The sequence below is a fragment of the Citrobacter sp. CRE-46 genome (genome assembly GCF_059615875.1).
The window spans coordinates 3217282-3273213 of record NZ_CM184341.1 but is presented as its reverse complement, the minus strand read 5'-3'; the positions used below and the strand labels follow the sequence as shown (position 1 = coordinate 3273213).

Here is a 55932-nt window from a genome sequence, read left to right as displayed (position 1 = left end):
AGACCCTGCTAAATGAAGCAGGGATTAAAGATGAGGGAACATTGCGAACGTTGGGCGCCCAAATGTGCTGGCTGAAACTGCGGCAAAACAATCCAGCCCTGACGGTAAAAATACTTTATGCCCTTGAAGGTGCGGTCAGTGGCATGCATGAAGCTGCGCTCCCGGCGGTCCGTCGCCAGGAGCTGGTGGAGTGGGTCAGTTCTCTTACGCCGGAGCCGGGGTATTAGAAGGCAGCATGGCAATTTGCTGTTGTAATCGCCGGATTTCCGGTAGCAGGGCGATCAATAGCCCAACCTGCTGTATAACAAGCGGTTCTTTACTATCCGGACGTGGCTCAAGATGCTGAATTCGATGCTTCAGCCCCTCCAGCGCCTGGTAGACGCGCTGTTCGTCTGCGGGTTGATAGTGAAGCGCGTCATCAACGTAGCAGACGGCATCATCCAGTAATGCCAGAACTTCCGGGTTGGTTAACTGTTCGCGGTGTGCGCCAAGGGCGGAAATGTAACTGGTAAACGTATGATTGAGGCACAGCAAGCGAAATGCTGTTTCTCGCGTTTGGGCCGTGACATCCGGTTCACTCGACATGTTCGACACCACGGAGGCAAGCTCTGCATCACGATTGTGTGCGTCACGACGGGCGATACGGTATGCCATACGGTTATCACGACCCTGATGATATTGTTCGAGAATAGCATCGAGGTAACGACAGTTTGCGTCAGTGGCCCGCTCAATGACACGCGGCAGGTTACGAAAACGCCAGTCAGGCCAGATGAAACTCACGGCAGCCCATGCGATGGCACACCCTATCAGCGTATCGATAACGCGCGGCAGCGCAACTTCGAAACCTTCACCGAGCAGATTAAAGCACAGCAGTACCAGCAGCGTGATAAACATCGTGGCGTGCGCATACTGGACGTTGCGAAAGGCAAAAAACAGTACGCCAGTGATCACCAAAAGTATCAACTGACCTTCCAGAGAGGGAACGAACCACAGGATAGGTAAACCAATGGCGATTCCTACCAATGTACCGATAATCCTTAGCGCCAGGCGATGTCGGGTAGCGTTGTAGTTTGGCTGACAGACAAACAGACTGGTCAGCAGGATCCAGTATCCGTGGTTCATCCCGGTAATCTGGATAATGGCATAGCCGACACAAAGCACCAGCGACATGCGTACTGCATGGCGAAACAGGGCTGACTCAGGCGTAAAATTACGGCTCAGACGTAACCAGATATCGCTGAACCCATGCGGACTGTCATCGGCAAGCTGATTTTCAGACTCATTACGCGAGAGTACCTGAGCCTGTTCTGACTCGATGGTGGCCAGTTGGGCGTCGATAGCTCGCAGGTTTGAGAGTAAAAATCCCAGCGTGTTGAGCAGGTCTGCAGGCGCACCGTTCGCACGCATACGCTCCAGGGCGGCATCTATATGCGTGAAGACGCGCTCAAAGTGCGGATCGTGCTGGTAAGGCGTGCGTAATAAAATACAGCGGGACAACTGGGTGCAGGCTTGCCCCTGCATCGACATCAAGCGCTGGAAGCGAAACATCACGTCGCTGTGACGGAAATGGTCGCGTAGCGTTTGATACTGAATATGGGAGGAGCTGGCGCGTTCGTGAATATCCTGCGCTACAAAATAGTAATGTAGCGTGCGACGCGTTCCGCGCTGACCGCGGTCGCCGCGCAGGCGAGTCAGTAACGATACCTTTGTCTGGTTTAGCGTCGCCATCAATTGCCCATTAGCGAGGGCCAAATCATACAACGGCGCCTGGCTTTCATCTTCAATGTCGGGATCAAAAAGGCGTGATTTCAGTTCCAGGTAGTGCGCTAACTGTTCGTAGCTACGCGCCAGGTTGTCCTGCAGTGGGCGGATGGGGAACAGAAGATGCCCGGTCAGCGTCAGAAGGTTGTACCAGATAGCGCCAGCGAGCAACAGGATCGGCTGCTGATACCACTGATCGTAAAGCGACGTTCCCAGCATGGTATAAATGGCAATCAACAACGCACCAAAGGCGATGGTTGCATAGCGCTGGCCTAAGCCCCCCAGCAGAATGAAGCCGCTGGTGGAAAGCGTTAACCCAATGGCAAACAGCCATGGCCATGGGAAGAGCAGTTCTACGGAGGCCGAGGCAATAAAAAAGCAGATCAATGTAATGATCAAATTGCGCAGTCGGCCAGCGAGGCGATCGTCCAGATCGGTCAGCGCGGCAGCGACCATACCCAGCGTGAGCGGGATGGTCAGCTTAACATCGCCCAGCCACCAGGGTAGCGCTGTTGTGCCACAAAGCGCGATAAAAATTCTTACGTAGTACAGCCAGGTGCTGTTCCAGGTATAGCGTTTAAGCAGCGGACTTAACATAAAGGCCATCAGTCCTGATTATTCAAAGCGACGGCGCGCATTGGCTTCACGCGCAGCGCGGGCAACTTCGACTGAAACCACCCGACGCCCCACCGGCCAGAGCGCAATAGCGGCAATTTTAAAGTTCGCAATGCCCACCGGAATACCAATAATCGAAATGCACTGGGCAATGCCGGAGACAATGTGCATCAGGCACAGCCACCAACCGAAGAAAATCAGCCAGAAAATATTGAGCAATGTGCCACCGGTATTAAGAAGCACATTTTTCCCTGCCGGATTAAGTTCATCGACATGAATCGCTTCGTTGCCATAGGGAAATAGCGAGAGTCGGGTTATTTCCCAGCATGACCGGGTCAAGGGTAAAGTAAAAATAAGCACAATACTGACCAGCGTAGCTAATAACCAGGCTAAGGTGGTGGCGAACCCACCTAGCACAAAATTTAAAATATTCAGAACAGTACGCATAAACCCTCGATTAACTCTGGTTTTCTGTGAATTCGGCAATTGTAACGTTTTTTTGGGCTGGAGCACGTTTTCTCTGGCGGTTACACTGATATGCAAACCTCTTCGTGTGGATCCGCTTGAGTCTTATGGAACTGAAAGCAACTTCTCTTGGAAAACGTCTGGCGCAACACCCTTACGATCGGGCCGTTATTCTCAATGCCGGGATTAAAGTTTCCGGCGATCGTCACGAGTATCTTATTCCCTTCAACCAGTTATTGGCTATTCATTGCAAACGCGGCCTGGTGTGGGGAGAGCTGGAGTTTGTGCTTCCGGATGATAAGGTGGTACGGCTTCACGGCACAGAATGGGCGGAAACCCAACGCTTCCATCACCATTTAAATACGCTCTGGCAGCAGTGGAGCCAGGAAATGAGTGAGGTGGCTGCTGGAGTGTTACAGCAACAATTGGATGCGATTGCGGCCCGGACAAGTGAAAATAAATGGCTGACACGTAGCCAAACCTCAGGATTGCAACAGCAGATCCTCCGTGCCTTTGCGGCGTTGCCGCTACCGGTGAAGCGGCTGGAAGAATTTGAAAATTGTCGTGAAGCGTTACGCCAATGCCAGGCATGGTTGCAGGATATTGAGGCCTGTCGTTTACAGCACAATCAGGCCTATACCGATGCGATGCTGGCAGAGCATGCCGAGTTTTTCCAGCACATTGAATCTTCGCCGCTGAACCCTGCCCAAGCGCGCGCGGTGGTAAATGGTGAGCAAGCCTTACTGGTACTTGCCGGGGCGGGAAGCGGCAAAACATCGGTTCTGGTTGCCCGTGCGGGCTGGCTGTTGGCGCGAGGCGAGGCGGCGGCAGAACAAATTCTGTTGCTGGCGTTCGGTCGTAAAGCGGCTCAGGAGATGGATGACCGCATCCGTGAACGTCTGCATACGGATGAGGTCACCGCGCGGACGTTTCATTCACTGGCGCTGCATATCATTTCGCAGGGCAGCAAAAAAGTTCCGACGGTTAGCAAGCTGGAAAATGACGCCGTTGCGCGCAGCAAACTCTTCATTACTACCTGGCGTCAGCAGTGCAGCGAGAAAAAAGCGCAGGCTAAAGGTTGGCGACAATGGTTAGAAGAAGAGATGCAGTGGTCTGTACCCGAAGGTAACTTCTGGGACGACGAAAAGTTTCAGCGGCGTTTGGCCTCCCGGCTCGATCGCTGGGTTAGCCTGATGCGTATGCATGGCGGAGCGCAGGCGGAGATGATTGCCAATGCTCCGGAGGAGATCCGCGACCTGTTCAGTAAACGCATAAAGCTCATGGCGCCCCTGCTCAAAGCCTGGAAGAGCGCCCTGAAGGACGAGAATGCCGTCGATTTTTCCGGGTTAATCCATCAGGCCATTGTTATTCTGGAAAAAGGGCGGTTTATCAGTCCCTGGAAGCATATTCTGGTCGATGAATTTCAGGATATTTCTCCTCAGCGTGCCGCCTTGTTGGCCGCGCTACGCAAGCAAAACTCGCAGACTACGCTGTTTGCCGTAGGCGATGACTGGCAGGCCATTTACCGGTTTAGCGGGGCGCAACTTTCGCTGACCACAGCATTCCAGCAAAACTTTGGCGAGGGCGATCGCTGTAATCTGGATACGACTTACCGTTTCAATAGCCGTATTGGTGAAGTCGCAAATCAGTTTATTCAACAGAATCCCCACCAGCTTACGAAACCGCTCAACAGCCTGATGACAGGGGATAAAAAAGCCGTCACCTTGCTTGATGAAAACCAGTTGGATCTGTTGCTGGATAAACTGTCGGGTTTTGTGAAAACAGAAGAGAGAATTCTGGTCCTGGCGCGATACCATCATCTGAAACCGGCCAGTCTGGAGAAAGCGGCTACCCGCTGGCCTAAGCTACAGCTGGATTTTATGACTATCCATGCCAGTAAAGGACAGCAAGCGGACTACGTTATTGTCGTCGGTCTTCATGAGGGTAATGATGGCTTTCCTGCGCCAGCCCGCGAGTCGATTATGGAAGAGGCGCTGCTCCCGGCGGTTGAAGATTTTCCGGATGCCGAAGAGCGAAGGTTGCTGTATGTGGCACTAACGCGCGCACGTCACCGGGTGTGGTTGCTGTTCAATAAAGAAACACCATCGTGTTTTGTTGATGAGCTTAAGCGACTGGATGTCCCGGTGACGAGGAAACCCTGAAACGCAGGCGGTAGTTGCCGCCTGCCTGGGCATTATTTGAGGCGTTCTGCCAGATAACGGGCGTAATCCGGGATCAGTATGTCCGTCTCATCGTTGAAGTTTGGCGACTGGATAATAAAATCTGCCGTCGACACGTTGGTGGCGACCGGAATGTTCCAGACTGTGGCAAGGCGCAGCAGGGCTTTGACATCAGGATCGTGGGGAACGGCGTTGAGCGGATCCCAGAAGAAGATCAGCACATCTATTTTCCCTTCTGAAATCAGCGCGCCCACCTGCTGGTCCCCCCCCATTGGACCGCTCAGCATTGCGTTGACGTCCATTCCTGTCGCGCGTTGAATTAAGTTTCCTGTTGTTCCCGTGGCATACAGAACGTGTTTTTCCAGTAACGGCTGGTGGCGTTCCACCCAGCTCATCAACATATTTTTACAGTGATCGTGTGCCACCAGCGCAATATGCTTACGCGCTAGCAATGTGCGAGTCGTTAATTCCATAGTACAGCTCCCAAGTTAACCTTGTTACAGAGTACTGGAAGCACTTGACGCTGCAAGAGAAAGACAAAAAAAATGCGTCTGTGAACATAAATGTCATGAAGAAGGCTGTTTCTGGGCCCATTGCAGAAAGTTACTTCGCGTTTGGGCGTCGGCCTGCTCAAACCAAAATTTTAATCATTGCTCGGTCAGCGTTTGCGACTGAGGCGGCACCCGATCCAGTTCAGACACCCCAGAAAGCAGCGAGCTGTCGTCGGCCATCATGGTGGCGAATTGTGGCAATGACGCATGTTTAGCCGCTTTGTTATAGCGCTCAGTTTCCATTTCATAATCCACGATTTTCGCCGTGGAGGTGATTGACAGAATATCCAGCTTAACGGGGATGGGCATGGCGTCCCCATCCAGCAGTTCCACACGCGGTGCATCATCGAAATGTGATGCGTCCCGCTCATTGTTCAGACGCGGAAGGTGAAAATTAACCTGGCTGACGAGCTGGGTATCAAAGCTGATAACCAGCGGAGGGGAAATATACAGACGTTCTTCGTGGCTGGACAGGCGAAGGGTTTTTTCTACGCGAAATACAAGCTGGTGCCGACCATTTTCCAGCTCAATACTGTCGGCGCCACGCAGTAATGAGCTGGAGACTTTTTTTCCATCCAGCACCAGAAGATCAATTTCACTCGACAGACGCAAAGAGGTGGCAAAAACAGTTACCGGCAAACACAGAGCAATCAAGGCTGTCATAATGCCGGCTTTCATAGGTTTCTCCTGTCCAGAAAATATCTGCATCAGATGTATCTAATTTTTTCACTGGTCACGTTTACTAACATATAGACATATTTTTGAGTTTAGCTCTCATGCGCCAGTATGGGATGGATGGTTGCAAGGCCAGGTTTGTCGTACACTTTGTTAAACAGCCTGGAGGAAGACGATGAAAGAGACCGATATTGCTGGCATTTTGACATCTACCCGTACGATTGCACTGGTTGGTGCAAGCGATAAACCCGATCGTCCAAGCTATCGGGTAATGAAGTATTTACTCGATCAGGGCTATCACGTTATCCCCGTTTCGCCAAAAGTTGCCGGGAAAACGCTGTTGGGGCAGCAGGGGTACGCGACGCTGGCGGATGTGCCGGAGAAAGTGGATATGGTGGATGTCTTCCGCAATTCAGAAGCGGCGTGGGGCGTTGCTCAGGAGGCTATCGCCATCGGTGCGAAGACCTTATGGATGCAGCTTGGCGTAATTAACGAGCAGGCAGCCGTACTGGCACGTGACGCGGGGCTGGCGGTGGTCATGGATCGCTGTCCGGCGATTGAGATCCCGCGGCTGGGACTGGCGAAGTAAGGTTGTGTTGTTGCCTTAAGGCACGTTGCTCATCCGGCCCGCGTTGCTGGCCGGATGAGCAGCATAAACCCGATAAGCGAATTGCCATCGGGCTTGTGTTCGCATCAATTACGCAGACGCGGAGCCTGAAGCTGTTTACGGATTGTTCGCGCCAGTTCATCCATCGACGGTTGCTCCGGATGTTCTTCCTGTAGCTCGCCACTCAGCTGTGCTTCGGCCAGATACGTATGCACCGGCAGACCATTATCGTCTTCCATCACCACGTGATACCAGGGAGCGGCGCGAAGTTCGTCGTTAACCGCCAGCTCATCGGCTGACGGTTCATCAAGCGAATATTCCGGGTCGATATCCACGACCACTCCGAGGTAACCTAACAGGGAATGGCGGACCTGCTGGCCGATACCGAATTTGCTGGCAATCATAGTCACCTCCCGGGAAATAGATACCCTCTATGTAAGGGTAATATTCCACTTTTCAAGTTACATGATGCGACAGGCAAACCCTTTCAGATACAGCCCTTCCGGGTAGGTAGCGATCACCGGGTGATCGGCGGCCTGACGGAACTGCTCTATAAATTGTACATCACGACCAGCATCTATTGCGGCATCAGCGATGATTTTCTGAAATAAATCGGTGGTCATCAGTCCGGAGCAGGAGAATGTCAGCAATACGCCGCCGGGGTTGAGCAACTGAATAGCCAGCATATTGATGTCCTTATAGCCGCGGCAGGCGCCCATTAACTGGCTTTTGTTTTCGACGAACTTCGGCGGATCCATCACAATGACATCAAATTTCTCACCGCGATCGCGGTAAGCGCGCAGCAGTTTGAATACGTCATCACGCACAAATTCGGCTTTGCTCAGATCCAGCTTGTTCAGTTCTACGTTCTGGCGGGCAATATCAAGCGCTTCCTGAGAGGTATCGACGCTGACTACCTGACGGCATCCGCCCATTAATGCCGAGACCGCAAAGCCGCCAGTATAAGAGAAACAGTTCAGAACCCGTTGATTTTCTACATAACGACGTGTGGCCAGACGGCTGTCGCGTTGATCAAGGTAATAACCGGTTTTGTGACCGTGCTGAATATCAACCAGCAGCTTCATCCCGTGCTCTTCGATAGGCAGCAGGGCTGGCGGCAATTCGCCCGTTACTGGCCCTTGGGTCAGCTCCATACCTTCTTTTTTACGCACGGCCACGTCGCTACGGTCATAAATAGCGCAGTCCGGGAACACAACTTGCAGAGCGCTAATCAGTGCGGCGCGTTGATATTCAGCGCCGGCGCTGAGCAGTTGCAATACCAGAAATTTGCCAAAGCGGTCAATGGTGATGCCCGGCAGACCATCGGATTCTCCTGCGATCAGACGATAGCTGTTCAACCCGTCTTTTTTCGCCAGCCAGTCGCGCCATGTTTGCGCCTGTTGCAGACGACGGGTGAAGAAATCAATATCGATGGATTCAGACTTGTCGAATGTCCAGACGCGGGCACGGATCTGCGACGCAGGTGAGTACGCGCCGCGTGCTAACCATTTACCCTGATGGTCAACAATATCGATGGTTTCACCGAGGTTGGCTTTACCTTCCATACGTGCGACAGCACCGGAAAATACCCACGGATGGCGGCGCAGTAATGATTTATCGCGCCCTTTGGCTAACACTAAACGAGGATAATGTGGAATTGTAGATTCAGTCATGCGGAGCAACCTCTCACAAACAGTGACGCGGGCTGGAGTAAAGTACCAACCTGAAACCATTGAAATAAAATGGCGCGTAGAGTAGCACAGATGATGAGGTCAATCATCAGCGTATGGCGCTGGGCGTTTCGGCACAAAACGCTATCACAGAGGCACAGTTTCTTTTATATCCACGGTTTACATTGCTATTTCTTAATCAGAAAAAGGAAATGTAATGAAAGCTGTCTACTCTCTGGCTACCGCCGCTATTGTCGCGTTGAGTTTTGATGCCTCTGCCGCCTCGACATTTCGCCTCACCAGCGCAGATATACCCGCTAACCTGCAATTAACGCAAAAACAGGTGTTTAAGGGGTTTGGCTGCAGTGGCGACAATATTTCCCCGCAGCTGAGCTGGCAAAATCCGCCAACTGATGCCAAAAGTTTTGCCATTACGCTGTTTGATCCTGATGCGCCAACGGGAAGCGGCTGGTGGCACTGGACCATCGTAAATATTCCGGCTCAGGTCCACACGCTTCCTGGCGGAGCCAGCATGGATAAGTTACCCGCTGGAGCAGTTCAGGGACGCAATGATTTCGGTTATGCTGGATTCGGCGGCGCCTGTCCACCACCGGGCGATAAACCTCATCGCTATCAGTTTACCGTGTGGGCGTTAAATACCGACGCGTTGCCAATTGACAGTAACGCCAGCGGTGCGCTGGTCGGTTTTATGCTGAATAGCCACGTGATTGCCAAAGCGGAATTAACCGCCACTTACGCAAGAAAATAAAGAGGATACACTGGTGCAGGATGTCCATTTTCGCCATAACAACCTTACCACCGCTGAGGTGCGTTCCGGCCATCTGCACCGCCTGCACCGGGTGAAACTGTTTTCTGCTGCTATTTGCCATATTACGCAGGGAAGTAAGGTCATTATTCAGGATGACAATCGTCTGGTTGCAGGGCCGGGTGAGCTGATTATCATCCCGGCGAATACGCCTCTGGAGATTATTAATCAGCCGGAGCAGGGAGCATTTCGTTCGGATTTGCTGTTGCTGTCGACGAGCATCATTAGCACGTTTAAAAATAACTGGGTCAAGGATTTCCCTCCGGCAAAATTGACGTCGCTATGCACGCCCATGAGTAACGGACTGGCATTTATGTGGGAAAGCCTGCTGGACGCTGTACGCCAGGACTTACCTGCAAAATTGCAGGAGCATCAGGCGATGGGATTATTGCTGGCGCTACTGCATGATGGTGTGGCGGGGCCTCTGCTTATCGAGCGACGGTTTAATCTGACTGAACAGGTGCGACAACTTATTATGTTATCCCCTGCTAAGCTATGGACAGCTCAGGAGATTGCCGGTCACTTGTCCATCGGTACTTCAACATTACGCCGACGATTACAGATGGAATCGCAGAGTTACCGGCAGATAGTTGAAGAGGTGCGCATGTCCTGTGCGCTCTCTCAACTACAATCGACCACGCTGCCGATTGGCGAAATTGCGTTACGCTGTGGCTATCTGTCAGGCTCACGATTTACCGCAAGATTCCGCCAGCATTACGGATGCCTGCCGAAACAGGTGCGCTGAGGCCTTGTAACTGTTCCTTCATTTATGTTGATTAGGAGAACCGCAATGTCGAAAGTCTGCATAATCGCCTGGGTCTATGGTCGGGTTCAGGGGGTAGGATTTCGCTACACCACGCAGCATGAAGCGCAACGACTGGGATTGACCGGATACGCTAAAAATATGGATGATGGCAGCGTAGAGGTTGTCGCCTGCGGCGAAAGCGATCGGGTGGAACAGCTAATGAAGTGGTTAAAAGCCGGAGGCCCGAGCAGCGCCAGGGTAGAACGGGTTCTCAGTGAACCACACCGCCCTGGCGACGAGCTAAAGGGATTTAGTATCCGCTATTAAATACATTTGACCGGTTTCGGCAGGCCGGCAATTTTAGTCGCCTGCTTGGCCGGACCTTTTGGGAACAGACGGTAAAGATAACGGCTGTTGCCTTTCTCTTCGCCAAACTTGTTGGCCATCGCTTTTACCAGCATGCGGATAGCGGGGGAAGTATTAAACTCCAGATAAAACTCGCGTACGAAACGCACCACTTCCCAGTGTTCAGGGGAGAGGTCGATACCTTCGTTTTCGGCGATTTTCTCCGCCAGCGGCTCGCTCCACAGCGTGGTATCTTTCAGATAGCCTTCGCTATCGGTCTCAATTTCCTGGCCTGCAAAAATGAACATAGTGCTCTGTCGATAAAGTAAAAACCGCCCCTAGTCTAGCAAATAAGGGGCGGCGTGAGAAACCTTGCCCTACAGAAGAAGCTGTAGCAGATTGTTGGCATTAAGCTTCTTCAGCGCGTTACATTTATACGTCGATACCTGCTTTTCGCTAATCTGCGTCATATGCGCAACATGTTTTACCGATTGTCCGTTAACCAGCCTGTCGAGAACATTGAACTCCATGCCTGTCAGGCAACAGTTCAGGCTGCGTACACGACGCGGCTCTTTAGCAAACATATACGGCGCATCCACGACGGCAAGTCGGTCATCAATGATATGCAAGGTCAGCGTTGTAAAACGCTTTCGCAAATGCGTTGCCAGTGCCCAGCCTTTTTCATTGCACACCAGATAAACGGTTCCCTCCCAGCGTCTGGCCTCCAGTTGCAGCAGAATGTCGACCAGCGCCAGATGCGTTCTCGTGACGGAAAAGCGGCAACGTACAACGAGGGTGTCACAGGCCAGCAGCGAACGACGCCACTTTACCGTGCCGCACTTCACCTGAGTCGGCGCGTTACGACGCAGAAGGGCATAGCGCAACCCTTCGGCATAAAAACGATTATTATCAAGAATGACGTAATTCACGGCGGCCTCTTTATAACGTACTGGGCGTGTAAATAATGCGTAGCGTACCGGTGTAATCCCCGGCATTTTTGCTGCTGGCGGCAAAGGCAGGCGTTTTCAGGATAATAGGGGCGGGTACGCACAGTACGCCCTCGCGCCCGCCGGGCAGCACGACCTGACGCAGATACTGTGGATCGTTGGTGCCTTGCCAGACCACGGTTTTACCGTTAGCGACAGTTTCGGTTGCGCCAGTGATGGGATTGGTGACAAAGACCTGATAGTCGAGACGATCCCGCGCATCGGTCTGACTTCCGCCACGTCGCCGGATTGAAAACGCGCCTTCGGCACGGCCTGAAGCGTTGAGCTCGTTGTCCTCAAACCGCAGATAAGTGCGAGTGCTGGTACTGTTTTTTCCGTCGTACAAGCACATATCCAGCGTGTTTTCCCCCTGGATCTCGCTGCCGCCGGGCCGCCCAGGGAAGTTGGTCAGGTTGAGGTTAACGATAGGCGTTGAGTGTGGAAATGCGGGCAGATAAATCTGCTGATTACCCGGATCGACCACTTCAATGCGAATATTTGCCTGCCAGTTGGCGATGGTGAGATAGCCCGGACATCCGACATTTCCGTCATTGAAGTTCCCGCCACAGTCGGCGCTACCCCATTGACGCAGGTTCTGCTTCAGCGTTGCGGTCCAGATTCCTGGCTGGGTGAGCTTATCCAGTTCGCTTTTCACAATATAGAAATCGAAGTAGGGTTCTCGGTTCCAGGCTGCAATATCTTGTGTTCCTCCCGCGACAAAACTGGCAAAGGTAAAGACTTTGTTATTGATAAACAGGTAGTGATCGCCATACACCTTAATATCCACCGTTTTGTTGGTAAGGGTATGCGTAAAACGTAAATTGATGGCATAAGGCGCGGCCGGGTTCGCCGAGAACCACACCGGGGCGGTCATACAGGCGCCATAGGTGGTATCGGTACGGGATAAGCAGGTCAGGGTATTGCGTCCCCACTTTTGCGGATCGGCGGCATCATAGCCGCCTGATTCATGAAGCCAGATATCGAAACGCGCGGGCGGTGCCATGCGATCGTAGCTTATACCGACGCTGGAGTTTCTTCCGGCCGGGGCGCCGGCTAGTGTCTGGCCAGCCCACAGGAGCAGGAAAAGTAAAATAATAAGGCTTTTGTTCACATCATTTCCCTTTAGTGAGGTTGTCTGCGTTCATGGCAGTCGGGCCGGTCGGCACGCTACGTCCGGCGAGCATTAGCTGCGCCTGTTGCTGGACCGTATCCGGCAGGGCAGAGAAGGTTAATTCCCGGCAAGGGATCGACCCGACATAACGCACGACGTCGCGCATACTCTTCACGTTTAGCGCGCACTGATAAAACTGCTGCTGACGCACCAGGTAGAGGTTATGCAGCAGAGCGTTGCTTTGGGCGCTAAACCCGCCGTTGCCAAGGTCGCTCCAGCCGTTTACGTTCAGGGGCACGCCGCCAATAAACGGCGAATGTTGTTCGTCGGTTAACTGGCCGAGCCATGTGTAGCTTGCGGTGGTTTGCACGTGCCGACGGAGCAGTTTGCCTGGCACCATAAACAATGTTCTGCTGCCGGAACCTTGTGTGATTTCACTGCTGGCACCTCGGGAGACATCCAGCGATTCGTTAATCGTCAACGTCGTCTGCTGATAGCCAGGCACGGCGAAGAGGGCGCGGCTATTGCTTGGGATATCTGCGCTGCCGCCGTTATCCAGCGACACAGCGACGCGCGGATCCTGGGAATCTTCCGGCGTGGCAACGTTAACCGCGATGGCTGAAGCAGGGCGTCCGTCGCTCCAACGGCCCAGCCACAGGCCAGAGCGAGATAGCGCGAGCGTTGAACTGTAATTGCCGCTGCTGCTCAACGTATGACGCCCATCCTGACGATCCCAGGCGTCGCTGACGGTCAGACTACCGTTGCCATAGCGTCCGCCCTGGCGCGTATAGGCAGAGGCATTGAGCGAATCGCTGTTAATGCCTGACGCGCTCAGTCCATACTCATTTTCACCACGTGCATCGGCATACCAGTTGTGCGCCACGTTGTAGCTCAGCTGGTTTTTTTCATGCTGCTGGTGCTGCCACGTCGCGCCCAGCGAGGTATAACTCGTCGCATCGCCCTGACGGTTATGCGCCATTGACAGGCTTACGCTCAGGTAGCCGCCTTTATCCCTCCCTTCGCGGGAGTCATCGTTTCGCATGAAAAGGTTAATGCTGCTGTTGATGTTCAGGCCGCGCGCGTTGAACGCTGTACTCAAGCCGCCCTGCCAGGCCCGCGTGCGCGAGCGGGTCATATAAACCGACTCCCATGGCAAGCCCGCATCGTGGCGATCGTCACTGTCCGGGAGTTCCCGACGAGCAACGTAACGTCCTTCGTTGCGGTTATCTGAATACCCCAGACTCGCGTACCAGGTACCGACAGGGACGGAGAACATTACTGACAGGCTTCGGTAACAGCCATTCACGGCGTCAAACCCTGCGCTTCGGGTATTGCAGTGTTCTGCTGATAACGCGTTGCGATAGAAGCTCAGTGAAAAACCGTCGTTATAGCTGATTTGCTGAATGTTGCCGCGTTGACCTTCGCTGCCGTATAGGTAGCTAAAGCGGGTACTTAGCACGCCATCGATCGGGCCGGTGTTGAAACCGCGGCTCCAGTCGAGCGCATTTTCCAGAAAACGCTGGTTTTTTTTTATTGTTACGCCGCTGGTCAGCGCCAGCGTCGGAGTGACGGGCAGGCGGATGCCCGCTTGCGCGACCGCGCTGCGTTCGTCGTTTTGATCGTTATTGTCAGTTTCGCCTGCCTGCAGGAACCACTCGACGCGATCGAAAGGTGTAATGCCGGTTCGGGTAAACGGTACCTGCTCGGTGCGCGTCAGCCGGTTATTTTCATAGACGGACAACGTCACGGTATAGCTCCCGTCCGGGAACGAACGGGTGTCCAGGGTTTGCGCCCCGGCATTCAGATAAAAACTGGCCAGCAGTTGATTACCCCGGCGGGCGTCAATACGCGCATCATGAGAAAGCAATACGGTGATAGGCGTACCCTTTGACTGCTGAACCGGATTGATCCATGCCCTTGTTGAGCCTGTGCGCAAGCCGCGAATTTTACCCAGCGGCAGTTGGCTGAGATTGATATTCCCGCCGGCATTGCTGAACAGATCGCGAGTGTCCATCTCGCCCAACTGAACATAGTATTGGCGCCAGATATCCTGACGAAACCAGGCATTGTTGACGGTTATCTCCTGTTGCTGCTGGTGCTTCGAACGTTGCCCCATCCAGGTCCAGTCGAGGTTGAAGTAGCCGTCCTGGGTGAGTGCCAGCGCGCCATTGCCCTGAACGGTGGCTGACTGGTAATCCCTGTCGGCAACAAAATTGATATTCTGCTGATGGATTAACGCATTCTCGGTGTCCTGCGTGGGCTGATACCACTGGCTTTCAGTGGTTTGTTTAGGCAGAAATTTCTTGTCGAAAAAAAGATTAATACGGGCGTTATTTTCATCATAGATAATGGCCGCGCGCTGGGTATCAAGGTAATCGCACCCCGTTGCGGAGCCATTGCTGCTGCATGCCAGATTGCCGTTACGGGCCAGTGGAACGGCCAGGGCTGCAGACACGGTGGCAATGAGGGCAGGATCGTCATTAAACTGCCGTTTGATGGCCGTGACCACGGTTTCAGGCGCGACAAAACTTACTGTTTCAAGCGTGATATCCGTTTCAAAAAGGCCAAGCGACTCGCCATAGAGATTGACTTCTGTCCACAGGCGCTGTGTTTTCGCCAGATCTTCAAAACCTGCCGGGACGGCCATCTCTGCGCAGGCGAGTTGGATGGATGCGGGTAACAAAGCAACTAAGAGGAGAGTATTTCTGTGAAACGCCATGACCGAGCCTCGACATCATCCTGACGTCAGAGGGTGGGCACCCTCTGACGTTATTCCTTAGGTACTGTGGTGTTACGCACCGCCTTCCGTGGTTGTCGCCTGCGTCAGCATCAGGCTGACAACGCCGCTGTACTGACCGGTTTTCAGAATGCCTTTGGTGGTTTGCGAAATGGTCAGTGGCAGTACTGCGGAACCGTTTTCAATGCTGCCAGGGAACAGTTCAGTTCCGGTAAATTCAGCATCGGTGGTAGACAGTGTTTTATCACCCAGAATGACCGTCATCGGTACAATCTGGTCACCATCCGTGTTGGTGAGTTTTGCCGCACTAACGAGGCGCACTTTGACGTTGCTGGTGGCGGAGTTAGACCACACCTTGGTGTTAAGACGGTAGCTTTCCAGACCACGACCAGGCAGGTACTGCATGTCGATGCTGGCCGGCAGCGGCGTGTTATCGGCCTGGGTCATATCCAACTGTGAGTCAACGCTGGCGTTAACGGTAATATCTTTTTGAATTGCCAGCGCGCTAAAGGACGAGGTCATCGCGGCAACGATCATCAGAGGTTTAATATACTTACGCATTGATATCTCCATATTTACAAATGAGCACCTTGGCTCTTTCAACGAACTACGTGGGTTTTTACTGTGATGTCGTGTTATTGCACGACGGGTAAGTCAGCTTCTTCAGCGGTTTTATTTACCCAGTTGAAGTAGCGGAATTTATATTTCTGGCCATGGCTCATTGTGAGTGTTTTTAATTTCCGTTCAGTGTCCGGATAAATCGTCGCGTCTTCTTTTATCCATTTACACGATGAATTTGCATCACAAATACCGATCTCTCTGAGCGGTACACGCAGCGTGCCATTGTTTTTTAACGTCCCGCGGCGAGGGTCGAACGACAGTGAAATTACGTTTTCTTCTGGAGCAATATGGACCAGTGCGCCCCAAATCACGTTGACGCCCAATGTCGCCATCGCGGCAGGGCTTTCTGCCTTGCCCGGAATAATGCTGTCTGGTTGTTTTACCCCTTCAAAATAGACGCGCCAGGTGGTCTCTTTTTTCGGAGGCATAAGCGATACCAGACGAACTACGCGCATCGCGCCGGCCGCGAGGGCAAATTTTTCGGGCGTAACCACCACGCCATCTTCTTTCCATGACGCCACGTCAATTTCTTTTTCCTGAGCCGTGCCGGGATTAAGAATTTTCTTTTGCCTCACCCGAATGAACTGAATATCATCCGTTTTTGAAGCCACCTTAATTTGCGCCGCACCGGAGCTGTCTACATTCAGTTCCATGGGATACACGCTCATATTGGCCATTGTCATTTCTGAGAAAAATGGCAATGACAGCGCGGCGACATAAAAGGCGGTTGTCATGCTCACTCTTTTTTTCTGTTTCACAATCAGTCTGCCTGCTCTGAGTTTAAAGGCGGCGCGTTAACACCAGGACACCGTCTGCTTTCGTATCGCTTCAGGGCAGGGAAACTTTAACCAGAACAGCGGTTTGTGAAAATTTGTATTAGCTAACTCGTTATATACAGTTTTTTATCCTGCTTTTTTGGCTTTAAGGTTGTATAGTTAAGCGAAAATACCGCGGCCAAGGATGGGAAGAAAATTCCTTCTGATGAAAAAACAAGCAGATCAGGAGGTGGTTTTCATGTCGATGTACCAGGGAATAAAAAGCATGCGGTTACAGCCGAGAATAAAAGATGTTTTTTATATGCAATAATTCGTTGTTATTTGATCCTGAAGCACATGCAATAAGCCTTGTTGGACAACCTGAGACTGTATTAACACTTTCGGCGCCAGCCGTTCGTCTTTTACAGGAATTTATTAAACACCGAGGACGCGATCTGAGCCGGGAGGAATTGATCACTCGCGTATGGGAAGAGTTTGGCTTTACGCCATCCGGAAATAATCTTAATAAAGCGGTAAGCGAACTGCGTAAAAGCTTCCAGTCTCTGGGAGAGGGGCACGAATTTATCGTCACTGTCCCGCGCTATGGATTCCGTTTTGATGCCGATGTGATTTTTCAGCCTGGTGAGAACATTCAAGCCGCTGAGCCGCAATCCCCTTCCATGCAACCAGACATACAGCCCCGGCGCACTTACCTGAAAAGATGGTTGATTATAGCGACATTGATCGTCGCAGCGTTGGGGGCGGGCATTTACCTTAGCCGTCCGCAGGAGATAACCGTTCCGGCGAAATTAAAGCAGGTCGAGGAAAAAATCGCACGTTGTAGTGTCTGGATTATCAACGATCATGGACGACCGTTAGTGCTCTCGAAATTAGCTGAGCGACTGGAGGCCAATAACGTGGCTTGTGAGCGCGAGGAGTACGATATTTATTATTTCAGCGCTCGTTTTTCGCTCGCCACCGCCGATGAAATGTTCATCGGTGCCTGCCCGGTCAGTAAAACCAGCCTGTGCAAGACGATTCGCTATAAAAGTGGGGCCGAAAAATGAAAATAAGGCTTCTTTTTGGATTGGGCGGTGCTGTGGTTGGCGGCGCGCTGGCGCTGTTTTACTATTGCGGCGCGGTCGGCAAAAGCGATGTGCTGGCCTGCAGCACTGAATTTAACTTTACGCGCAATGAGGGAAAAACAAGTGAAGTGAAGGTCAATACCATTGCCCAGTTCTATTTTCATCGGGACGGTACAGGCTTGACCACCTACAAAGGTGCGGCAAGAGCTGGGGGGCAAAATTTGATTATTGACAGGGATGTAGACTTTACGTGGGAGCGGCGGGACGATGACAACGTCATTGTATTGAGTTACACCAAAACCTGGCGTCGACACAATGACAATACCCCCGATGCCCAGTGGGGAAGCTTCGCCTGGCCGACCGCTCGCTACTACCTGACGATTTCTGAACTTTCACCCGCCGTGTGGCTGATTCAGGACCGGCGTTATCCTACCTATATCTGCCGGAGTGAATAAGGTATAAAAAAAGAGAATGCCATTGGCATTCTCTTTTTTCGTATCAGTGATGCTGCTTAATCGCGGCTGGCGAAGCCCAGAATGCTCAGCAGGCTGACGAAGATATTGTACAGCGAAACGTACAGGCTAACAGTGGCGCGGATGTAGTTGGTTTCACCGCCACGGATGATATTGCTGGTTTCAAACAGGATTGCGCCTGAAGAAATCAGAATAAACACCGCGCTGATCGCCAGATGCAGTGCCGGCAGTTGCAGGAAGATATTCGCAACCATACCGATCAGCACAACCACGATACCTGCCATCAGCATCCCGCCGAGGAAGGACATATCTTTCCGTGTGGTCAGCACATACGCAGAGCAACTGAAGAAGACCAGCGCCGTACCACCCAGCGCCATGCCGATAACGTCACCCATACCTGCAGACAGGTAGGTATTCAGAATTGGCCCCAGAATGTAGCCCAGGAAGCCGGTAAAAGCGAAAGCTGACAGAATACCAACGGGTTTATCCGCCGTTTTATAGGTCAGGAACATCAGACCATACATACCCACCAGCGTCAGGATCAGTCCCGGAGAAGGCAGCATCAGCACCGTACTGGCGGTCGCGGTGATCGCTGAAAACGCCAGCGTCAGGCTGAGCAGGAAATAGGTGTTGCGCAGCACCTTATGTGTGCTGAGTAGCGATGTACGATCGCGCGAAGAACTAATAATACGATCCATGAGTCACTCTCTTATGACAGATGTAATTAATGATGAAGGATAATGAAATCAAGGGGAATGACACAGCGGTTTTACCCATCTTTACGCAGTTTAACCCGCCAGGCTTAAGCATATTATTTCAGCAAAAGCTCCCGAATCAGATGTTAGCACTGTATGTGTAAAAATGCCTGTTAGATATCGGCCAGGTTACTGAAAAATATTGCGTAATTCCCGTTTCTCTCTGACAGTGACAGCGGTGTCATCATAAACAGAGCAATAAGGTAAAGGGAATGACTCAAGATAAAACGAAGAGATTTACATTTACGCTGTTGGCTGTCTGTTTGATGTCGGTAAACGGCGCGGCGAGGGCGGCAAATGTTCCGGCAGGAACAGTACTTGCAGAAAAACAGGAACTGGTCAGAAACAACGGCAGCGAACCGGCGTCGTTGGATCCGCATAAAGTCGAAAGCAACGTGGAGTTTAATTTAATCAGCGATATGTTCGACGGTCTGGTGGCAGTTAAGCCGGATGGGTCTATTGAACCCCGTCTTGCCGCCTCCTGGGAGAATAAAGGTAACACCGTCTGGACCTTTCATTTACGTCCGGGCATAACCTGGTCGGATGGATCGGCTATCACCGCACAGGATGTCGTCTGGAGCTGGCAGCGCCTGGTCTCGCCGCAAACGGCTTCACCATATGCCTCGTATCTGGGCAATATGCACGTGGTGAACGCAGTCGATATTGCTCAGGGTAACAAAGATCCCGCCACGCTAGGGGTCAAGGCCCTGGATGATACCACGCTGGAAATTACCCTAACGCAACCGACGGCGGCATTTCTGGCGATGCTGGCGCACCCGTCGTTGGTCCCGCTCGATAAAGTGCTGATTGGCCGTTTTGGCGATAAGTGGACCCGCCCAGAGCATATTGTCAGCAGCGGAGCGTACAAATTATCGCAGTGGGTGGTCAATGAGCGCATCGTTGCCGAGCGTAACCCGCATTACTGGGACGATCGGCACACGGTCATTAATAAAGTCACTTACCTGCCCATTAGTTCAGAGTCTGCTGACGTGAACCGCTATAAGGCGGGTGAGATTGACATTGTGTATAGCGTACCGGTCAATCAGTTTGCACAGTTGAAAAAGACCATGGGTGATGAACTCCATGTCTCGCCTCAGCTTTCAACCTATTACTATCAGTTCAATACGACCAGAGCGCCCTTTAATGACCCGAGCGTGCGTCGGGCGCTGAATATGGCGTTGGATAAAGACATCATTGCGCAAAAGGTGATGGGGCAGGGGCAACGTGCGGCGTGGGTTATCAGCCAGCCTGATATCGGTGGAGTACAACTGCATGCGCCAGAGTATGCGTCGTGGCCACTCGACAAACGCATTGCTGAAGCTAAAAAACTGCTCACGGAGGCCGGGTATGGTCCTGACCATCCGCTGAGCTTAAATCTGCTCTTCAACACCTTCGAAACGCACCAGCGTATTGCGATTGCCGCATCGTCAATGTGGAAGAAAAATCTTGGCGTTGAGGTGAAGCTGCAAAATCAGGAATGGAAAACCATGCTGGATACTATGCACACCGGTAATTTTGACATTGTGCGCTATGCGTGGATAGCCGACTATGACGATGCCTCTAGTTTCCTCAATATTTTCCGCACCGGGGACAGTGAGAATACCACCGGGTACAGTAGCCCCGCCTTTGATGAAGCGATGCATAATGCAGCGAAAGCAAGTTCACTGGAAGAGCGAGGTAAAGACTACCAGCAGGCTGAAGATCTGTTAGGTGAGGATGTACCTGCTATTCCGATTTATCACTATGTTCGCACACATCTGGTGAAGCCGTGGGTAGGAGGATTTGCGCCGGATAACCGCGGAAATTACTACACCAAAGATATGTACATCAAAAAACATTAAGCGTGGCAGCCGCTATTTGTGCTGAATAAATGGCCAATTTGTTTTTATTTCAGTCGATTAACACTATTTTGGCTGTTTTTCAGGCAAACGAACACATTGGTACTTTACAGGTCCGTTCGGGATGTTTATAGTGCGCCTCATTGGAAGCGTGGCCGAGCGGTTGAAGGCACCGGTCTTGAAAACCGGCGACCCGAAAGGGTTCTAGAGTTCGAATCTCTACGCTTCCGCCAAACATGAAAAGGGGTTGCCGAAAGGCAACCCCTTTTTGCTTATAAGGAAAATTTGAACCTGTTGTTGTGAGAGTACGTGCTGTTACGTTCCCTGAAATTGGCAAGGGAATGGAATAACCGAGTAACCATCATACTTACCACTTCAGCCCAGGCGAGCCCAGGGTAACTTCTTTTTCGCTGGATATGATTGCTGCTGACTCTTCGAAAATAAAGCCCTCAACATTAAGTGTGAGGGCTGGTAATAATTAATTGTTATATTTTCCTAAAAATACGATGGCGTTGTTGTCCGAAATGAATAATGTATAATATTCATTTGATGATACCGGTTTAATACCTTTTTTTATCATATCAGATAGTCTGTTTTTATTTTCTTGCTCATCCCCATAACCATGAAGGGTTTGCGTGAACCCTTTGTTGACCAATTGATATGACGCTAAAAACTCAGTGGCGGGAAAAACGAAATAGCCTATAAGTGGTTTATTATCTATTAATAACTTTGCTCTTTCATTTTTATTCAATTGGCCTACAGTACCAATGGAGGCGATGTCTTTATGAGAGGCAATGTCTTGCGCAATCATGTTAAAAACAAAATCTTCATATTCTTGTTGTGACTTCATAGCGTTGCTTAATTGAGCGCTAAAAGCAAGCGAAGCAATGACTGGGATCAGTGCAGCGTATTTAAAACGAGGAGCGAAACGCATAATCGGTATAGCAATTATAACCAGTATAACTGAAAACGAGACTAAAGTACGGGGAAGTACTGGTGCGTCCTGAAGCAATAATGTTGGTCCCATAAGTGAAATAATGAATATTAAAAAGGAGATAGTTCCATACAAAATAAATGTTGCCATTTGCTTAATATTAGTACGGTAAGCAATGAGCATAAACACGCAACTGATAAGTATTGGGATTGCGAAGTAAATGTAAACCGGGTGATAGAGATAAGAAAGAACCATTTCTTTTAAGGCAATTAATGTTTTGGCCAGATGCTCCAATCCACTCTGGTCTGGATGTATTAATTCTGCTCGAGAGTTATTTTTGGGCGAGAAGAAAAGCATATAGATAAGAAAAAATGATACGAATAAAATTGTTTTCTTGCATAAGAAAAATATCGATTCCTTGATCTTTATATCTTTTTTTGTTGCGATGATGATTACATCAATTGCAAGCAAGCCAATAAAAATATTGGCACATGGTTGATATAAGGTTAAAGATAATACGCCAGCTACTAATTTTGTTGCAATCTCTATCCTCTGGTTTTTATTTTTATAGGTATATGCAATCACCGCAAGGAAAAAGGCAATCGACATTCCGAGACTATCATATCTGTACGCAATATTCTGCAAAATGAATGGATTGAATATTAAAAGTGCTGCCACCATATTTGCGTTCGAAATGTCTGATTTAAACAGATGCTTACTGAGCGCAAGCGAAGATGCACCTAAGAAAATACATGATGCGAGCATTGTATAAGGAAACAGGTCAAGGTTATAGTGCCCACTGGCAGAAAAAAACCTTGTTAAAATATCTGCAAAAGGTCGACCTAAACCACGCCAGCCGTAATATCCAGTTATAGATCTATCTAAGTCATCTCTATAATATATGCCTGCCTGGATTAAGGGATAGATAAACAACAGGGCTAATCCTGAGTAAATAAACAATGCTTTTTTATCGTATCTGGAGAACATTTTAAATCCTGTCTTGTTTTTTAACTATATAGCGTGGCCGTTGTTTGGTTTCGATGTAGATTCTACCTATGTACTCACCGAGCACACCGATACCAATTAACTGAATACCACCCAGGAAAAGGATTGAAACAATAATAGATGGGTATCCCGCAACCGGATTTCCCCAAAAAATCTTGTCTATAATCATCCATGCACCGAACAAGAAGGATACGGCGGCTACAAAAAAACCAATGTAGGTCCATATCCGCAATGGGAACGTTGAAAAACTGGTAATACCCTCCAGGGCAAGATTCCACAATTTCCAGCCATTAAATTTTGATTTACCAGCAATGCGTCCTGCTCGTGTGTACTCAACAACATCAGTACTGCCACCGACCCAGCTAAGCACACCTTTCATAAAGAGATTACGTTCCGGCATGAGTTTGATGTTATCAACTACATCGCGGGACATAAGTCTAAAGTCACCAACGTTTTCTTCGATCTTCGGATCGCTTATTTTATTGTGTAATTTATAGAACCACTCAGCGGTTTTACGCTTCAGTTTTCCATCCGTGGAGCGGTCTGCACGCTTTGCCAGCACAATATCTGCACCCGCAAGCCACTTATCGACCATCAATGGAATTATTTCGATTGGATCCTGTAGGTCAACATCGATCGGAATAACTGCTTCACCAGAGGAACGCTCAAGGCCTGCAAAAATTGCTGGTTCTTTTCCAAAGTTGCGTGTAAATGAAATGGGGACGACGAGCTTATCAGATACGGCGAGAGCATTAATGATTGATTCTGTAGCGTCTTTGCTACCGTCGTTGATAAACACAATTTCGACATCATATTTTTTTAGTTCTTCATGCCCACGCACCGTGTTGTAGAAAATAGGTATTGTATCTTCTTCATTGAACACCGGCACAATCAGAGAGATTTTCATTTCGGATCCCTAAAAACAATGAACCTTGAGTATAAGAAGCCACATACCAGGCTGATACAGGAGAACTCTATCAACGTTATGAGAGGGGAAATGTTGTAGTGATCGGAGACCTGACCAGAGATAAAGCTCAGTAGCCCCATAAATCCAACAAATAGCACATACCCCCGGCTGGTGGCTTTTGCACTAAATGTAAATTTTGCGTTGGCAAAAAATGAAAATGTCACAGCTATCAAAAACGCCACCACGTTGCTCACGGCCTGGTCATTTTTCATGATGTATACCATGATGCCGAACACCGCCCAATGTAATGCCGTGTTTACAATCCCTACGGAAATGTAGCGTGAAAGTAGCTTTATCATAATTAAGAAAGGTCTAATAGAAAGTGTGCGAGTTTAACATTGATGCAAAACGAGATCGACAACTCGACTTTGACCTTTCGCAGAGGCTTGTTTTGCGATACCTCCGAGCGACTGTGCCGGGGGCGCGGTTTTCCGCTGAGCCACAAGACTGCAACACTAACACTCAGAAATGAGAGGCCGATCCTCTGAGCAGGACTTTTGTCCTCAATCCCCTGCAAACGTCTGGTTACAATCCCTGCATATTTTCAATACCCATAATTCAGGAATTGTTATGACTGCACATATTAATGCTAAACCGGGTGATTTTGCGCCAACTGTGATTATGCCGGGCGATCCGCTACGCGCGAAATTTATTGCCGAAAACTATTTAATGGATTACCGCGAAGTTACCAATGTGCGCAATATGTTGGGCTATACCGGTCTTTATTTTGGACAACCCGTTTCGGTAATGGGGCACGGAATGGGCATTCCTTCAATGACGCTTTATGCCCATGAACTGATACATGACTTTGGCGTGCAGAGAATTATTCGCGTCGGTAGCCTGGGGGCAACTCAACATCATGTCAAAATGCGCGATATTATCCTTGCCGTCGCTGCCGGAACGGATTCCGTTACAAATTTAAAACGTAGCGCGGGCTACGCAATGGCGACGTCTGCACATTTTCCACTATTACAGCAGGCGTGGATGTTGGCACAAAAGGCCGGAATCGATATTAAGGTCGGTAACGTCTTCAGTGGCGATCTTTATTATGATCCTGACGAAAATTTAATTCCGGCACTGGAAAACTTCGGTGTGCTGGGGGTGGATATGGAAGTGGCAGGACTCTATGCCCTGGCGCATCAGTTTAGTATTGAAGCACTGGCTATTTTAACCGTATCCGATCATTGCCTGACAGGAGAAGAAACGACGGCAGAAGAACGACAGTTAACCTTTAAAAATATGATTGAGCTGGCGCTAAATACTGCCGTTACGGCTTAGCCCTGACTTCTAATTGAACCAATCAGAGATGGCATTATATGAAGAATAAAATAGCACTTACGCTGATTAGTTTTCTGGCAAATTTTATAATGGCAGGGTTTGCCAGTCAGTTCGGCATGCTGATTGAACCGATTGCAGTACGCTACAGTGCCGATGTAAATACTGTCGCCTCGATATTTTCGTTACTCAATGGCGGAGCATTAGCCGGGACTATCGCCGCCTTTTTCCTGATAGAAAAAATTGGTGTGAAGCGTATGACGCTCATTATCTACTCGATAGTGTTCCTCTGCGCGCTGGCGATGCACGTAAGCCCCGGCTTATGGCCGGTGATGGTCGCCATGGCCTTAGTGGGATTCTGTGGGGGGATTGGCCTGTGCGTGGCGGGAACGATCGTGGTTTCGGTTTGGCAGGATCGCATTCAGAGCACAATGCTGGTGGTACAGGATGCCACCTTTAACGTCGCGGGCGTGGTTTTTCCGCTGATCACTACCTTTGCCCTGACGCATAATATGTCGTGGAGTTATAGCTACCTTAGCGTTGGCATAGTGGCCTTACTCACGCTGGGAGTTGTGATGCTAACCCGCTTCAATGCCTGTGAAACGGCTCCTGCGGCGGATCGCACAGACGCAGTGAAATCAGAGTGGAATCCTGGGATTATTAGCGGCGGTATAGGTCTGTTTTTAGGCATGCTGGCGCTGTACACCTTCCTCACCTGGGCACCGTTATTTGTGAAGAACAAGTTTGGTATTCCGTTTGAAGAGGCCGGGAATATTATTACCCAATACTGGGGGGCTGCGCTGGTGGGGGCGTTAGTCTCTACTGTAATTGTTGCCCGGGTGAAGATCCATTATTTCCTGCTCAGTATTATTCTGCTGGCGTGTGTGATTACCACCATTATCGTTACCAAAGAACAGATCTCTGGGCTTGATTATCTTGCCTACAGTTATGGGTTTGTCTGTGCGGCATTGTATAACTCCTTTATTGCTTATGGTGTTTCTTTTGTGAAGCGCGCGAGTAGTCAGAACGTTTCATATATTTTAATTAGTGGTAGTGCCGGGGCCATGTTTAGTCCGGCGATCAGCGCCCTGATGGAAAAAACGATGGGACTGCAGAAAATTATGTATGCAATACCGGTGTTGTATTTAATTATCTTCGTCATGCTGATGGGGACACTCAAACTCAAACGTAAATAAATACAGTAATAACGCTTACCTCCTTAATTAGATCGCCAGCCGCCACACCCTTTATCGGGTGGGGCGACTCACAACTTTACTCAAAGGAATTGAAAATGCTGAAGAAAAATATATCAATGCTTAAAAAAACAGTTCTGGGTACTGTATTTGCTATCAGTTGCACGCAAGCACTTGCGGCTGATTATACTGATGGCAATATTCGCAAAAATGATTTTAACTGGATGCAATTGAATTTAATGCAAAGTGTGGATGCGAAAGTACCGTATGGTATTCGTAATGACACCTATCTGGAACTGGAGTTCGGTGCACGTTCCGGAATTATCGATCTGTATGGTTATGTCGATTTTTTTGATATTTTAGACAGCAAGCAGGACGACCGTCACGGTGGCGATAACTTCTTCGCCAAGATATCCCCGCGGTTTTCCCTGGATGCTATTTTTAATAAAGATTTATCCGTGGGGCCGTTTAACGAATTCTATATCGCAACGGTGAATAACATTGGCGATCGGGAATTGTTTGAACATTACGTTGGTTTAGGTACGGATGTTAAGGTTCCATGGTTTGGTATGATGGGAATGAACATCTATGCACACTACGTTCGTGAAAACTACGGCGCGGATAACGAAGGTAAGTGGGATGGTTACATGTTCTCGACCAACTGGTCGACGCCGTTCTATACCTTCGCCAACGGCAGTTATCTCAATTATCAGGGATACTTTGACTATCAATTTGCCGCTAACAAGATAGCTAACCAGCCGCTATACAGTAATAACGCGATTGAATGGTATAACGGCATTTACTGGCATTCAGAGCACTACGCGGTAGGTTATGGATTGAAGTATTTCCGCAATATGGCATTGATGGAAAACCATGGTGGAGCAGGGCGCACCACCGGTCTTGGTCACTATTTCAATCTCACCTATAAGTTCTGATAGCGACCCGACGGCACACCAACACTCAGAATGGTTGGTGTGTCAGTCAATGATGTCGTTGCCGAGAAACTGGCGTAAACCTTCCAGATCCTTAATTTCCAGACCTTGTTTCGTGCGCGTTACCAGCCCGGCATCCGTCAACGCTTTTACCGCCCGTCGATATACCCTGTCGGTGGTGCCGAATCGTTCCGCTTCCTGATATTTTTTATGAAAACCATCCATCGGTTGCTTGTTCTGATGCTGGCGATACAGGTCGTACGCGACGTTGTGTACGATCGGGTAGAGCATCCGGTGCAGGAAAATTTCTAACATATCCTGATAGTCAACGGCCATCGCGCTGGCGAAAAATATTGCCAGTCTGGGGTGTTGGTCCAGCGCCTCTTCCAGGCGTTCACAGCTGCACACCGCAACGGTCAGCGGCTCTTCGGCTACGATATCCAGTTGGCAGCGGTAGCCGGTAAAAAACTCCATTTCTCCAAACAGTTGCTCATCGCATTCCATTGCGCCCAGTTGAAAACGACGCCCATTCTCAGCGCTGTAGCGCAAAGAAATTCTGCCCGACTGCACCATAATCAGGCGATCAACAATTTGTCCCTGGCGATAGAGATATTCATCTTCCTGGATAATCTGGGTTTCAGAGAGCAACTCCAGGAATATTTTCTCGATTAAGGCATCATCCTGCTGCCAGATATTGTGAAAACGACCTTTGGTAAGGGGTTTTAGCTGCATGGTCTAACGTCTTATGGTTTGAGATATTTCTTGTTCTGACTGTATGCCATCTGTTGAGTAATGTCATTAAACGTGAGCAGGGCCAGCGCGATGCTGACCCCGACGTATTAAGGATGGCTGATAAAGCGAGACAAGCGTTGGCGCAACACGCGGTTTTCCTGACGCAACTGCGCGTTCTCTTCTAACAATGTCAGCGCAACGGCGATTCCCGGCCAGTCAAGCTCCAGCTCCTGGCGCAGGCGCATTGCGCGTCGCATTACGGTCAGGGCATGATCGTCAAAGGTCTCGTCTTCATGGGGTTCAATCACCCCTAGGCCGACAATCTCATGCAGTTCCTCTTCTGATACACCGGTGTACAGACAAAATTCGGTAATGCTAAAGGTGACGGTGACGTTAGCCATTATGCTTTCCCCCACTCTTTGCGCGGATCAAAGGTCTTTTGTGCATCTGCCAGCTGTTGCCACAGGGTGGCTGTGTTGTCGTCAGGTTTCGGCGGCATCACGATTTTGATCACCGCGTACAAATCGCCGGTATGTTTTTTACTCACCAGACCTTTGCCTTTAATGCGTAACCGCTGCCCGGCCTGACTGCCCGCAGGGATGGTTAACAGGATGCTTTCTTTCAGCGTAGGTACGGTCACTTTCGCGCCCAAAGCGGCTTCCCACGGCGCTACGGGAACGACAACTTCCAGATCCTGATTGACGATATCAAACAGTGGGTGCGGTGCGATATGAATCACCAACCACAAATCACCATTCGGCCCTCCGTTTTCACCAGGGGTACCCTGGCCTTTCAAACGGATACGCTGACCGTTGCCCACGCCTGCCGGGATTTTCACGTTGAGCGTTTTGGGAATTTCCCGTTCAACCATGCCGAAGGCATTGTAAACCGGCAGGTTGTAACTGATCGTGCGGCTGTGCTCAGTGAGCGTTTCTTCGAGGAATACGGCAACTTCAATTTCAATATCATGTCCGCGACTGGCATGGCGCTGTCGCGTGTGGTGTGCATGCTGACCAAAAATGGAGGAGAAAATATCGTCGAAATCTTCGGCGCTGTAGTTTTGATTCTCTCCTTGCTGGAATTGACGGTTGAACTGAGGGTCGTTGCGGTGCTGCCACAACTGGTCGTACTCGGCGCGTCGCTGTTCATCACTCAGTACTTCCCAGGCTTCAGCGACCTCTTTGAACCGGGCCTCTGCGTCAGGCTCTTTGCTGACATCAGGATGGTATTTACGGGCGAGTCGACGATAGGCGGTCTTGATTGTCTTGAGATCGTCTGTCGGTTTCACGCCCATAATGGCGTAATAATCCTTTAATTCCATAGCGTTCTCTCGTGTAAATCAACACTTGCAGAAGGTGAACCCTGACAAAAGGTGTCACCGCTAAGTTTAGGGTAATCCTGATAACGGCGAATGCCAACCGGGAAGAAAGGATATCGGTATAAACGATGCTGGCGTCGCACCACCAACAGCGCGTTGCAAGGTGGTGGCGTCTGTTGTGTGGTGCGAATAGTCGGATTAGCGAAATATCAGGATTTGGTCATCAGGAAGCGGACCGTGTCTGCATAGTTCTGTACGAAAGAATTAAGGTCATCTGATTTCAGTCCCTTCGGATTGATCATATATTTACCGTTAATAAAAATGGCAGGCACACCTTTTAAGTCCACCGCTTTAGCCATTTCCTGTTGTTTGGCGGTGAGTGATTTCACGGCAAAGCTATTCCACGCAGCATCATAATCGCTGGCGCTAACGCCGGCGTTGATAAATACGTTACGAATATCGTCTGCTGTCTTAATCGTTTGTTTTTTCTGCACGGCATCAAAAAGCAATGGTTTCACTTTGTCCTCCACGTTCAGGAGAATGGCGACGGACCAGGCATGCGTCATGTCTTGCCCCAAAGGGCCTAAAAAATCGACGTGATACTCGGTGAGTTTGACATCAGCAGGCAGAACTTTTTTCACGTTATCAGTCACTTTAAACACTTCATCATATTGATAGCATGAAGGGCAGTAAAACGAGAAAAACTTCAGCGCCGCCGGTGCTGTAGCGACGGGTTTTTCCAGTGAAATAAATTCTTTGCCGTCGGTAAATGTTGCGGCCTGAGCGCTAACTGTGAAAAGTAATCCAATCAGGGGTAATAAATATTTTTTCATTTCCATATACTCTAAATAACATTTATTAAACATGTTGTTCTTGAAATGAACGGGTGTCCATTACGTTACGCTATAATACGATACTCACATTGCAAATGTGCTGACTCTTACTTTCATTTACGCATCAATACATGGCAGTACATTCGACGTGTCTTTTTTGTGCTGGTGTTAAATATTATCGGGTACCCTTTATAAATAATGAATAATAACTGGCGTAACATTTTAAGGGGGTATTTAATCCGCAATGTTATATTGTAATAAGGAATGCTGAAAATATGATGAATAATCATTTCACATATAGCGTTTTTATTGCGCGAGGGCGTGTATAACCTTCAAATAACAGGACATAACTTTACAGCGCAAAGGTTGCTAAAACCTGGCGAGTGGTTAAGATAACCCGCATCAATCTGTGAGGGTAGAATGGCGAAACGTCAACGGCTGGGATGGTGGTTCCTCTGTCTGGCATGTGTTGTGGTGATGGTTTGCACCGCGCAACGCATGGCGGGCCTGCATGCGTTGCAGATGAACACCGTTGCCACCAGCGTTGTCACAAGCGAACAAGCGCAACCTGATGAGGCTGCCCCGGTTACCCCTTGTGAACTGAGCGCGAAGTCGTTACTGGCTGCGCCGCCGGTACTGTTTGAGGGCATTATTCTGGCGCTGTGTCTGCTGCTGTCGCTACTGGCGCCAGTGCGGGCGTTTCGTTTACCTTTTTTCCCACCGCGAGCCATCTCGCCGCCCACTCTCAGGGTACATCTCCGATTTTGCGTCTTCCGTGAATGACAGAACAGCCGTTGCTGACTGTTAGATAATTATTCACGGAGAAAAACTATGATGACTGTTTTCAGGCAGGCGCTGCTCTGTCTGTTATTACTCTGGCTGCCCGTATCCTGGGCGGCTGACCCCGGCTGGCTACGTTCACCCGATAACGATCACGCCAGCGTGCGATTACGCGCCGATACCTCAGCCGCCGGTGAAACCCGTCTGCTGCTGGATGTTAAACTGGAAGATGGCTGGAAAACCTACTGGCGTTCGCCAGGGGAGGGGGGCATCGCGCCGTCTATCGCCTGGAAGGGCGAAATGCCGACGGTCGACTGGTTCTGGCCAACCCCTGCGCGTTTTGAGGTCGCCAATATCACCACCCAGGGGTATCACGATCGGGTGACGTTCCCGATGATGGTGCGCGGCAGATCGCCCGCCACGCTTAGCGGCGTGTTGACACTATCCACCTGTAGCAACGTTTGCCTGTTGACGGATTTTCCTTTTTCCGTGACGCCCACCGCCGAGGATCCGACTTTTGCGCATGACTACGCTCAGGCGATGGGGCAGATCCCGCTCGCCAGTGGCCTGACTGATTCTCTTCATGCCGGGGCGCGTGCTGGAGAACTGGTCGTTGAGGCGCAGCGCGCCGGAGGCTGGACTGCGCCAGGGCTGTATCTGGATGCCGTAGATGATGCGGATTTTGGTATGCCGCAAATCCAGGTTGACGGGGAAACGCTACGCGCCACGGTACCTGTCCATGATGGTTGGGGGGAAGGCGTGCCGGATCTGCGCGGTAAGTCGGTCACGCTGGTTTTGGCTGATAATGGCGTGGCGCAGGAAAGCCGTCTTGCGATTGGCGAAGCGCCAGCCATCGATAACGCTTCGCTTCCGCTGTGGCAGGTGGCGCTAATGGCGTTACTGGGCGGGTTGATTCTCAACCTGATGCCCTGCGTGTTACCGGTGCTGGGTATGAAGCTGGGTTCGATTTTACTGGTTGAGGAAAAAAGCCGCCGCCAGATTCGCCGTCAATTCCTCGCATCGGTAGCCGGAATACTGGTCTCCTTTATGGCGCTGGCGCTATTGATGACGGTACTGCGGTTAACCAATCAGGCGCTTGGCTGGGGGATCCAGTTCCAGAATCCGTGGTTCATCGGTGTCATGGTACTGGTGATGCTGACGTTCAGCGCCAGCCTGTTCGGGTGGTTTGAATTCCGTCTGCCTTCGGCGATGACCACCACGCTGGCGACTCATGGCGGCAACGGCCTGGCGGGACATTTCTGGCAAGGCGCATTTGCGACCCTGCTCGCCACGCCATGCAGCGCCCCGTTTCTGGGCACGGCGGTGGCGGTGGCGCTGACGGCCTCATTGCCGACGCTGTGGGGACTGTTTATCGCGCTAGGTCTGGGGATGAGTCTGCCGTGGCTGCTGGTGGCCCTGCGTCCCGGTCTGGCGCTGCGCCTGCCGCGGCCGGGGCGCTGGATGAATATCCTGCGGCGTTTGCTCGGCGTGATGATGCTGGGTTCGGCTATCTGGCTTGCGACATTGCTGCTCCCGCATTTAGGGCTGGCGGGGCAAAGTAGCGCTAAAGAGAGCGTGAACTGGCAACCGCTTAGCGAGCAGGCGATTGAAGAGGCGCTGGCGCAACACAAGCGTGTGTTTATTGACGTCACGGCGGACTGGTGTATTACCTGTAAGGTAAATAAATACAACGCCTTGCATAAAGATGACGTCCAGGCCGTGCTGCAGCAGCCGGATGTTGTGGCGCTGCGCGGCGACTGGACGCTCCCTTCTGAAGCCATCACCGAATTTTTGAAAAAACGCGGCCAGGTTGCTGTGCCGTATAACCAAATTTATGGCCCCGGTCTGCCGGAAGGTCAGGCGTTGCCAACGTTGTTAACCCGCGATGCGGTACTGCAAATGTTGAATGATGCTAAAGGAGTCATCCCATGAAGATGATGATTGTTCTGTTGTTAAGCCTGTTTTCCGCCGTCAGCGTGGCGAAAGAGCCTGCGCCATTTACCCCGGAGCAGGAAAAACAAATCGAAGCGCTTATTCAGGAAGCCCTGTTTAACGATCCCAACAGCCCACGAATTGGTGCAAAGCAGGCGAAACTGACGCTGATAAACTTTACCGATTACAATTGTCCATACTGTAAACAGCTCGATCCGATGCTGGAGAAAATTGTGCAGAAATACCCTGACGTGGCGGTGGTCATTAAACCGCTGCCATTTAAAGGGAAAAGTTCGGAACTGGCGGCGCGGACCGTGCTGACTACCTGGCATCAGCATCCGCAACAGTTTCTGGCGCTGCATGAAAAGCTGATGCAGAAGAAGGGCTATCATACTGACGTGAGTATCAAGCAGGCCCAGGAAAAAGCGGGTGCCAATCCGGTGACGCTGGACGCGCAAAGCGCTGAAACCCTGAGTACGAATCTGCAACTGGCGCGACTGGTCGGGGTGCAAGGTACTCCTGCAACGATTATTGGCGATGAACTCATTCCGGGCGCAGTACCATGGGAAACGCTTGAGGAAGTCGTAAAAGAAAAACTGGCGGCAGCCAATGGTCAGTAAGCTACGCCGCTGGCTGCGCGAAGGGGTGATCTTACTGGCGTTGTTGGCCGGTGTGATGCTGCTGATGGATGCCTGGCGTGCCCCGCAGCTCCCTGCCTCTTTTGACAGCACACCTTTACAAACGCTGGATGGTGAAACCGTCACGCTGGCGGCGCTGAGTCAAAACGAGCCAGTATTGCTCTATTTCTGGGCCAGCTGGTGCGGCGTGTGTCGCTTCACGACGCCGGAAGTCGCCAGGCTACGTTCGCAAGGGGAAAACGTGATGACCATTGCGCTACGCTCCGGCAATGAAGCCGAGGTATCCCGCTGGCTGTCGCGAAAAGGCGTGGACTTTCCGGTCATCAATGATGCAAACGGGGCAATTTCCCGCAGTTGGGCAATCAGCGTCACGCCCACGCTGGTGGTAATGTCGCAAGGCCGGGTGGTGTCTACAACCAGCGGCTGGACCAGCTACTGGGGCATGAAGCTTCGGTTGTGGTGGGCGAAAACGTTCTGATAATCGTGCCGGGGAAACCCGGCATTTTTTATGCTGCCGCCGCTAAAACGGGAGGACATATTTCGTTGTCTGGCGAAGCAAGCAGGGTGATTGATGTTCAGAATGAGTCACCTTCTCTTTGCAGGAAAGTGCAACATGACGAGTTCTGTAGCGTTTGGACCTTCTCTGGTAATGATGATTGCCGCCACATTTGTCCTCGCCGGCATGGTGAAAGGGGTCACCGGTATGGGGTTACCCACCGTGGCGATGGGGATCCTCGGATCGCTTATTTCGCCGGTTGCCGCGGCGGCAATGCTGCTCTTACCCTCGCTTATTAGTAATTTGTTTCAGTTTGGCGGCGGCGGTAATACACGCAGATTGCTCAAACGGCTGTGGCCTATGCTGTTGACGGTAGTGGTGGCGACCCTGCTTGCCAGCGCCTGGATTACCGGCGGCGACACGGCCCGTACCCAGTTTGCGCTCGGCGTAGCGCTGGTGGCTTACGCCATCTGGACGTTGGCGGGTAAGACGATCGCGGTGGCCGCGCACCGTGAAAAACCATACTCCCTTGTTGTTGGATTCGTTACCGGCTTGCTGACCGGCGGAACCGGCGTATTTGTGATGCCTGCGGTGCCCTGGATCCAATCCCTGGGTTTTGAGAAAGATGAACTGGTGCAGGCCCTGGGGATCTCTTTCACATTTTCAACGCTGGCGCTGGCGCTCGGACTGTGGTGGCACAATGCGCTGCCCGCACAGTCGCTGAGCTTATCGGCGTTGGCCATTGTGCCTGCGCTTATTGGTCAGTGGATGGGGACTCGTGTGCGACGGGTTATATCTCCGCTGGTGTTTAAACGCTGTTTTCTGTTGTGTTTGCTTGGACTGGGTGTAGAGATGATGGTGCGTGCGGCGTGACCCTTCGGTGACTTTAGCGCGTTTTCATGGCATCGTTAATTCAGATATTTAGCGCCAACGAGGTCACTATGGTATCCGTGATGTTAAAGGAAGAAGAGGGCGAGCTGGAGTCGCGCATGGCGCTCACTGCGGCAGTCATGGCCGATAAATCGCGCTCGCGTATGCTGTGTGCGCTGATGGATGGCCGCGCCTGGACCGCGACCGAACTTAGCGCCGTAGCGGATGTATCCGCTTCGACCGCCAGCGCGCATCTGGCGCGTTTGTGCGAACAACATTTTGTGGTGGCGCTCGCTCAGGGAAGACATCGTTATTTTCGCCTCGCAAGCGCGGAGATTGCTGAACTGCTGGAACGACTGATGGGGGTGGCGTGGGCGACATCTACCCCTCGAAAAATCACCACGCCCCTAAGTTTGCGGCATGCCCGCACCTGCTACGACCATCTCGCCGGAGAAGTGGCGGTGAGACTGTTTGATACGTTCGTTTCCCGTCAGTGGTTAACGCCGGATGGTGAAACGCTAACTGAACTCGGGCAGGAAAAACTGACGGAAATGGGGATCGTCCTCTTTACCGGCTCGTCACGGCGGAAATTAGCCTGCGGTTGTCTGGACTGGAGTGAGCGACGTTACCATCCTGGCGGCGTGCTTGGCGCAACGCTGCTACGTTGGTTTACCGAACAAAAGTGGATTAAAACGCAGACCGGTAGTCGCCATGTCACCTTTACCCCACCAGGGATCCGCAAACTCAATAGCGAGTTCGGTATTAAAACAACACGGTAGATGCCCTGTTTTGCGAAAGCGTTCCCGGAAAAATGTCCTGTTTCTGTCACACTCTGTTGTGATTGATAACAACAAGAGGTCGTAGGGATGAATAAATCGTTAATCGCCGCAGCCGTGGCAGGGGCTGTATTAGTGTCAGGCGCCGCGTACGCGCAGACCGCGCCGGAAGGCTACCAGCTTCAGCAAGTATTGATGATGAGTCGGCATAACTTACGTGCACCTTTAGCCAATAACGGCAGCGTTCTTGAGCAGTCCACGCCTAAACAATGGCCGGAATGGGATGTTCCTGGCGGGCAACTCACCACCAAAGGCGGCGTGCTGGAAGTCTATATGGGTCACTACATGCGTGAGTGGCTGGCAGAGCAAGGGATGGTAAAAACGGGCGAATGTCCGGCTCCGGACACGGTCTATACCTATGCGAATAGCCTACAGCGTACGGTTGCTACGGCGCAGTTCTTTGTCACCGGCGCATTCCCGGGGTGCGACGTTCCAGTTCATCATCAGGAAAAAATGGGCACTATGGATCCCACCTTTAACCCGGTGATCACCGATGATTCTGCCGCCTTCAGCCAGCAGGCTGTCCAGGCGATGGAAAAAGAGCGCAGCAAAATGCAGCTCAGCGACAGCTATCAATTGCTTGAGCAAATGACAGACTACAAAGACTCGCCATCCTGCAAAGAAAAACAGCAGTGTTCCCTGACCGACGCCAAAGATACGTTCAGCGCCAAATACCAACAGGAGCCGGGGGTGTCAGGACCATTAAAGGTGGGGAACTCGCTGGTCGATGCTTTCACGCTGCAATATTACGAAGGATTCCCGATGGACCAGGTCGCCTGGGGGGAAATTAAGTCCGATCAACAGTGGAAGGTGCTGTCGAAGCTGAAAAATGGCTATCAGGACAGCCTGTTCACCTCGCCGGAAGTGGCGCAGAACGTCGCCAAACCGCTGGTGAAATATATTGATAATGCGCTGGTCACCGAACGCATGAAAGCACCGAAAATAACCGTGCTGGTGGGGCATGACTCAAACATTGCTTCGCTGCTCACCGCGCTGGATTTCAAACCGTATCAGCTTCACGACCAGAACGAGCGTACGCCGATCGGCGGGAAGATTGTCTTCCAGCGCTGGCATGACAGCAAGGCGAATCGTGATCTGATGAAAATCGAATATGTCTATCAAAGCTCGCAGCAGTTGCGTAATGCGGATGTCCTGACGCTGAAATCCCCGGCGCAGCGTGTGACGCTGGAGCTGAAAGGGTGTCCGGTAGATGCGAACGGCTTTTGCCCAATCGATAAGTTCGATAGCGTGTTGAATGAGGCGGCGAAGTAGAAGTAAAAGAAAAACTCCCCCGTGCGAGCGGGGGAGTCAGAGCGCTAGACGTTTTTGCGTTCGATAGTCTGTTCACCCCAAAAGAGCGAATCTTTGTCTGTTTTCTCAAAGGCTTTGATGAGCACCTCATCGCTACCTTCTTCCCAAATTTTTTCCGCCAGTTTCTCGTCATAATGCGCGACTTCAAAAATGGCTTCGGCTATTTCCGGCGATGTATTGCGCAGACTTGCCCATTCACCGACGTGATGGGCTTTCGCTTCTTGAGTTGGCATTCGAATCCTCCTGTTGAAGATTAGCCGTTGAGTTTTACTGCCAGACCTGCGACATATTCACCCTGATAGCGGGCGATAGACAACTCTTCCTGACTTGGCTGACGGGAGCCGTCGCCTCCGGCGATGGTGGTTGCGCCGTAAGGCGTACCGCCGCGAACCTGTGAGACATCAAACAGCTCTTGCGCTGCGTAGCCGATCGGCACAATCACCATCCCATGATGGGCAAGCGTCGTCCAGGTTGAGGTAATGGTTTGTTCCTGACCGCCGCCGGTCCCCGTTGAGCTGAATACGCTGGCGAGTTTGCCGTACAGCGCGCCGGAAGCCCACAGCCCGCCAGTCTGGTCAAGGAAAGTACGCATCTGGCCGGACATATTGCCAAAGCGTGTGGGGGTACCAAAAATGATGGCGTCGTAATCAGCCAGTTCTTGCGGGGTGGCGACTGGTGCATTTTGTGTTTTACCGCCCGCCTTGAGGAAAATCTCAGGCTGCATGGTTTCCGGTACACGCTTAATGATGACTTCCGCGCCGTCTACCTTATTTGCACCTTCTGCAACTGCATGGGCCATAGTTTCAATGTGTCCGTACATGGAATAATAAAGCACCAGAACTTTTGCCATTTTACACTACTCCTCGAGTTAACCGTGTCCGTAGCGATTCGCTACCTACCTATAAAGATATGACGTACTGTCAGGAGTGCAAATTTCACAAACACTTCTTTGATTTATAACAATTTTTATAACATCCTCTTTTGTTGCAAAATGATACATATTTAACCGTGCGAAATTTGGTAGTCATAAGAAAGGCTTATTGATTTCTTCTTGTTATTATTTTGATCATGCAGCGGATCCTGTTGCAGGATATTACAGTTTGCTGGTCAACAGGCCGCTCTTCGCTAAGCTTAATTCCACGCAGTGAAAACAAGGGCCTCGCCCAGACGCTGCGTTGAGGTATCACTCCTCAGTACCTATGCAATATGATGTCTAATCAATGACGGAGGTCAGTAATGGCAAACCATCGAGGCGGTTCCGGTAACTTTGCGGAAGACCGCGAAAGAGCATCAGAAGCAGGTCGAAAAGGTGGCCAGCACAGCGGGGGCAACTTCAAGAATGACCCGCAACGCGCTTCAGAAGCAGGCAAGAAAGGGGGCAAAAATAGCCACGGCAACAATAAATCGTAATTATTGCATTGCCTGTTAGTTATGTCGTGACGGTCTCGTGTTTCATCTTAGCCGTCACGAAGCCACCGCCGCCGGGATCATCCGGCGGTTTTTTTTGTCAGCAAGGTTGAACTGTAACAAAACGCAACGCAGACTAATGACATTCTGTTAATCGGGTGTCTCATGTCTTTACTTTCTCGTTATTCCTTTTCGGTTAAACCTCAGGAGGCGATCCTCATTGTGATCACCATGTTCTGGGGTGGAACGTTTTTGGCGGTGCAATATGCCGTTACTCTGAGCGGGCCCTTTTTCTTTGTCGGTGTGCGTTTTGCTACTGCCGCGCTGGCCGTTGCGCTTCTGTCGTGGCGAACGCTGCATAAGCTGACCTGGCTGGAGTTTAAAGCTGGCGTGGCAATTGGCATTGCGATAGCGCTGGGCTATAGCCTGCAAACCTGGGGATTGCAGTTTATTCCCAGCAGTAAATCGGCGTTTATTACCGCGATGTACGTACCGCTGGTGCCGCTGTTGCAATGGCTGTGCCTGGGGCGTATGCCTGGCCTGATGCCGTGTGTCGGGATTGTACTGGCCTTTATCGGGTTGATTTTTCTTGCCGGACCGGGGGGAAATTTACTGGCGCTGGGTGAAGGTGAGTGGATCACGCTCGCGGGCGCGGTGGCGATTGCGGCAGAAATTATTCTGATTAGCGCGTGGGCGGGAAAAGTAGATGTGCGTCGGGTAACGGTGGTGCAACTGGCAACCGCTTCTGTGGCGGCGTTTATTGCCATGGCCCCGGCAGGAGAGGCTGTACCGCCGATGTCGACAGGATTGCTGGTGGTCGCGCTGGGATTAGGAATATTTAGCGCGATTATTCAGGTCACCATGAACTGGGCGCAGCGCAGCGTTTCGCCGACGCGGGCGACGGTCATCTACACCGGAGAGCCGGTGTGGGCGGGGATCTTTGGTCGTCTGGCGGGTGAACGCCTACCGCTACTGGCTTTGTTAGGCGCAGCATTCATTATTGTTGGCGTGCTGGTCAGCGAACTGAAGTTCAAGAAGAAAAAAGCGCAGCCGCAGGCGGCGCCTCCTGAATCGCTTTAATTTAACCATTCACCGTGTGATTTGGTATGCTGACGCCCTCACAAGAAGGAGAGGGCGCATGGTCCAACGCGCAGAGAAAAAAAACGGTAAACGCTCGCAGGCCGTCAGTGCAAAACGTCAGGCTATTTTAACCGCGGCATTAAATATCTTCTCCCAATATGGGATCCATGGTACGCGTCTGGAACAGGTAGCAGAGCAGGCGGGGGTGTCAAAAACGAATCTGCTCTATTATTACCCGTCAAAAGAGGTGCTCTATATTGCCGTTTTACGGCAAATCCTCGACATCTGGCTGGCACCGCTAAAGGCGTTTCGCGAAGACTTTGCGCCGCTGGTGGCCATTAAAGAATATATTCGCCTGAAGCTGGAAGTGTCGCGCGATTACCCGCAGGCTTCCCGGTTATTCTGCATGGAGATGCTGGCGGGCGCGCCATTGTTGATGGCTGAATTAACGGGCGATCTTAAAACGCTGATTGATGAGAAATCCGCTTTGATTGCCGGATGGGTCAGCAGTGGGAAACTGGCTCCTGTCGATCCGCACCATCTGATTTTCATGATTTGGGCTTCAACACAGCATTATGCAGACTTTGCCCCACAGGTAGAGGCGGTAACGGGCGCAACGCTGCGTGATGAAGCCTTTTTTAACCAGACCGTTGAGAGCGTACAGCGGATGATTATCGAAGGGATCCGCGTGCGTTAGCTGGCAGGCGGTAGCGGACAGCTTAAATCGCCTTCTTCACACTGTAAAAGCGAGGCGAGAAACGCTTCGCGCTCGTTGGTCTTATCCGTTAAACACTGGCTGGAAATCATCGCCTGGGCGCTTCCGCCTTCGGTACCGGAACTGATTAACGCACAGTCTGCATCGCGCAGGGTTATCCACGAAGTTTGCGCTTTTTTCAGTAAATCGCGCTGGGTCGGGGCGGCGCGCTTCAGCGCATTCTGATACGTTTCATTAAGTTTGGCGTCGGCCGCTTTAAACTGCTCTGCCGCACAGGTGTTCATTTCAGCTTGATTATTCGCGTTGGCGCAGTCATCTGCCAGCGCCTGGCCGCTCAGCAGCAGCGCTGCACATGTCAGTAAAATTCGTTTCATGTTTCCCTCTGACTTTATAAAAAAGGCCCCGTTACCGGAGCCTTAATTAACCACAACCTTAGCCGATTGTCATCAGGCTGGCGTTGCCTCCGGCGGCGGCGGTATTGACGCTCAGGGAGCGTTCAATATACAGCCTCTCAAGCAGGATATTGCTTTCGCCGCGGGCAAAGCCCTGAACCGACACAATCGCTCCTTCACGAGCCGCCACCGCTTCACACAGCGCGCGAAGCTGATCGGAATCGCCATGGAAAATTACGGCATCAAACGGCTGTGTGGCGATGTTGTCCGCTTTGGCAAACTGAATCCGCCCGGAGACTGCAACTGGCAGACGTTTTGCCAGTTCGCGATGGAACGCATCATCCGGCCACAGGATCAAGCTTCCCACCGAAGTCACAGCGGCAACCTGCACCAGCGCATCCTGCTCGTCATCAGCGATACACAGTACGCGCTCGCGCGGTAACAGCGTCCAGGTATTGCGCTCGCCGGTTGGTCCTGGCAGCAGACGTTGCGTTCCGGCCTGCGCCAGTTCACCAAACTGCTGGCAAAGCGCACGCAGCGACGGACGATCGGCGGCCCATTCGGTGAGTGCTTCCAGCGGTTGCACGAGAGCCGCTTTGAGCTGCGCATCGACAGGATAGTCTGCATCCTGACGGGCAAGCGTAATGCCCAGCGCATTCTCCGGGCGGTTAGCCAGCAGGCGGTACAGGTACAGCGGTCCACCTGCTTTTGGTCCGGTTCCTGACAAGCCTTCGCCACCGAATGGTTGCACCCCGACGACGGCGCCAACCATATTACGGTTAACGTACAGGTTCCCAACATGTGCAGATCCCGTGACCTGAGCGATGGTTTCATCGATACGGGTGTGGACGCCCAGCGTCAGGCCGTAACCGGAGGCATTAATTTGTTCAATCAGGCTGCCCAGATTGTTACGGGTGTAACGCACGACATGCAGTACCGGACCGAACACCTCTTTTTGTAATTCATCGAAGCTTTCCAGCTCGATAAGCGTCGGAGCGATAAAGGTACCGGTTTGCCATTCCCGCGCATCGTCACTGTTCTCACGCACGGCCTGGAATACCGGACGTCCTTTGGCGCGCATGGCCTGAATATGGCGCTCAATATTGGCTTTGGCTTCTTCATCGATAACCGGCCCAATATCGGTAGTCAGGCGACCCGGATTACCCATACGGCATTCTGCCATCGCCCCGCGCAGCATTTTCAGCGTGTGGTCGGCAATATCATCCTGCAGACACAGCACGCGCAGCGCGGAGCAGCGTTGTCCGGCACTGTCAAAAGCAGAAGCCAACACGTCGACCACCACCTGTTCCGTCAGCGCTGAGGAGTCGACGATCATCGCATTCATACCACCGGTTTCGGCGATAAGTGGGATTGGACGGCCCTGAGCATCAAGGCGGGTCGCGATATTGCGTTGCAACAGCGTGGCGACTTCCGTTGAGCCGGTAAACATCACGCCGCGTACGCGCTCATCGGAAGTGAGCTGCGCCCCGACGGTTTCGCCCTGGCCTGGCAACAGCTGTACCACGCCCGGCGGTACGCCCGCTTCGAGTAAAATAGCGATACCCTGGGCGGCAATCAGCGGAGTTTGTTCCGCTGGTTTTGCCAGTACGCTGTTGCCTGCGGCCAGCGCGGCGGCAATCTGTCCGCTGAAAATGGCCAGCGGGAAGTTCCACGGGCTGATACAAACTACCGGGCCTAACGGACGATGGGTTTCATTATCGAAGTCATCGCGTACCTGGCCTGCATAATAGTGCAAGAAGTCTACCGCTTCGCGCACTTCTGCAATGGCGTTGCTGAAGGTTTTACCCGCTTCGCGCACCAGAATGCCAATTAATTGCTGCATCTGGCCTTCCATCAGAACGGCAGCGCGATGCAAAATAGCGGCGCGCTCTTGTGGCGGCGTCGCAAACCAGATTGGCGCATTATTGACGGCGTTTTGTAATGCCTGTTCCACTTCGCTGTGAGTCGCTTCACGCACGTAGCCGACAATGTCTTTTGGCTCGGCCGGGTTAACGACCGGGGTCATTTCACCGTCAGCAACCGGCTGCTCGAGAATCGGTTTGGCATGCCATTTTTGCAGCGCGCTATTGAGCAGGGCAGAGGACAGCGAGGCCAGACGATGTTCGTTAGCCAAATCCAGTCCGCCTGAGTTTTCCCGGCCTTTACCGTACAGGTCGCGCGGCAGGGGAATCTTCGGATGCGGTAAACCTGTCTGGCCTTCCTGTTGCGCCAGTTTTTCCACGGCTTCGACTGGATCGGCAACCAGTTCGTCCAGCGGCAAGGTGGTGTCAGCAATGCGGTTGACGAACGAGGTGTTGGCGCCGTTTTCCAGCAGACGACGCACCAGGTACGCCAGCAGGGTTTCGTGTGTACCTACCGGCGCATAAATACGGCATGGACGGTTCAGTTTGCCATCCGCGACTTTGCCCGTAACCTGCTCGTACAGGGGTTCGCCCATACCGTGCAGGCACTGGAACTCATACTGACCAGGATAATAGTTTTGCCCCGCTAATTGATAAATCGCCGCCAGCGTGTGGGCGTTATGGGTGGCGAACTGCGGGTAGATCAGATTCGGTACGGCCAGCAGTTTTTTCGCACAGGCCAGATAGGAAACGTCGGTATACACCTTACGGGTATAAACCGGATAGCCTTCCAGACCGTCCATTTGCGCACGTTTGATTTCGCTATCCCAGTATGCGCCTTTAACCAGACGGATCATCAGGCGGCGGCGACTGCGGGTAGCGAGATCGATCAGATAGTCGATAACAAATGGGCAGCGCTTCTGGTAGGCCTGGATAACAAAGCCGATACCGTTCCAGCCCGCCAGTTCGGGTTCGAAGCACAGTTTTTCCAGCAGATCGAGGGAGATCTCCAGTCGGTCAGCCTCTTCGGCGTCGATATTAATACCGATGTCGTACTGACGGGCCAGCAGTGTCAACGATTTCAGGCGCGGATAGAGTTCATCCATCACGCGGTCATATTGCGCGCGGCTATAGCGCGGGTGCAGCGCCGACAGCTTAATAGAGATACCGGGCCCTTCATAAATGCCGCGTCCATTAGACGCTTTACCAATGGCGTGGATCGCCTGCTGGTAAGAAACCAGATAAGCCTGAGCATCAGCGGCGGTTAGCGCCGCTTCGCCCAGCATGTCGTAGGAGTAGCGGAAACCTTTTTCTTCCAGTTTACGTGCGTTAGCCAGCGCTTCGGCGATGGTTTCTCCGGTGACGAACTGTTCGCCCATCAGGCGCATCGCCATGTCGACGCCTTTACGCACTAAAGGTTCGCCGCTCTTGCCGATAATACGGTTGAGCGAGCGGGAGAGGCTGGCTTCGTTATGCGTAGAAACCAGACGACCGGTAAACAACAGTCCCCAGGTCGCCGCGTTAACGAACAGAGACGGGCTACGCCCAATGTGCGACTGCCAGTTACCGTTGCTGATTTTGTCGCGGATCAACGCATCGCGGGTTGCCTTATCGGGAATACGCAGCAGGGCTTCCGCCAGACACATCAGCGCCACGCCTTCCTGCGAAGAAAGGGAGAACTCCTGCAATAAACCTTGTACCATTCCGGCGCGACCGCTGGCAGTCTTCTGGTTACGCAGTTTGTCGGCCAGATCGTACGCCAGCTTATGCGCCTGCTCGGCGATGGGTTGCGGCAGACGTGCCTGCTCCATCAGCATTGGCACGGCGTCGGTTTCGGCGCGGCGGTACGCGGCGGTGATTGCCGCGCGGGAAACGGACTGCGGCAGAATTTGTTCGGCAAATTCCAGGAAAGGCTGATGCGTTTCATTCTGCGGCGTGGTTGACTCCTCGCCCTCATTCGCCGCGCCTGCCAGCAGTGCCGGCAGTTCAGGAAGCGCATCGTCGTTTTCCAGTCTTTCAAGATAATTAAAGATGGCTTGTTTAATCAGCCAATGCGGTGTGCGATCGATTCGTGATGCGGCTGTTTTAATACGCTCGCGAGTGGCGTCATCCAGCTTAACCCCCATCGTGGTGGTTCCCATGCCGTTTACTCCTGTTGTACTGAAATACGGGTCTGATAGTTACCGAGAAATATCCACTATGTTGCAACTTTGTGCAACCGTGTTAAATGTGACGTGGTTTGCAAGCTTGAAAATGAATGAAATGTTAATAAAGTTGGTGTTCGTGACAGGGCGAATAAAAATTACGGAATCTTTTTCTCTGCGGTAGTTAACACTTTTCAAAGGTGCAACCAAGAAAAGTGTGAGAGAGTGCAACCTACAGAAAAATGCTATCTACTCTGGATCAATTTTGATGTAAATGGTGTGTTAAATCGATTGTGAATGACCATCGCTTCCGGCAGGATACGGTCGCCTGGTAAACATAGATATCTTTGCCACGTTCCGGCAGGGTAATAAAACGGCAAGCCACGGCATTGCTGATACATAATTTTGGAGAGTTTTGATGGCTATTAGCACACCGATGTTAGTGACATTCTGTGTCTATATTTTCGGCATGATATTGATAGGGTTTATTGCATGGCGTTCAACCAAAAACTTTGACGATTACATTCTGGGTGGACGCAGTCTGGGTCCATTCGTGACCGCGTTATCCGCTGGCGCATCCGATATGAGTGGCTGGTTGCTGATGGGGCTGCCAGGCGCGATTTTCCTGTCGGGGATTTCAGAAAGCTGGATCGCCATCGGCCTTATTTTGGGCGCATGGATCAACTGGAAGCTGGTGGCCGGACGTTTACGCGTACACACCGAATACAATAACAATGCGCTGACGTTACCGGATTACTTTACCGGTCGCTTTGAAGATAAAAGCCGCATTCTGCGGATTATCTCCGCGCTGGTTATTCTGCTGTTTTTCACCATCTATTGTGCTTCAGGGATTGTGGCAGGGGCGCGTCTGTTTGAAAGCACCTTTGGCATGAGCTACGAAACAGCACTGTGGGCGGGGGCGGCTGCGACGATCATTTATACCTTTATCGGTGGTTTTCTGGCGGTAAGCTGGACTGATACCGTTCAGGCCAGCCTGATGATCTTTGCTCTGATCCTGACGCCGGTCATGGTCATTATCGGCGTGGGTGGATTCGATGATTCGCTGGAAGTGATTAAACAAAAGAGCATTGAGAACGTAGACATGTTCAAAGGGCTGAATTTTGTTGCCATCATTTCTCTGATGGGTTGGGGCCTGGGCTACTTTGGCCAGCCGCATATTCTGGCGCGCTTTATGGCGGCAGATTCTCACCATAGTATTGTGCATGCACGTCGTATTAGCATGACCTGGATGATCCTGTGTCTGGGCGGCGCAGTTGCCGTTGGTTTCTTCGGTATCGCTTACTTTAATAACAACCCGTCGCTGGCAGGTGCCGTTAACCAGAACGCTGAGCGTGTGTTTATTGAACTGGCGCAAATCCTGTTCAACCCGTGGATTGCCGGTATTCTGCTGTCTGCAATCCTCGCGGCGGTGATGTCGACCTTAAGTTGCCAACTGCTGGTGTGTTCCAGCGCAATCACCGAAGATTTGTACAAAGCGTTCCTGCGTAAAAATGCCAGCCAGAAAGAGCTGGTGTGGATTGGTCGTATCATGGTGCTGGTTGTGGCCCTGGTGTCCATCGCACTGGCGGCCAACCCGGAGAACCGTGTACTGGGTCTGGTAAGCTACGCCTGGGCAGGCTTTGGCGCGGCGTTTGGTCCGGTGGTTCTGTTCTCGGTAATGTGGTCGCGTATGACCCGCAACGGCGCGCTGGCAGGGATGATCATCGGCGCGGTGACGGTAATCGTCTGGAAGCAGTTTGCCTGGCTGGGTCTGTATGAAATCATCCCTGGCTTTATTTTCGGCAGCATCGGTATTGTCGTCTTTAGTCTGTTGGGTAAAGCACCATCAACCGCAATGCAGCAACGTTTTGCCGAGGCTGACGCGCATTATCACTCCGCGCCGCCGCCTCGTTTACAGGCAGAATAATCTACCTTTGTCCTCAGGCCCGCCGCGTGCGCAATACCGTTCGGTTAAGCATGTATGGAGAACGTTTTACCCTGAATTAGTTTCCGTTCACCTTATGTGCATTGCTTCTCTGATATCGCTATACCTGTGAACGTGCAAGGGAGGCTCACCGCCGCCTCCCTTGCATCCCAGGCTTCCGGCGGGAAAATCGTCGCTGCGCGAGCTATTCGTCTTATGCCGTCTGCCTGTCGGGTCGGGGCCGAGCCTGCGTCCCTGCAGGCCGTCCCCTCTGTCCGCATCCCTGCGGACAGACCCGGTCAGCCGTCAACGCCTCATCGATTTTCAGCCGGACCGGGGTCATCGCTTCAACGCTCTGACTTTCAGTAAAATCTTTTTTGCTGTTCAACATATTCAAATAAAAACACAGGAGGTCAGGTGTGGCTGGTCCGGCTGAAAATTGCCGACGTGTTTCCGTAAGGCCGGGAGAGGCAGCATGGATGCTGGCTCAGGGCGCGCTTTGCAGGGACGCTACCTCGCGCCCGGCCCGGTCGCCTGGAGGAATAAACGGAGGGGACCGCGGAGCGGCAATTTTCCCGCCGGGAGCCGGGATTGTAAAGGGCGTGGCGGAGAACGCCCTTTACACGTTCACAGGAATCGGTGTTTCAGAGAAACGATGTACATGAGGTGAACGGAATCCTTTCTCTGAAATAGCATGTTCATTACCTTCGCGAATACAGGTTGATGCTTTCTGATATAGAGGCGTTAACTTAATGACATTGACGCATGTGGGGGGCTTTTATTACCTACGCTGCAAGCTCGCTATAACCATTACCTGCCTAACCTTTTACATTCAGTCATCATTCTCAAAACATTCTGCTTGAGTTTTTCTTTCCTGTAATGATAATCACTATCACTGTAATTTACTTTTCTTTGCATCAATTGACTGAGAATAACGTTTAAGGGTTCTTCGCATGTTTGTTCCATTTCTAATTATGTTGCGCGAAGGGTTAGAGGCCGCGCTGATTGTCAGCCTGATTGCCAGCTACCTGAAACGGACTCAGCGTGGTCGTTGGATTGGTGTGATGTGGATTGGTGTGCTGCTGGCGGCGGCGTTATGCCTGGCGTTAGGGATTTTCATCAACGAAACCACCGGGGAATTTCCGCAAAAAGAGCAGGAGCTGTTCGAAGGCATCGTGGCGGTCATTGCCGTGGTGATCCTCACCTGGATGGTGTTCTGGATGCGTAAAGTTTCACGTAACGTCAAAGTCCAGCTTGAACAGGCTGTCGATAACGCGTTGCAGCGCGGCAACCATCACGGCTGGGCGCTGGTGATGATGGTCTTTTTTGCCGTCGCCCGCGAGGGGCTGGAGTCGGTGTTCTTCCTGCTGGCGGCGTTTCAGCAGGATGTCGGCATCTGGCCGCCGCTGGGCGCGATGCTGGGGCTGGCCACCGCGGTGGTACTGGGTTACCTGATCTACCTCGGCGGTATTCGTCTCAATCTCGGGGCATTCTTCAAGTGGACCAGTCTGTTCATTTTGCTGGTGGCCGCCGGACTTGCCGCTGGAGCCATCCGCGCCTTCCACGAAGCCGGGTTATGGAATCATTTTCAGGATGTGGCGTTTGACATAAGCAGCATACTTTCGACGCACTCGCTGTTTGGCACGTTGATGGAAGGAATCTTCGGCTATCAGGAGGCGCCAAGCGTGAGTGAAGTGGCTGTCTGGTTTATCTACCTGATTCCGGCATTCATTATTTTTGCGCTACCGCCGCGTTCAGGCACTACGGCATCGCGTACCGCACCTTAAAAACAACGCGATGCGGAATACTTTTTAGTTACAACATACTTATTCAAAGGACCAGGTTATGACGTTTCATTTTCGCCGTAGTGCGCTGCAGTTGGGTATTGCCACGCTGTTTGCATCCGTTTTTTCTGCACAAGCCGCCGATATTCCGCAGGTGAAAGTCACGGTTAACGATAAACAGTGTGAGCCGATGACGATCACGGTTAACGCCGGGAAAACGCAGTTCATCATCCAGAACCACAGCCAGAAAGCGCTGGAGTGGGAGATCCTCAAAGGCGTTATGGTGGTTGAAGAGCGCGAAAACATTGCGCCGGGCTTTAGCCAGAAAATGACGGCCAACCTGCAGCCTGGCGAATATGATATGACCTGTGGCTTGTTGACCAACCCGAAAGGCAAATTGATCGTAAAAGGAAGCGCTACAGCGGATGCCGCGCACAGTGATGCTCTGTTGAGTCTGGGCGGCGCGATTACCGAGTACAAAGCCTACGTGACGGCAGAAACCGCGCAACTGGTAGCGGGTACCAAAGCCTTCACCGATGCGATTAAAGTCGGCGATGTGGAAAAAGCAAAATCCTTGTATGCGCCAACGCGTCAGCACTACGAGCGTATTGAACCGATTGCCGAACTGTTCTCCGATCTCGATGGCAGCATTGATGCGCGGGAAGATGATTACGAACAAAAAGCTGCCGATCCGAAATTTACCGGCTTCCACCGTCTGGAAAAAGCGCTGTTCGGTGACAATACCACCAAAGGGATGGACAAGTATGCCGACCAGTTAAACCACGATGTCCTTGACCTGCAAACGCGTATTAGCGAGCTGGCCTTCCCACCGTCTAAAGTGGTAGGTGGCGCGGCAGGGCTGATCGAAGAAGTCGCAGCCAGCAAAATCAGTGGGGAAGAAGATCGCTACAGCCATACCGATCTGTGGGATTTCCAGGCCAACGTTGATGGCGCGCAGAAAATTGTCGATCTCCTGCGTCCGCAGTTACAAAAATCCAATGCTGAACTGTTAGCGAAGGTGGATGCGAACTTCAAAAAAGTCGATACCATTCTGAGCAAGTACCGTACCAAAGACGGTTTTGAAACCTATGACAAACTGACCGATGCCGATCGCAATGCGCTGAAAGGGCCAATCACGACGCTGGCGGAAGACTTGTCACAATTACGCGGTGTTCTGGGTCTGGATTAAGCACTATGCAGCATGATAATGAAAACGGCGTGAGCGAACCTTCACGCCGACGTTTGTTGAAAGGAATGGGCGCTTTGGGTGGCGCGCTGGCGTTGGCCGGCGGATGCCCGGTTGCCCATGCGCAAAAACCGCAAAGCGCACCGGGAACGTTGTCTCCTGATGCGCGTAGTGAAGTGCAGCCGTTTTATGGTCAATATCAGGCGGGGATCCTGACGCCGCAGCAGGCATCCATGATGCTGGTGGCGTTCGATGTTCTCGCCAGTGATAAGGCCGATCTTGAACGTCTGTTCCGGCTGCTAACCCGTCGATTTGCGTTTCTGACTACCGGTGGGCCTGCGCCGGATACGCCGAATCCGCGGTTACCGCCGATGGATTCCGGTATCCTTGGCGCATATATCGCACCAGACAATTTGACGATCACGTTGTCGGTCGGATCCTCGCTGTTTGACGAGCGCTATAGTCTGACACCGCAGATGCCGAAAAAGCTGCAAAAAATGACGCGCTTCCCGAATGATTCTCTGGATGCAGCGCTGTGCCATGGCGATCTGCTGTTGCAGATTTGCGCCAACACACAGGACACCGTCATCCACGCGCTGCGCGATATCATCAAACATACGCCCGATCTGCTCAGCGTTCGCTGGAAACGTGAAGGATTTATTTCCGATCACGCCGCGCGCAGTAAAGGGAAAGAGACCCCGGTCAACTTGCTTGGCTTTAAGGACGGTACCGCGAACCCGGACGCTACAGATGCGAAGTTGATGCAAAACGTGGTGTGGGTTACGGACGGGCAGGGCGAACCTGCGTGGGCGCAAGGCGGCAGCTATCAGGCCGTGCGGCTCATTCAGTTCCGCGTGGAGTTTTGGGATCGCACGCCGCTGAAAGAACAGCAAACGATTTTTGGTCGCGATAAACACACCGGTGCGCCGCTGGGTATGCAGCATGAGCACGATGTGCCTGACTATGCCAGCGATCCAGAAGGTGAGGTGATTGCGCTCGACAGCCATATCCGTCTGGCAAACCCGCGTACGAAGGAGACCGAGTCTAGCCTGATGATGCGTCGCGGTTATAGTTATTCGCTCGGCGTGACCAATTCCGGTCAACTTGATATGGGACTGTTGTTCGTCTGCTATCAGCACGATCTGGAAAAAGGTTTTCTGACGGTGCAGAAACGCCTGAACGGTGAAGCGCTTGAGGAGTATGTCAAACCAATTGGTGGCGGTTACTTCTTTGCGTTGCCGGGTGTCAAAACCGCAGATCATTATCTCGGACAGAGTCTGCTCGAAGCTTGATATCTATGCCCCGCAGCGCGGCGGGGCTTTTACTGACATCTTCATGAATGAACGAATTATTTTTTATGATCGGTCTGTGAATGAAATAATTTTGTCATCTTTCTGCAAGAGACTGTCTGTAGCGACAAGTCAAAATCAAGTTAATGGCAAGTAAAAATAATGTTGCATTAGCGAAAGATTATGATGTACTTATAAGTAACAGCGGTAGTTCCCGGCGGTGATAGTTGTTCACTATGGAGATCGCGAATGGAAAAGTCCTGTACTGGACACGTTTTTCACAGTAACAGCAGTACCTTACGCGGACGTTTCTCTTCCGGTAGCCACTTCGTCACCGCTAAATCTCTCCCCCTTTCACTTTTTATCCTTGTAACTGACGCCCTGTACGGTGCGCGTAGCCGTGGGTGGCGTCTTATCCAAAAGCAAGCAATGGCTTACAAGGAAGCCAACCCTCAGATGTTCGTGCGCATAATCGTGCCGCCAACGGCGCGTGTGATGTATACCTACAACTCAAGGTGCTATCCATGGGAAGACAAAAAGCAGTGATCAAAGCTCGTCGCGAAGCAAAACGGGTGCTGAGGCGGGACTCGCGTAGCCATAAGCAACGTGAAGATGAATCGGTCACCTCGCTTGTGCAGATGGGCGGCGTAGAAGCGATCGGAATGGCGCGTGATAGTCGCGATGCCACGCCAATCACGGCGCGAAATGAGGCTCAGGCGCACTACCTGAATGCTATCGAGAGTAAACAGCTGATCTTCGCCACCGGTGAAGCCGGGTGTGGTAAAACCTGGATCAGCGCGGCAAAAGCAGCAGAGGCGCTGATCCACAAAGATGTGGACAGGATTATTGTAACCCGTCCGGTTCTGCAAGCTGATGAAGATCTCGGCTTCTTACCTGGAGATGTTTCCGAGAAGTTCGCTCCCTATTTCCGCCCGGTGTATGACGTGCTGGTGAAACGTCTGGGAGCCTCCTTTATGCAATATTGCCTGCGACCTGAGATTGGTAAGGTGGAAATCGCGCCGTTCGCCTATATGCGTGGACGAACATTTGAAAATGCCGTGGTCATTCTTGACGAGGCTCAGAATGTTACCGCTGCACAAATGAAGATGTTTTTGACTCGCCTCGGGGAAAATGTGACGGTGATTGTGAATGGGGATGTAACCCAGTGCGATCTACCCGCCCACGTTCGCTCAGGGCTAAGCGATGCGCTGGCCCGTTTCGAAGAAGATGAAATGGTTGGGATCGTTCGTTTCAATAAAGATGATTGCGTTCGCTCGGCGCTCTGTCAGCGAACGCTCAACGCTTACAACTGATGAGTACGCCGTCTTCAAGGCCCGGGAAACCGGGCTTTGTTTTGCGGTATTACAGAATATCTTTTAAGGCGGCAGCCGTCATGGTTGCTTCAAATGGGATCAACTCAACTTTCGCGACGCCAGCCTGCTGGAAGGGATCCTGACTCAGATAGTGTTCTAATTTCTCAGCGTCATCACATTTTGCCAATATCACACCACCGGAACGTGGAATTTTGCGGCCTGATGCCAGGAATAAACCTTCCGCATAGCCTTTTTGCAGCCAATCCACGTGGGCAGGAAGTAGGCTATCGACGTCTTTCAACGGTTTTATATAGGTTAAAACAACAACATAAATAACACTCATTTTATTGTCCCTGCTTTTTTAAAGTGTATTAACGTAGCATATAACCAGGGAGAGAAAAGATTAATATCAACACTGTCCTTCCTAAATTTTAATATTAAAAATGCATATGCAGCATTTATGTCTGTTAATTGTACACTTGTAGGGGGCGGATGGGTTGGCATGGTTGATGGCTGGCGAAAAAATGGCGGCTATCGCTTAATCGGCGAGTTATTATTAATAATCATGAAACATTCGTGATGAGATAAATATTACGATAATGTTCCAGATCATGAGCGTTTTATATTTTTTAACATATTTGGCAAACTGAAACGCATACTTTCGCTATACTATAGATCCTTGAATACGCTGCGCTCCCGAACTGGATCCGCCTTCTAATGCTTGAATTAAAAAGTATTGCGTGCCTGCGGGATGAACGTCTACTCTTTTGCCGCCTATCATGTTCTATTCAGCCCGGCGAAGTTGTCCAAATATCGGGTCCTAATGGGGCAGGAAAAACCTCTTTATTACAGCTACTAACCGGATTATCAACGCCGAGCGAAGGGCAGATTTTGTGGCAGGGAAAACCGCTGCATCGGATGCGTGACGACTGGCATCGTCAACTGTTGTGGCTTGGCCATCAGGTTGGCGTAAAAGGGGGGCTGACGGCGGAGGAAAATTTGCGTTTTTATCACCCGCAGGCGTCGCTTGAGACGCGCTGGCAAGCGCTGGAGCAGGTCGGACTGGTCGGTTTTGAAGATGTGGCTGTGGCTCAGCTTTCTGCCGGGCAGCAGCGGCGCGTAGCGCTGGCCAGGCTGTGGCTCAGCCGCGCAATGTTCTGGATTTTAGATGAACCTTTTACTGCGCTGGACGTGGCTGGCGTGCAAAAACTGACCACACGACTGGAACAGCATGTCGTCCATGGCGGCGCAGTTATTCTGACAACCCATCAACCTTTACGGCCTCTCTGCGTCCCGTTGCGCACGATTACGCTCAATGAGTATGAGGCGGCTGTGGCATGATCACGCAGATTTTCTGGCGCGACCTGCGTCTTGCCTTTCGTAACTGTGCCGAAATTATCAACCCGCTGTGGTTTTTCCTGATTATCGTCACGCTGTTTCCACTCAGTATTGGCCCGGAGCCGCAGTTGCTGCGGCAAATTGCCCCCGGCATCGTCTGGGTAGCGGCGTTACTCTCCTCGCTGCTGGCAATGGATCGACTGTTTCGTGATGACTGGCTGGACGGTTCGTTGCAGCAGATGATGCTAATGCCAGTCCCGCTTTCGCTGGTGGTGCTGGCGAAAGTCGCCGCGCACTGGGTGGTTTCCGGGCTACCGCTGTTAATCATTTCGCCGCTTATCGCCACGCTGTTCGGCCTCTCCGTTGCGGAGTGGCAAGTGCTGGCGCTTACGCTATTGTTGGGTACGCCCACGCTCAGTTTTATTGGTGCGATTGGCGTCGGGCTGACCGTCGGATTGCGGCGCGGCGGCGTATTGCTCAGCCTGCTGGTGCTGCCGTTGATGATCCCTTTATTAATTTTTGCGACCGCCGCCGTGGGCGCGGCGCAGATGCTGCTGCCGGTTGACGGCTATCTGGCGATCCTCGGGGCCTTCCTGGCAGGAAGCGCCACCTTAAGTCCGTTCGCCACTGCAGCAGCGTTACGAATCAGCGTGCAATAACTCCCGTCATCTGCGGGAATATGAGGCAAAGAAAAAATGTGGAAAGCGTTACACCAACTCGCCATTCCAGAGCGGTTGTATAAGGTCTGCGGGCGGTTTATTCCGGCAATGGCTATCCTGAGCGCGCTGTTTCTGGTGGTGGGCTGTATCTGGGGCTTTGTCTACGCCCCAGCGGATTATCAGCAGGGCGAAAGCTATCGCATCATGTATCTGCATGTGCCCGCGGCTATCTGGTCGATGGGGATTTATGGCTCGATGGCGGTGACTGCCTTTGTGGGGCTGATCTGGCAAATGAAAATGGCGGACAACGCGGTGATGGCGATGGCGCTTCCCGGCGCTGTCTATACCTTCATCGCGCTGGTCACCGGTTCGGCCTGGGGCAAACCAATGTGGGGCACCTGGTGGGTGTGGGATGCGCGTCTGACCTCCGAGCTGGTGCTGCTGTTCTTATATGTCGGCGTGATTGGCTTGTATCACGCCTTTGATGACCGCCGCCTGGCCGGGCGCGCCGCCGGGATCCTCGTTCTGGTCGGGGTGGTCAATTTGCCGATTATTCATTTTTCCGTTGAATGGTGGAACACCCTGCATCAGGGGTCGACCAATATGCAGAAAACCATCGATCCATCTATGCGTATGCCGTTGCGTTTAACGATTTTCGGCTTCTTATTCCTTTTTATTACTCTGACATTAATGCGTATGCGTAATTTGATTCTGCTGCAGGAACGTCGTCGCCCATGGGTGGCGCAGCTGGTTTCCGGGCGCAAGAGCGAGGTTAATTCATGACCAGCGCTTTCCACTCCTGGAGTGATTTCTGGCAGATGGGCGGCTACGCCTTTTATGTCTGGCTGGCGGTTGCCGTGACGGCGCTCTCGCTGCTGGTTGTGGTCTGGCATGCCTGCTGGCAGCGCAGGGCGCTGCTGGCTGACGTAGAGCGTCAAATGGCGCGCGAGCGCCGGATGCAGGCGGCGCGTAAAAAAGGAGAGGCGTTGTGAATCCGCGTCGTAAGGTACGACTCTGGCTTGCCTGTAGCGTGTTGGGAGGACTGGCGCTGACGGTCGGACTGGTGATGTATGCGCTCAGCGCCAATATCGATCTCTTCTATACGCCGGGGGAAATCATTTACGGCAAGCGGGAAAATGGCCAGAAGCCGGAACCGGGACAGCGCCTGCGCATTGGCGGCATGGTGATGCCCGGCAGCGTGAAGCGTGACGATAAAACGCTGGACGTGACCTTTAAGCTCTACGATGCGCGCGGCGTGGTAGAGGTGAGCTATACGGGGATCCTGCCAGCGCTGTTCAGAGAAGGGCAGGGGGTGGTGGCACAGGGAACACTGCAAGACGGTACCCATATTCGCGCCAAAGAGGTGCTGGCGAAACACGATGAAAACTATACCCCTCCGGAGATTAAAGAGGCGATGGATGAAAATCATCACCCTGCCGGGAATCAACAAGGAGCCGCGCAATGATCCCTGAAATTGGGCATTTTCTGCTGTGCCTGGCGCTGGGTATTTCCTGCCTGCTCGGGCTGTATCCGACCTGGGGCGCGATGCGCCAGGATACGCGGATGATGGCGCTGGCGAAACCGCTGTCGTTCGCCATGTTTGCGGCGATCCTCGGGTCATTCCTGATACTGGTTTATGCTTTTGTGGTGAATGATTTCACCGTTCAGTATGTCGCCAGCAACTCGAATACGCTGCTGCCGGTATGGTATCGCGTGGCGGCTACCTGGGGCGCGCACGAAGGGTCGCTGCTGCTGTGGGTGCTACTGATGAGCGGCTGGACCTTTGCCGTGGCGGCGCTGAGCCGCAACATTCCCCTGGAAGCATCTTCCCGCGTGCTGGCGGTGATGGGGATGATCTCCTTCTGCTTCCTGGTGTTCATCCTGCTGACCTCGAATCCGTTTGTACGTACGCTGCCGGACTTTCCGATCGAAGGCCGCGATCTGAATCCGATGCTGCAGGATATTGGACTGATTTTTCATCCACCG

The 55932-nt window shown here is 51.9% G+C and carries 58 protein-coding genes, 1 tRNA gene and 1 pseudogene (2 of these 60 cut by a window edge); 35 read left to right on the top strand and 25 right to left on the bottom strand.

Annotated elements, in window-relative coordinates; all coding sequences use genetic code 11:
* A protein-coding gene (locus tag AC534G_RS16030; RefSeq protein ID WP_038639434.1) for a TfoX/Sxy family DNA transformation protein crosses the window boundary here: on the top strand, nt 1–227 show its 3' end. 388 nt of this gene lie to the left of the window's left edge; the window shows 227 of its 615 coding nt (coding positions 389–615); its start codon lies beyond the left edge, outside the window; it ends in the stop codon at nt 225–227.
* On the opposite strand, the gene yccS is transcribed toward AC534G_RS16030, so the two are convergent.
* Together yccS and AC534G_RS16020 are read right to left on the bottom strand one after the other, a co-directional pair.
* Nucleotides 205–2358: a YccS family putative transporter gene (yccS, locus tag AC534G_RS16025; protein ID WP_110498840.1), complete on the bottom strand. Its 2154-nt coding sequence runs from the start codon at nt 2356–2358 to the stop codon at nt 205–207. The two genes, AC534G_RS16030 and yccS, sit on opposite strands and share 23 nt — an antisense overlap.
* Nucleotides 2359–2376: 18 nt before the next feature.
* Nucleotides 2377–2823 (bottom strand): YccF domain-containing protein, encoded by a 447-nt coding sequence (locus tag AC534G_RS16020; RefSeq protein WP_038639436.1) that lies wholly within the window; start codon nt 2821–2823, stop codon nt 2377–2379.
* 125 nt (nt 2824–2948) lie between these two features.
* Here AC534G_RS16020 and helD point away from each other — a divergent pair, with 125 nt between their 5' ends.
* Nucleotides 2949–5003 carry a DNA helicase IV gene (helD, locus tag AC534G_RS16015; RefSeq protein WP_110498489.1) on the top strand — a complete coding sequence of 685 codons (2055 nt, stop codon included), beginning with the start codon at nt 2949–2951 and terminating at the stop codon, nt 5001–5003.
* Between the two features lie 32 nt (nt 5004–5035).
* Here the strand turns inward: helD and mgsA are convergent, their stop codons facing one another.
* Both mgsA and csgI read right to left on the bottom strand, forming a co-directional pair.
* Nucleotides 5036–5494 carry a methylglyoxal synthase gene (gene mgsA / locus AC534G_RS16010; RefSeq protein WP_110498488.1) on the bottom strand — a complete coding sequence of 153 codons (459 nt, stop codon included), beginning with the start codon at nt 5492–5494 and terminating at the stop codon, nt 5036–5038.
* A 93-nt stretch (nt 5495–5587) separates the two neighbouring features.
* Nucleotides 5588–6250, bottom strand: a pseudogene (csgI, locus tag AC534G_RS16005) (curli synthesis inhibitor).
* Between the two features lie 172 nt (nt 6251–6422).
* On the opposite strand from csgI, the gene AC534G_RS16000 reads away from it, so the two are divergent.
* Entirely contained in the window at nt 6423–6836 is a 414-nt protein-coding gene (locus tag AC534G_RS16000; RefSeq protein ID WP_006685217.1) for a CoA-binding protein, read from the top strand.
* 104 nt (nt 6837–6940) lie between these two features.
* On the opposite strand, the gene hspQ is transcribed toward AC534G_RS16000, so the two are convergent.
* Both hspQ and rlmI read right to left on the bottom strand, forming a co-directional pair.
* Nucleotides 6941–7258, bottom strand: a complete 318-nt coding sequence (gene hspQ, locus AC534G_RS15995) for a heat shock protein HspQ (protein WP_038639447.1) — start codon at nt 7256–7258, stop codon at nt 6941–6943.
* Between the two features lie 57 nt (nt 7259–7315).
* The gene (gene rlmI / locus AC534G_RS15990) at nt 7316–8527 is read right to left on the bottom strand and encodes a 23S rRNA (cytosine(1962)-C(5))-methyltransferase RlmI (protein WP_038639450.1); all 1212 of its coding nucleotides are present in this window, start codon (nt 8525–8527) and stop codon (nt 7316–7318) included.
* Nucleotides 8528–8741: 214 nt separating this feature from the next.
* Here rlmI and AC534G_RS15985 point away from each other — a divergent pair, with 214 nt between their 5' ends.
* The 3 genes from AC534G_RS15985 to yccX are packed head-to-tail and all read left to right on the top strand — an operon-like array spanning nt 8742 to nt 10422.
* Nucleotides 8742–9293: a YbhB/YbcL family Raf kinase inhibitor-like protein gene (locus tag AC534G_RS15985; RefSeq protein WP_110498487.1), complete on the top strand. Its 552-nt coding sequence runs from the start codon at nt 8742–8744 to the stop codon at nt 9291–9293.
* 13 nt (nt 9294–9306) lie between these two features.
* A complete protein-coding gene (locus AC534G_RS15980) occupies nt 9307–10095 on the top strand; it encodes an AraC family transcriptional regulator (RefSeq protein ID WP_085048591.1) in 789 nt (262 codons plus the stop codon).
* A 45-nt stretch (nt 10096–10140) separates the two neighbouring features.
* Entirely contained in the window at nt 10141–10422 is a 282-nt protein-coding gene (gene yccX, locus AC534G_RS15975) for an acylphosphatase (RefSeq protein ID WP_038643100.1), read from the top strand.
* Here the strand turns inward: yccX and tusE are convergent.
* From tusE to AC534G_RS15945, 6 genes are all read right to left on the bottom strand, one after another.
* A complete protein-coding gene (gene tusE, locus AC534G_RS15970; RefSeq protein WP_038639458.1) occupies nt 10419–10748 on the bottom strand; it encodes a sulfurtransferase TusE in 330 nt (109 codons plus the stop codon). The genes yccX and tusE overlap by 4 nt on opposite strands.
* Before the next feature lie 69 nt (nt 10749–10817).
* Nucleotides 10818–11369 carry a LuxR C-terminal-related transcriptional regulator gene (locus tag AC534G_RS15965; protein WP_110498486.1) on the bottom strand — a complete coding sequence of 184 codons (552 nt, stop codon included), beginning with the start codon at nt 11367–11369 and terminating at the stop codon, nt 10818–10820.
* 10 nt (nt 11370–11379) lie between these two features.
* Nucleotides 11380–12537, bottom strand: coding sequence for a CblD like pilus biogenesis initiator family protein (locus AC534G_RS15960; protein ID WP_038639466.1), 1158 nt, complete (start codon nt 12535–12537; stop codon nt 11380–11382).
* Nucleotide 12538: 1 nt separating this feature from the next.
* Complete coding sequence (locus AC534G_RS15955) at nt 12539–15256, bottom strand: TcfC E-set like domain-containing protein (protein ID WP_110498484.1); 2718 nt, start codon at nt 15254–15256, stop codon at nt 12539–12541.
* Between the two features lie 72 nt (nt 15257–15328).
* Nucleotides 15329–15835, bottom strand: a complete 507-nt coding sequence (locus tag AC534G_RS15950) for a CS1 type fimbrial major subunit (RefSeq protein ID WP_069323274.1) — start codon at nt 15833–15835, stop codon at nt 15329–15331.
* A 74-nt stretch (nt 15836–15909) separates the two neighbouring features.
* Nucleotides 15910–16653 carry a fimbrial protein gene (locus AC534G_RS15945; protein ID WP_069323275.1) on the bottom strand — a complete coding sequence of 248 codons (744 nt, stop codon included), beginning with the start codon at nt 16651–16653 and terminating at the stop codon, nt 15910–15912.
* Between the two features lie 308 nt (nt 16654–16961).
* Between AC534G_RS15945 and AC534G_RS15940 the strand changes: the two genes are divergently transcribed.
* Nucleotides 16962–17717 carry a winged helix-turn-helix domain-containing protein gene (locus AC534G_RS15940; RefSeq protein WP_110498483.1) on the top strand — a complete coding sequence of 252 codons (756 nt, stop codon included), beginning with the start codon at nt 16962–16964 and terminating at the stop codon, nt 17715–17717.
* Nucleotides 17714–18190 carry a hypothetical protein gene (locus AC534G_RS15935; RefSeq protein ID WP_038639481.1) on the top strand — a complete coding sequence of 159 codons (477 nt, stop codon included), beginning with the start codon at nt 17714–17716 and terminating at the stop codon, nt 18188–18190. The genes AC534G_RS15940 and AC534G_RS15935 overlap by 4 nt, the downstream gene beginning before the upstream one ends.
* A 56-nt stretch (nt 18191–18246) precedes the next feature.
* On the opposite strand, the gene yccA is transcribed toward AC534G_RS15935, so the two are convergent.
* Nucleotides 18247–18906 carry an FtsH protease modulator YccA gene (gene yccA / locus AC534G_RS15930; protein ID WP_003035917.1) on the bottom strand — a complete coding sequence of 220 codons (660 nt, stop codon included), beginning with the start codon at nt 18904–18906 and terminating at the stop codon, nt 18247–18249.
* A 269-nt stretch (nt 18907–19175) separates the two neighbouring features.
* Between yccA and AC534G_RS15925 the strand changes: the two genes are divergently transcribed.
* Together AC534G_RS15925 and AC534G_RS15920 are read left to right on the top strand one after the other, a co-directional pair.
* Complete coding sequence (locus AC534G_RS15925) at nt 19176–20804, top strand: ABC transporter substrate-binding protein (RefSeq protein WP_110498482.1); 1629 nt, start codon at nt 19176–19178, stop codon at nt 20802–20804.
* Nucleotides 20805–20946: 142 nt separating this feature from the next.
* Nucleotides 20947–21034: transfer RNA gene (locus tag AC534G_RS15920), tRNA-Ser, on the top strand.
* Nucleotides 21035–21279: 245 nt separating this feature from the next.
* On the opposite strand, the gene AC534G_RS15915 is transcribed toward AC534G_RS15920, so the two are convergent.
* The 3 genes from AC534G_RS15915 to AC534G_RS15905 are packed head-to-tail and all read right to left on the bottom strand — an operon-like array spanning nt 21280 to nt 24006.
* Entirely contained in the window at nt 21280–22722 is a 1443-nt protein-coding gene (locus AC534G_RS15915; RefSeq protein ID WP_110498414.1) for a glucosyltransferase domain-containing protein, read from the bottom strand.
* Between the two features lies 1 nt (nt 22723).
* A complete protein-coding gene (locus AC534G_RS15910) occupies nt 22724–23647 on the bottom strand; it encodes a glycosyltransferase family 2 protein (protein WP_069323280.1) in 924 nt (307 codons plus the stop codon).
* Nucleotides 23644–24006, bottom strand: coding sequence for a GtrA family protein (locus tag AC534G_RS15905; protein WP_038639494.1), 363 nt, complete (start codon nt 24004–24006; stop codon nt 23644–23646). The genes AC534G_RS15910 and AC534G_RS15905 overlap by 4 nt, the downstream gene beginning before the upstream one ends.
* A gap of 271 nt (nt 24007–24277) precedes the next feature.
* On the opposite strand from AC534G_RS15905, the gene deoD reads away from it, so the two are divergent.
* The 3 genes from deoD to AC534G_RS15890 all read left to right on the top strand — a co-directional run bounded on the left by deoD (nt 24278) and on the right by AC534G_RS15890 (nt 27110).
* Nucleotides 24278–24985: a purine-nucleoside phosphorylase gene (deoD, locus tag AC534G_RS15900; RefSeq protein WP_069323281.1), complete on the top strand. Its 708-nt coding sequence runs from the start codon at nt 24278–24280 to the stop codon at nt 24983–24985.
* A gap of 38 nt (nt 24986–25023) precedes the next feature.
* Complete coding sequence (tsgA, locus tag AC534G_RS15895; RefSeq protein ID WP_110498412.1) at nt 25024–26178, top strand: MFS transporter TsgA; 1155 nt, start codon at nt 25024–25026, stop codon at nt 26176–26178.
* A 95-nt stretch (nt 26179–26273) separates the two neighbouring features.
* Nucleotides 26274–27110 (top strand): nucleoside-specific channel-forming Tsx family protein, encoded by an 837-nt coding sequence (locus AC534G_RS15890; RefSeq protein WP_069323282.1) that lies wholly within the window; start codon nt 26274–26276, stop codon nt 27108–27110.
* Between the two features lie 42 nt (nt 27111–27152).
* Here the strand turns inward: AC534G_RS15890 and AC534G_RS15885 are convergent, their stop codons facing one another.
* The 4 genes from AC534G_RS15885 to dsbA form a co-directional block, all read right to left on the bottom strand.
* Nucleotides 27153–27839: a Crp/Fnr family transcriptional regulator gene (locus tag AC534G_RS15885; RefSeq protein WP_110498410.1), complete on the bottom strand. Its 687-nt coding sequence runs from the start codon at nt 27837–27839 to the stop codon at nt 27153–27155.
* A 107-nt stretch (nt 27840–27946) separates the two neighbouring features.
* Nucleotides 27947–28240: a chaperone modulator CbpM gene (cbpM, locus tag AC534G_RS15880; RefSeq protein ID WP_038639509.1), complete on the bottom strand. Its 294-nt coding sequence runs from the start codon at nt 28238–28240 to the stop codon at nt 27947–27949.
* Complete coding sequence (gene cbpA / locus AC534G_RS15875) at nt 28240–29160, bottom strand: curved DNA-binding protein (RefSeq protein ID WP_085048559.1); 921 nt, start codon at nt 29158–29160, stop codon at nt 28240–28242. Before cbpA ends, cbpM begins: the two co-directional genes overlap by 1 nt.
* A gap of 206 nt (nt 29161–29366) precedes the next feature.
* A complete protein-coding gene (dsbA, locus tag AC534G_RS15870) occupies nt 29367–29990 on the bottom strand; it encodes a thiol:disulfide interchange protein DsbA (RefSeq protein WP_110498837.1) in 624 nt (207 codons plus the stop codon).
* Between the two features lie 420 nt (nt 29991–30410).
* Here dsbA and AC534G_RS15865 point away from each other — a divergent pair, with 420 nt between their 5' ends.
* The 7 genes from AC534G_RS15865 to agp all read left to right on the top strand — a co-directional run bounded on the left by AC534G_RS15865 (nt 30411) and on the right by agp (nt 36814).
* Nucleotides 30411–30773, top strand: coding sequence for a hypothetical protein (locus AC534G_RS15865; protein WP_038639515.1), 363 nt, complete (start codon nt 30411–30413; stop codon nt 30771–30773).
* Nucleotides 30774–30821: 48 nt separating this feature from the next.
* Nucleotides 30822–32702 (top strand): cytochrome c biogenesis protein CcdA, encoded by a 1881-nt coding sequence (locus AC534G_RS15860; RefSeq protein WP_110498408.1) that lies wholly within the window; start codon nt 30822–30824, stop codon nt 32700–32702.
* The gene (locus AC534G_RS15855) at nt 32699–33322 is read left to right on the top strand and encodes a DsbA family protein (RefSeq protein WP_085048557.1); all 624 of its coding nucleotides are present in this window, start codon (nt 32699–32701) and stop codon (nt 33320–33322) included. Before AC534G_RS15860 ends, AC534G_RS15855 begins: the two co-directional genes overlap by 4 nt.
* Entirely contained in the window at nt 33312–33818 is a 507-nt protein-coding gene (locus AC534G_RS15850; RefSeq protein ID WP_496594427.1) for a protein disulfide oxidoreductase, read from the top strand. The genes AC534G_RS15855 and AC534G_RS15850 overlap by 11 nt, the downstream gene beginning before the upstream one ends.
* Nucleotides 33819–33953: 135 nt before the next feature.
* Complete coding sequence (locus AC534G_RS15845; RefSeq protein WP_087857509.1) at nt 33954–34709, top strand: sulfite exporter TauE/SafE family protein; 756 nt, start codon at nt 33954–33956, stop codon at nt 34707–34709.
* 68 nt (nt 34710–34777) lie between these two features.
* Nucleotides 34778–35485 (top strand): ArsR/SmtB family transcription factor, encoded by a 708-nt coding sequence (locus tag AC534G_RS15840; protein ID WP_038639530.1) that lies wholly within the window; start codon nt 34778–34780, stop codon nt 35483–35485.
* 87 nt (nt 35486–35572) lie between these two features.
* Nucleotides 35573–36814, top strand: a complete 1242-nt coding sequence (agp, locus tag AC534G_RS15835) for a bifunctional glucose-1-phosphatase/inositol phosphatase (protein ID WP_038639533.1) — start codon at nt 35573–35575, stop codon at nt 36812–36814.
* A 44-nt stretch (nt 36815–36858) separates the two neighbouring features.
* Here agp and AC534G_RS15830 read toward each other — a convergent pair whose 3' ends face one another.
* Both AC534G_RS15830 and wrbA read right to left on the bottom strand, forming a co-directional pair.
* Entirely contained in the window at nt 36859–37086 is a 228-nt protein-coding gene (locus tag AC534G_RS15830) for a YccJ family protein (RefSeq protein WP_038639537.1), read from the bottom strand.
* A 20-nt stretch (nt 37087–37106) separates the two neighbouring features.
* The gene (gene wrbA, locus AC534G_RS15825; protein WP_003036019.1) at nt 37107–37703 is read right to left on the bottom strand and encodes an NAD(P)H:quinone oxidoreductase; all 597 of its coding nucleotides are present in this window, start codon (nt 37701–37703) and stop codon (nt 37107–37109) included.
* A 386-nt stretch (nt 37704–38089) separates the two neighbouring features.
* Here wrbA and AC534G_RS15820 point away from each other — a divergent pair, with 386 nt between their 5' ends.
* The 3 genes from AC534G_RS15820 (at nt 38090) to rutR (ending at nt 40037) form a co-directional block, all read left to right on the top strand.
* Nucleotides 38090–38263 (top strand): con-10 family general stress protein, encoded by a 174-nt coding sequence (locus tag AC534G_RS15820; protein WP_003036022.1) that lies wholly within the window; start codon nt 38090–38092, stop codon nt 38261–38263.
* Between the two features lie 162 nt (nt 38264–38425).
* A complete protein-coding gene (locus AC534G_RS15815) occupies nt 38426–39340 on the top strand; it encodes a DMT family transporter (RefSeq protein WP_110498406.1) in 915 nt (304 codons plus the stop codon).
* Nucleotides 39341–39398: 58 nt separating this feature from the next.
* Nucleotides 39399–40037 (top strand): HTH-type transcriptional regulator RutR, encoded by a 639-nt coding sequence (gene rutR / locus AC534G_RS15810; RefSeq protein WP_038639547.1) that lies wholly within the window; start codon nt 39399–39401, stop codon nt 40035–40037.
* On the opposite strand, the gene AC534G_RS15805 is transcribed toward rutR, so the two are convergent.
* Together AC534G_RS15805 and putA are read right to left on the bottom strand one after the other, a co-directional pair.
* On the bottom strand, nt 40034–40429 hold the full coding sequence (locus AC534G_RS15805) for a lysozyme inhibitor LprI family protein (RefSeq protein WP_085048551.1): 396 nt from the start codon (nt 40427–40429) through the stop codon (nt 40034–40036). The two genes, rutR and AC534G_RS15805, sit on opposite strands and share 4 nt — an antisense overlap.
* 58 nt (nt 40430–40487) lie before the next feature.
* Nucleotides 40488–44450 (bottom strand): trifunctional transcriptional regulator/proline dehydrogenase/L-glutamate gamma-semialdehyde dehydrogenase, encoded by a 3963-nt coding sequence (gene putA / locus AC534G_RS15800; protein ID WP_085048550.1) that lies wholly within the window; start codon nt 44448–44450, stop codon nt 40488–40490.
* Nucleotides 44451–44871: 421 nt separating this feature from the next.
* Here putA and putP point away from each other — a divergent pair, with 421 nt between their 5' ends.
* The 6 genes from putP to phoH all read left to right on the top strand — a co-directional run bounded on the left by putP (nt 44872) and on the right by phoH (nt 51949).
* Entirely contained in the window at nt 44872–46380 is a 1509-nt protein-coding gene (gene putP, locus AC534G_RS15795) for a sodium/proline symporter PutP (RefSeq protein WP_496594426.1), read from the top strand.
* Between the two features lie 950 nt (nt 46381–47330).
* On the top strand, nt 47331–48164 hold the full coding sequence (efeU, locus tag AC534G_RS15790; protein WP_038639559.1) for an iron uptake transporter permease EfeU: 834 nt from the start codon (nt 47331–47333) through the stop codon (nt 48162–48164).
* A gap of 58 nt (nt 48165–48222) precedes the next feature.
* Nucleotides 48223–49350 carry an iron uptake system protein EfeO gene (gene efeO, locus AC534G_RS15785; protein WP_069323293.1) on the top strand — a complete coding sequence of 376 codons (1128 nt, stop codon included), beginning with the start codon at nt 48223–48225 and terminating at the stop codon, nt 49348–49350.
* 5 nt (nt 49351–49355) lie between these two features.
* A complete protein-coding gene (gene efeB / locus AC534G_RS15780; protein WP_110498399.1) occupies nt 49356–50639 on the top strand; it encodes an iron uptake transporter deferrochelatase/peroxidase subunit in 1284 nt (427 codons plus the stop codon).
* A 246-nt stretch (nt 50640–50885) separates the two neighbouring features.
* Nucleotides 50886–51182: a hypothetical protein gene (locus AC534G_RS15775; protein WP_038639568.1), complete on the top strand. Its 297-nt coding sequence runs from the start codon at nt 50886–50888 to the stop codon at nt 51180–51182.
* On the top strand, nt 51161–51949 hold the full coding sequence (phoH, locus tag AC534G_RS15770) for a phosphate starvation-inducible protein PhoH (protein WP_006685183.1): 789 nt from the start codon (nt 51161–51163) through the stop codon (nt 51947–51949). The genes AC534G_RS15775 and phoH overlap by 22 nt, the downstream gene beginning before the upstream one ends.
* A 49-nt stretch (nt 51950–51998) precedes the next feature.
* Here phoH and AC534G_RS15765 read toward each other — a convergent pair whose 3' ends face one another.
* Nucleotides 51999–52292, bottom strand: coding sequence for a YciI family protein (locus tag AC534G_RS15765; RefSeq protein WP_069323295.1), 294 nt, complete (start codon nt 52290–52292; stop codon nt 51999–52001).
* Nucleotides 52293–52666: 374 nt separating this feature from the next.
* Here AC534G_RS15765 and ccmA point away from each other — a divergent pair, with 374 nt between their 5' ends.
* The 6 genes in view from ccmA to AC534G_RS15735 are tightly spaced (at most 36 nt apart) and all read left to right on the top strand, a layout consistent with a single transcriptional unit that may run on beyond the window.
* The gene (gene ccmA, locus AC534G_RS15760; protein WP_496594425.1) at nt 52667–53290 is read left to right on the top strand and encodes a cytochrome c biogenesis heme-transporting ATPase CcmA; all 624 of its coding nucleotides are present in this window, start codon (nt 52667–52669) and stop codon (nt 53288–53290) included.
* Nucleotides 53287–53946, top strand: coding sequence for a heme exporter protein CcmB (ccmB, locus tag AC534G_RS15755; protein ID WP_069323296.1), 660 nt, complete (start codon nt 53287–53289; stop codon nt 53944–53946). The genes ccmA and ccmB overlap by 4 nt, the downstream gene beginning before the upstream one ends.
* Before the next feature lie 36 nt (nt 53947–53982).
* The gene (locus AC534G_RS15750) at nt 53983–54729 is read left to right on the top strand and encodes a heme ABC transporter permease (RefSeq protein WP_110498394.1); all 747 of its coding nucleotides are present in this window, start codon (nt 53983–53985) and stop codon (nt 54727–54729) included.
* On the top strand, nt 54726–54938 hold the full coding sequence (ccmD, locus tag AC534G_RS15745; protein WP_110498392.1) for a heme exporter protein CcmD: 213 nt from the start codon (nt 54726–54728) through the stop codon (nt 54936–54938). The genes AC534G_RS15750 and ccmD overlap by 4 nt, the downstream gene beginning before the upstream one ends.
* Entirely contained in the window at nt 54935–55411 is a 477-nt protein-coding gene (gene ccmE, locus AC534G_RS15740) for a cytochrome c maturation protein CcmE (RefSeq protein ID WP_042309391.1), read from the top strand. The genes ccmD and ccmE overlap by 4 nt, the downstream gene beginning before the upstream one ends.
* Nucleotides 55408–55932, top strand: partial view of a heme lyase CcmF/NrfE family subunit gene (locus AC534G_RS15735; RefSeq protein ID WP_110498391.1) — the start only. Its footprint extends 1431 nt past the window's final position; only the first 525 of its 1956 coding nucleotides appear in the window; its start codon is at nt 55408–55410; its stop codon lies beyond the right edge, outside the window. Before ccmE ends, AC534G_RS15735 begins: the two co-directional genes overlap by 4 nt.

Excerpts from the sequence above, each read along its gene's own strand:
- AC534G_RS15940 (WP_110498483.1), top strand. The coding sequence starts at position 16,962 with ATGTTTTTTATATGCAATAATTCGTTGTTATTTGATCCTGAAGCACAT.
- AC534G_RS15860 (WP_110498408.1), top strand. The coding sequence starts at position 30,822 with ATGATGACTGTTTTCAGGCAGGCGCTGCTCTGTCTGTTATTACTCTGG.
- wrbA (WP_003036019.1), bottom strand. The coding sequence starts at position 37,703 with ATGGCAAAAGTTCTGGTGCTTTATTATTCCATGTACGGACACATTGAA.
- putA (WP_085048550.1), bottom strand. The coding sequence starts at position 44,450 with ATGGGAACCACCACGATGGGGGTTAAGCTGGATGACGCCACTCGCGAG.
- phoH (WP_006685183.1), top strand. The coding sequence starts at position 51,161 with ATGGGAAGACAAAAAGCAGTGATCAAAGCTCGTCGCGAAGCAAAACGG.
- AC534G_RS16000 (WP_006685217.1), top strand. The coding sequence starts at position 6,423 with ATGAAAGAGACCGATATTGCTGGCATTTTGACATCTACCCGTACGATT.
- yccX (WP_038643100.1), top strand. The coding sequence starts at position 10,141 with ATGTCGAAAGTCTGCATAATCGCCTGGGTCTATGGTCGGGTTCAGGGG.
- agp (WP_038639533.1), top strand. The coding sequence starts at position 35,573 with ATGAATAAATCGTTAATCGCCGCAGCCGTGGCAGGGGCTGTATTAGTG.
- AC534G_RS15910 (WP_069323280.1), bottom strand. The coding sequence starts at position 23,647 with ATGAAAATCTCTCTGATTGTGCCGGTGTTCAATGAAGAAGATACAATA.
- AC534G_RS15905 (WP_038639494.1), bottom strand. The coding sequence starts at position 24,006 with ATGATAAAGCTACTTTCACGCTACATTTCCGTAGGGATTGTAAACACG.
- deoD (WP_069323281.1), top strand. The coding sequence starts at position 24,278 with ATGACTGCACATATTAATGCTAAACCGGGTGATTTTGCGCCAACTGTG.
- AC534G_RS16020 (WP_038639436.1), bottom strand. The coding sequence starts at position 2,823 with ATGCGTACTGTTCTGAATATTTTAAATTTTGTGCTAGGTGGGTTCGCC.
- rutR (WP_038639547.1), top strand. The coding sequence starts at position 39,399 with ATGGTCCAACGCGCAGAGAAAAAAAACGGTAAACGCTCGCAGGCCGTC.
- cbpM (WP_038639509.1), bottom strand. The coding sequence starts at position 28,240 with ATGGCTAACGTCACCGTCACCTTTAGCATTACCGAATTTTGTCTGTAC.
- yccA (WP_003035917.1), bottom strand. The coding sequence starts at position 18,906 with ATGGATCGTATTATTAGTTCTTCGCGCGATCGTACATCGCTACTCAGC.
- tusE (WP_038639458.1), bottom strand. The coding sequence starts at position 10,748 with ATGTTCATTTTTGCAGGCCAGGAAATTGAGACCGATAGCGAAGGCTAT.
- helD (WP_110498489.1), top strand. The coding sequence starts at position 2,949 with ATGGAACTGAAAGCAACTTCTCTTGGAAAACGTCTGGCGCAACACCCT.
- AC534G_RS15925 (WP_110498482.1), top strand. The coding sequence starts at position 19,176 with ATGACTCAAGATAAAACGAAGAGATTTACATTTACGCTGTTGGCTGTC.
- AC534G_RS15890 (WP_069323282.1), top strand. The coding sequence starts at position 26,274 with ATGCTGAAGAAAAATATATCAATGCTTAAAAAAACAGTTCTGGGTACT.
- efeO (WP_069323293.1), top strand. The coding sequence starts at position 48,223 with ATGACGTTTCATTTTCGCCGTAGTGCGCTGCAGTTGGGTATTGCCACG.
- AC534G_RS15865 (WP_038639515.1), top strand. The coding sequence starts at position 30,411 with ATGGCGAAACGTCAACGGCTGGGATGGTGGTTCCTCTGTCTGGCATGT.
- AC534G_RS15845 (WP_087857509.1), top strand. The coding sequence starts at position 33,954 with ATGACGAGTTCTGTAGCGTTTGGACCTTCTCTGGTAATGATGATTGCC.
- AC534G_RS15750 (WP_110498394.1), top strand. The coding sequence starts at position 53,983 with ATGTGGAAAGCGTTACACCAACTCGCCATTCCAGAGCGGTTGTATAAG.
- AC534G_RS15955 (WP_110498484.1), bottom strand. The coding sequence starts at position 15,256 with ATGGCGTTTCACAGAAATACTCTCCTCTTAGTTGCTTTGTTACCCGCA.
- AC534G_RS15805 (WP_085048551.1), bottom strand. The coding sequence starts at position 40,429 with ATGAAACGAATTTTACTGACATGTGCAGCGCTGCTGCTGAGCGGCCAG.
- AC534G_RS15950 (WP_069323274.1), bottom strand. The coding sequence starts at position 15,835 with ATGCGTAAGTATATTAAACCTCTGATGATCGTTGCCGCGATGACCTCG.
- AC534G_RS15820 (WP_003036022.1), top strand. The coding sequence starts at position 38,090 with ATGGCAAACCATCGAGGCGGTTCCGGTAACTTTGCGGAAGACCGCGAA.
- AC534G_RS15850 (WP_496594427.1), top strand. The coding sequence starts at position 33,312 with ATGGTCAGTAAGCTACGCCGCTGGCTGCGCGAAGGGGTGATCTTACTG.
- ccmA (WP_496594425.1), top strand. The coding sequence starts at position 52,667 with ATGCTTGAATTAAAAAGTATTGCGTGCCTGCGGGATGAACGTCTACTC.
- AC534G_RS15855 (WP_085048557.1), top strand. The coding sequence starts at position 32,699 with ATGAAGATGATGATTGTTCTGTTGTTAAGCCTGTTTTCCGCCGTCAGC.
- ccmB (WP_069323296.1), top strand. The coding sequence starts at position 53,287 with ATGATCACGCAGATTTTCTGGCGCGACCTGCGTCTTGCCTTTCGTAAC.
- dsbA (WP_110498837.1), bottom strand. The coding sequence starts at position 29,990 with ATGAAAAAATATTTATTACCCCTGATTGGATTACTTTTCACAGTTAGC.
- ccmD (WP_110498392.1), top strand. The coding sequence starts at position 54,726 with ATGACCAGCGCTTTCCACTCCTGGAGTGATTTCTGGCAGATGGGCGGC.
- AC534G_RS15915 (WP_110498414.1), bottom strand. The coding sequence starts at position 22,722 with ATGTTCTCCAGATACGATAAAAAAGCATTGTTTATTTACTCAGGATTA.
- AC534G_RS15815 (WP_110498406.1), top strand. The coding sequence starts at position 38,426 with ATGTCTTTACTTTCTCGTTATTCCTTTTCGGTTAAACCTCAGGAGGCG.
- cbpA (WP_085048559.1), bottom strand. The coding sequence starts at position 29,160 with ATGGAATTAAAGGATTATTACGCCATTATGGGCGTGAAACCGACAGAC.
- mgsA (WP_110498488.1), bottom strand. The coding sequence starts at position 5,494 with ATGGAATTAACGACTCGCACATTGCTAGCGCGTAAGCATATTGCGCTG.
- putP (WP_496594426.1), top strand. The coding sequence starts at position 44,872 with ATGGCTATTAGCACACCGATGTTAGTGACATTCTGTGTCTATATTTTC.
- AC534G_RS15885 (WP_110498410.1), bottom strand. The coding sequence starts at position 27,839 with ATGCAGCTAAAACCCCTTACCAAAGGTCGTTTTCACAATATCTGGCAG.
- yccS (WP_110498840.1), bottom strand. The coding sequence starts at position 2,358 with ATGTTAAGTCCGCTGCTTAAACGCTATACCTGGAACAGCACCTGGCTG.
- AC534G_RS15765 (WP_069323295.1), bottom strand. The coding sequence starts at position 52,292 with ATGAGTGTTATTTATGTTGTTGTTTTAACCTATATAAAACCGTTGAAA.
- rlmI (WP_038639450.1), bottom strand. The coding sequence starts at position 8,527 with ATGACTGAATCTACAATTCCACATTATCCTCGTTTAGTGTTAGCCAAA.
- tsgA (WP_110498412.1), top strand. The coding sequence starts at position 25,024 with ATGAAGAATAAAATAGCACTTACGCTGATTAGTTTTCTGGCAAATTTT.
- efeU (WP_038639559.1), top strand. The coding sequence starts at position 47,331 with ATGTTTGTTCCATTTCTAATTATGTTGCGCGAAGGGTTAGAGGCCGCG.
- AC534G_RS15935 (WP_038639481.1), top strand. The coding sequence starts at position 17,714 with ATGAAAATAAGGCTTCTTTTTGGATTGGGCGGTGCTGTGGTTGGCGGC.
- AC534G_RS15985 (WP_110498487.1), top strand. The coding sequence starts at position 8,742 with ATGAAAGCTGTCTACTCTCTGGCTACCGCCGCTATTGTCGCGTTGAGT.
- AC534G_RS15830 (WP_038639537.1), bottom strand. The coding sequence starts at position 37,086 with ATGCCAACTCAAGAAGCGAAAGCCCATCACGTCGGTGAATGGGCAAGT.
- hspQ (WP_038639447.1), bottom strand. The coding sequence starts at position 7,258 with ATGATTGCCAGCAAATTCGGTATCGGCCAGCAGGTCCGCCATTCCCTG.
- efeB (WP_110498399.1), top strand. The coding sequence starts at position 49,356 with ATGCAGCATGATAATGAAAACGGCGTGAGCGAACCTTCACGCCGACGT.
- AC534G_RS15775 (WP_038639568.1), top strand. The coding sequence starts at position 50,886 with ATGGAAAAGTCCTGTACTGGACACGTTTTTCACAGTAACAGCAGTACC.
- AC534G_RS15840 (WP_038639530.1), top strand. The coding sequence starts at position 34,778 with ATGGTATCCGTGATGTTAAAGGAAGAAGAGGGCGAGCTGGAGTCGCGC.